49 protein-coding genes (1 of these 49 running past the window's edge) are annotated in these 57,236 nt (G+C 68.3%); 11 read left to right on the top strand and 38 right to left on the bottom strand.

Annotated elements, in window-relative coordinates; all coding sequences use genetic code 11:
- The 4 genes from AC1RNC_RS24660 to AC1RNC_RS24645 all read right to left on the bottom strand — a co-directional run.
- On the bottom strand, window positions 1–75 hold the beginning of the coding sequence (locus AC1RNC_RS24660) for a TolC family protein (RefSeq protein WP_492888646.1). Its footprint begins 1,305 nt before the window's first position; only the first 75 of its 1,380 coding nucleotides appear in the window; its start codon is at window positions 73–75; its stop codon lies off the left edge, out of view.
- Window positions 76–165: 90 nt separating this feature from the next.
- Complete coding sequence (locus tag AC1RNC_RS24655; RefSeq protein ID WP_099503449.1) at window positions 166–1,485, bottom strand: sensor histidine kinase; 1,320 nt, start codon at window positions 1,483–1,485, stop codon at window positions 166–168.
- A complete protein-coding gene (locus AC1RNC_RS24650; protein WP_099503447.1) occupies window positions 1,486–2,163 on the bottom strand; it encodes a winged helix-turn-helix domain-containing protein in 678 nt (225 codons plus the stop codon).
- 27 nt (window positions 2,164–2,190) lie between these two features.
- The gene (locus tag AC1RNC_RS24645) at window positions 2,191–2,499 is read right to left on the bottom strand and encodes a PepSY domain-containing protein (protein ID WP_099503445.1); all 309 of its coding nucleotides are present in this window, start codon (window positions 2,497–2,499) and stop codon (window positions 2,191–2,193) included.
- 202 nt (window positions 2,500–2,701) lie between these two features.
- On the opposite strand from AC1RNC_RS24645, the gene AC1RNC_RS24640 reads away from it, so the two are divergent.
- Window positions 2,702–4,846 (top strand): TonB-dependent receptor domain-containing protein, encoded by a 2,145-nt coding sequence (locus AC1RNC_RS24640; RefSeq protein ID WP_492888645.1) that lies wholly within the window; start codon window positions 2,702–2,704, stop codon window positions 4,844–4,846.
- A gap of 99 nt (window positions 4,847–4,945) precedes the next feature.
- On the opposite strand, the gene AC1RNC_RS24635 is transcribed toward AC1RNC_RS24640, so the two are convergent.
- The 6 genes from AC1RNC_RS24635 to AC1RNC_RS24610 are packed head-to-tail and all read right to left on the bottom strand — an operon-like array spanning window position 4,946 to window position 11,510.
- The gene (locus tag AC1RNC_RS24635) at window positions 4,946–6,088 is read right to left on the bottom strand and encodes a glycosyltransferase (RefSeq protein ID WP_492888675.1); all 1,143 of its coding nucleotides are present in this window, start codon (window positions 6,086–6,088) and stop codon (window positions 4,946–4,948) included.
- Window positions 6,089–6,093: 5 nt separating this feature from the next.
- Entirely contained in the window at window positions 6,094–7,260 is a 1,167-nt protein-coding gene (locus AC1RNC_RS24630; RefSeq protein ID WP_246842019.1) for a glycosyltransferase family 4 protein, read from the bottom strand.
- A complete protein-coding gene (locus AC1RNC_RS24625) occupies window positions 7,253–8,458 on the bottom strand; it encodes a CDP-glycerol glycerophosphotransferase family protein (protein ID WP_099503436.1) in 1,206 nt (401 codons plus the stop codon). The genes AC1RNC_RS24630 and AC1RNC_RS24625 overlap by 8 nt, the downstream gene beginning before the upstream one ends.
- Window positions 8,459–8,498: 40 nt before the next feature.
- Window positions 8,499–9,395 (bottom strand): glucosamine inositolphosphorylceramide transferase family protein, encoded by an 897-nt coding sequence (locus AC1RNC_RS24620; protein ID WP_492888644.1) that lies wholly within the window; start codon window positions 9,393–9,395, stop codon window positions 8,499–8,501.
- Window positions 9,388–10,347 (bottom strand): hypothetical protein, encoded by a 960-nt coding sequence (locus tag AC1RNC_RS24615; protein WP_492888643.1) that lies wholly within the window; start codon window positions 10,345–10,347, stop codon window positions 9,388–9,390. Before AC1RNC_RS24615 ends, AC1RNC_RS24620 begins: the two co-directional genes overlap by 8 nt.
- Entirely contained in the window at window positions 10,344–11,510 is a 1,167-nt protein-coding gene (locus AC1RNC_RS24610) for a glycosyltransferase (protein ID WP_492888642.1), read from the bottom strand. Before AC1RNC_RS24610 ends, AC1RNC_RS24615 begins: the two co-directional genes overlap by 4 nt.
- Window positions 11,511–11,700: 190 nt before the next feature.
- Between AC1RNC_RS24610 and AC1RNC_RS24605 the strand changes: the two genes are divergently transcribed.
- The 5 genes from AC1RNC_RS24605 (at window position 11,701) to AC1RNC_RS24585 (ending at window position 18,402) form a co-directional block, all read left to right on the top strand.
- Window positions 11,701–12,951 (top strand): glycosyltransferase family 4 protein, encoded by a 1,251-nt coding sequence (locus AC1RNC_RS24605; protein ID WP_492888641.1) that lies wholly within the window; start codon window positions 11,701–11,703, stop codon window positions 12,949–12,951.
- A 16-nt stretch (window positions 12,952–12,967) separates the two neighbouring features.
- Entirely contained in the window at window positions 12,968–14,167 is a 1,200-nt protein-coding gene (locus tag AC1RNC_RS24600) for an LptF/LptG family permease (RefSeq protein ID WP_492888640.1), read from the top strand.
- A 170-nt stretch (window positions 14,168–14,337) separates the two neighbouring features.
- Window positions 14,338–14,865, top strand: coding sequence for an RNA polymerase sigma factor (locus AC1RNC_RS24595; protein ID WP_246842020.1), 528 nt, complete (start codon window positions 14,338–14,340; stop codon window positions 14,863–14,865).
- Between the two features lie 115 nt (window positions 14,866–14,980).
- Window positions 14,981–15,970 (top strand): FecR family protein, encoded by a 990-nt coding sequence (locus AC1RNC_RS24590; protein WP_099503428.1) that lies wholly within the window; start codon window positions 14,981–14,983, stop codon window positions 15,968–15,970.
- Window positions 15,971–15,972: 2 nt separating this feature from the next.
- On the top strand, window positions 15,973–18,402 hold the full coding sequence (locus AC1RNC_RS24585; RefSeq protein ID WP_492888639.1) for a TonB-dependent receptor: 2,430 nt from the start codon (window positions 15,973–15,975) through the stop codon (window positions 18,400–18,402).
- Between the two features lie 8 nt (window positions 18,403–18,410).
- On the opposite strand, the gene AC1RNC_RS24580 is transcribed toward AC1RNC_RS24585, so the two are convergent.
- Window positions 18,411–19,364 carry a purple acid phosphatase family protein gene (locus tag AC1RNC_RS24580; protein ID WP_492888638.1) on the bottom strand — a complete coding sequence of 318 codons (954 nt, stop codon included), beginning with the start codon at window positions 19,362–19,364 and terminating at the stop codon, window positions 18,411–18,413.
- A gap of 365 nt (window positions 19,365–19,729) precedes the next feature.
- On the opposite strand from AC1RNC_RS24580, the gene AC1RNC_RS24575 reads away from it, so the two are divergent.
- Complete coding sequence (locus AC1RNC_RS24575; RefSeq protein WP_492888637.1) at window positions 19,730–20,353, top strand: MlaA family lipoprotein; 624 nt, start codon at window positions 19,730–19,732, stop codon at window positions 20,351–20,353.
- 132 nt (window positions 20,354–20,485) lie between these two features.
- Here the strand turns inward: AC1RNC_RS24575 and AC1RNC_RS24570 are convergent, their stop codons facing one another.
- The 3 genes from AC1RNC_RS24570 to AC1RNC_RS24560 all read right to left on the bottom strand — a co-directional run bounded on the left by AC1RNC_RS24570 (window position 20,486) and on the right by AC1RNC_RS24560 (window position 24,654).
- On the bottom strand, window positions 20,486–22,675 hold the full coding sequence (locus tag AC1RNC_RS24570; protein ID WP_492888636.1) for a TonB-dependent receptor: 2,190 nt from the start codon (window positions 22,673–22,675) through the stop codon (window positions 20,486–20,488).
- Between the two features lie 163 nt (window positions 22,676–22,838).
- A complete protein-coding gene (locus AC1RNC_RS24565) occupies window positions 22,839–23,258 on the bottom strand; it encodes a hypothetical protein (RefSeq protein ID WP_127846972.1) in 420 nt (139 codons plus the stop codon).
- A 289-nt stretch (window positions 23,259–23,547) separates the two neighbouring features.
- A complete protein-coding gene (locus AC1RNC_RS24560) occupies window positions 23,548–24,654 on the bottom strand; it encodes a DUF2726 domain-containing protein (RefSeq protein ID WP_099503417.1) in 1,107 nt (368 codons plus the stop codon).
- 281 nt (window positions 24,655–24,935) lie between these two features.
- Here AC1RNC_RS24560 and AC1RNC_RS24555 point away from each other — a divergent pair, with 281 nt between their 5' ends.
- Window positions 24,936–25,139 carry a hypothetical protein gene (locus tag AC1RNC_RS24555; protein ID WP_127846973.1) on the top strand — a complete coding sequence of 68 codons (204 nt, stop codon included), beginning with the start codon at window positions 24,936–24,938 and terminating at the stop codon, window positions 25,137–25,139.
- 7 nt (window positions 25,140–25,146) lie between these two features.
- On the opposite strand, the gene AC1RNC_RS24550 is transcribed toward AC1RNC_RS24555, so the two are convergent.
- Window positions 25,147–25,353 (bottom strand): hypothetical protein, encoded by a 207-nt coding sequence (locus AC1RNC_RS24550; RefSeq protein ID WP_099503415.1) that lies wholly within the window; start codon window positions 25,351–25,353, stop codon window positions 25,147–25,149.
- Window positions 25,354–25,493: 140 nt separating this feature from the next.
- Between AC1RNC_RS24550 and AC1RNC_RS24545 the strand changes: the two genes are divergently transcribed.
- On the top strand, window positions 25,494–25,892 hold the full coding sequence (locus AC1RNC_RS24545; RefSeq protein ID WP_099503413.1) for a helix-turn-helix domain-containing protein: 399 nt from the start codon (window positions 25,494–25,496) through the stop codon (window positions 25,890–25,892).
- Here AC1RNC_RS24545 and AC1RNC_RS24540 read toward each other — a convergent pair.
- From AC1RNC_RS24540 to AC1RNC_RS24475, 14 genes are all read right to left on the bottom strand, one after another.
- A complete protein-coding gene (locus AC1RNC_RS24540) occupies window positions 25,889–26,113 on the bottom strand; it encodes a DUF2274 domain-containing protein (protein ID WP_099503411.1) in 225 nt (74 codons plus the stop codon). The genes AC1RNC_RS24545 and AC1RNC_RS24540 overlap by 4 nt on opposite strands.
- Window positions 26,110–27,273, bottom strand: coding sequence for a TraB/TrbI/VirB10 family type IV secretion system protein (locus AC1RNC_RS24535; protein ID WP_492888635.1), 1,164 nt, complete (start codon window positions 27,271–27,273; stop codon window positions 26,110–26,112). Before AC1RNC_RS24535 ends, AC1RNC_RS24540 begins: the two co-directional genes overlap by 4 nt.
- Complete coding sequence (gene trbG / locus AC1RNC_RS24530) at window positions 27,270–28,049, bottom strand: P-type conjugative transfer protein TrbG (RefSeq protein WP_492888634.1); 780 nt, start codon at window positions 28,047–28,049, stop codon at window positions 27,270–27,272. Before trbG ends, AC1RNC_RS24535 begins: the two co-directional genes overlap by 4 nt.
- Complete coding sequence (gene trbF, locus AC1RNC_RS24525; protein ID WP_492888633.1) at window positions 28,046–28,732, bottom strand: conjugal transfer protein TrbF; 687 nt, start codon at window positions 28,730–28,732, stop codon at window positions 28,046–28,048. The genes trbG and trbF overlap by 4 nt, the downstream gene beginning before the upstream one ends.
- Window positions 28,732–29,985, bottom strand: a complete 1,254-nt coding sequence (gene trbL / locus AC1RNC_RS24520) for a P-type conjugative transfer protein TrbL (RefSeq protein ID WP_492888632.1) — start codon at window positions 29,983–29,985, stop codon at window positions 28,732–28,734. The genes trbF and trbL overlap by 1 nt, the downstream gene beginning before the upstream one ends.
- On the bottom strand, window positions 29,982–30,209 hold the full coding sequence (gene trbK-alt, locus AC1RNC_RS24515; protein ID WP_492888631.1) for a putative entry exclusion protein TrbK-alt: 228 nt from the start codon (window positions 30,207–30,209) through the stop codon (window positions 29,982–29,984). The genes trbL and trbK-alt overlap by 4 nt, the downstream gene beginning before the upstream one ends.
- On the bottom strand, window positions 30,206–30,934 hold the full coding sequence (trbJ, locus tag AC1RNC_RS24510; RefSeq protein WP_492888630.1) for a P-type conjugative transfer protein TrbJ: 729 nt from the start codon (window positions 30,932–30,934) through the stop codon (window positions 30,206–30,208). Before trbJ ends, trbK-alt begins: the two co-directional genes overlap by 4 nt.
- Window positions 30,931–33,372 carry a conjugal transfer protein TrbE gene (gene trbE / locus AC1RNC_RS24505; RefSeq protein WP_492888629.1) on the bottom strand — a complete coding sequence of 814 codons (2,442 nt, stop codon included), beginning with the start codon at window positions 33,370–33,372 and terminating at the stop codon, window positions 30,931–30,933. The genes trbJ and trbE overlap by 4 nt, the downstream gene beginning before the upstream one ends.
- Before the next feature lie 3 nt (window positions 33,373–33,375).
- On the bottom strand, window positions 33,376–33,642 hold the full coding sequence (locus AC1RNC_RS24500) for a VirB3 family type IV secretion system protein (RefSeq protein ID WP_492888628.1): 267 nt from the start codon (window positions 33,640–33,642) through the stop codon (window positions 33,376–33,378).
- Window positions 33,642–33,932: a TrbC/VirB2 family type IV secretion system protein gene (locus AC1RNC_RS24495; RefSeq protein ID WP_099503982.1), complete on the bottom strand. Its 291-nt coding sequence runs from the start codon at window positions 33,930–33,932 to the stop codon at window positions 33,642–33,644. The genes AC1RNC_RS24500 and AC1RNC_RS24495 overlap by 1 nt, the downstream gene beginning before the upstream one ends.
- A 141-nt stretch (window positions 33,933–34,073) precedes the next feature.
- Window positions 34,074–34,982 carry a P-type conjugative transfer ATPase TrbB gene (gene trbB / locus AC1RNC_RS24490; protein WP_492888674.1) on the bottom strand — a complete coding sequence of 303 codons (909 nt, stop codon included), beginning with the start codon at window positions 34,980–34,982 and terminating at the stop codon, window positions 34,074–34,076.
- 179 nt (window positions 34,983–35,161) lie between these two features.
- Window positions 35,162–35,533, bottom strand: a complete 372-nt coding sequence (locus AC1RNC_RS24485; protein WP_492888627.1) for an MmcQ/YjbR family DNA-binding protein — start codon at window positions 35,531–35,533, stop codon at window positions 35,162–35,164.
- Window positions 35,534–35,959: 426 nt separating this feature from the next.
- On the bottom strand, window positions 35,960–37,465 hold the full coding sequence (locus AC1RNC_RS24480) for a tryptophan halogenase family protein (RefSeq protein ID WP_492888626.1): 1,506 nt from the start codon (window positions 37,463–37,465) through the stop codon (window positions 35,960–35,962).
- Window positions 37,466–37,530: 65 nt separating this feature from the next.
- Window positions 37,531–40,566 (bottom strand): TonB-dependent receptor, encoded by a 3,036-nt coding sequence (locus AC1RNC_RS24475; RefSeq protein ID WP_492888625.1) that lies wholly within the window; start codon window positions 40,564–40,566, stop codon window positions 37,531–37,533.
- A gap of 316 nt (window positions 40,567–40,882) precedes the next feature.
- Here AC1RNC_RS24475 and AC1RNC_RS24470 point away from each other — a divergent pair, with 316 nt between their 5' ends.
- Together AC1RNC_RS24470 and AC1RNC_RS24465 are read left to right on the top strand one after the other, a co-directional pair.
- On the top strand, window positions 40,883–42,217 hold the full coding sequence (locus AC1RNC_RS24470; protein WP_492888624.1) for a sugar porter family MFS transporter: 1,335 nt from the start codon (window positions 40,883–40,885) through the stop codon (window positions 42,215–42,217).
- A gap of 68 nt (window positions 42,218–42,285) precedes the next feature.
- On the top strand, window positions 42,286–43,494 hold the full coding sequence (locus AC1RNC_RS24465) for an ROK family transcriptional regulator (RefSeq protein WP_492888623.1): 1,209 nt from the start codon (window positions 42,286–42,288) through the stop codon (window positions 43,492–43,494).
- Here AC1RNC_RS24465 and AC1RNC_RS24460 read toward each other — a convergent pair.
- The 9 genes from AC1RNC_RS24460 to AC1RNC_RS24420 form a co-directional block, all read right to left on the bottom strand.
- Entirely contained in the window at window positions 43,491–44,273 is a 783-nt protein-coding gene (locus AC1RNC_RS24460) for an SGNH/GDSL hydrolase family protein (RefSeq protein WP_492888622.1), read from the bottom strand. The genes AC1RNC_RS24465 and AC1RNC_RS24460 overlap by 4 nt on opposite strands.
- A complete protein-coding gene (locus AC1RNC_RS24455; protein WP_492888621.1) occupies window positions 44,270–47,704 on the bottom strand; it encodes a glycosyl hydrolase 2 galactose-binding domain-containing protein in 3,435 nt (1,144 codons plus the stop codon). The genes AC1RNC_RS24460 and AC1RNC_RS24455 overlap by 4 nt, the downstream gene beginning before the upstream one ends.
- A gap of 52 nt (window positions 47,705–47,756) precedes the next feature.
- Window positions 47,757–49,247, bottom strand: a complete 1,491-nt coding sequence (locus AC1RNC_RS24450) for a carboxylesterase/lipase family protein (protein WP_492888673.1) — start codon at window positions 49,245–49,247, stop codon at window positions 47,757–47,759.
- Window positions 49,244–50,413, bottom strand: a complete 1,170-nt coding sequence (locus AC1RNC_RS24445; RefSeq protein ID WP_492888620.1) for an AGE family epimerase/isomerase — start codon at window positions 50,411–50,413, stop codon at window positions 49,244–49,246. The genes AC1RNC_RS24450 and AC1RNC_RS24445 overlap by 4 nt, the downstream gene beginning before the upstream one ends.
- Window positions 50,397–51,320 carry an ROK family protein gene (locus AC1RNC_RS24440; protein WP_492888619.1) on the bottom strand — a complete coding sequence of 308 codons (924 nt, stop codon included), beginning with the start codon at window positions 51,318–51,320 and terminating at the stop codon, window positions 50,397–50,399. Before AC1RNC_RS24440 ends, AC1RNC_RS24445 begins: the two co-directional genes overlap by 17 nt.
- A gap of 127 nt (window positions 51,321–51,447) precedes the next feature.
- Window positions 51,448–52,629, bottom strand: coding sequence for a glycoside hydrolase family 27 protein (locus AC1RNC_RS24435; protein WP_492888618.1), 1,182 nt, complete (start codon window positions 52,627–52,629; stop codon window positions 51,448–51,450).
- 274 nt (window positions 52,630–52,903) lie between these two features.
- A complete protein-coding gene (locus AC1RNC_RS24430; RefSeq protein WP_492888617.1) occupies window positions 52,904–53,314 on the bottom strand; it encodes a CopG family transcriptional regulator in 411 nt (136 codons plus the stop codon).
- Window positions 53,311–55,266: a conjugal transfer protein TraG gene (locus tag AC1RNC_RS24425; RefSeq protein ID WP_492888616.1), complete on the bottom strand. Its 1,956-nt coding sequence runs from the start codon at window positions 55,264–55,266 to the stop codon at window positions 53,311–53,313. The genes AC1RNC_RS24430 and AC1RNC_RS24425 overlap by 4 nt, the downstream gene beginning before the upstream one ends.
- A 15-nt stretch (window positions 55,267–55,281) precedes the next feature.
- Window positions 55,282–56,991: a relaxase/mobilization nuclease domain-containing protein gene (locus tag AC1RNC_RS24420; protein ID WP_492888615.1), complete on the bottom strand. Its 1,710-nt coding sequence runs from the start codon at window positions 56,989–56,991 to the stop codon at window positions 55,282–55,284.
- Between the last annotated feature and the right edge of the window lie 245 nt (window positions 56,992–57,236).

Raw genomic sequence — 57,236 nt, 5'->3', positions numbered from 1 at the left:
GGTTAGGGCCGCGCCGGCCAGGGCCAAGACCGGCGTCCACTGCCCGGCGGATCTGCAATGCGGAGGGGTGCTCATCCGGATCTCCTCGATCCCTCCGGCTTAGACTGCGGCCCTTGTCGGTCGCATGGCCGGTAGATTGCGAATTCCCAATCTTGCCGCGACAGGTCACCGCAGGAACACGACCTCGGCCCGCAGCCCCGGCTCGGCGTCGCTCAGCCGGACGCTTGCCTCGTGCAGCTTGGCGACGGCGGCGACCAAGGCCAGGCCCAGGCCGCTGCCCGGCGCGGAGCGGCTGCGCTCCAGCCGGTAGAAGCGGTCGAACAGCCGCGCGTGCTCGCCGGTCGGGACGCCGGGGCCGTTGTCGGCGACCCACAGGACCGGCGCCCGGTCGACCAGGTCGATGCCGACTCGCACCTGAGCGCCCTCGCCTGTATGGCGCAGTGCGTTCTCGACCAGATTGACCAACATCTGGGTCAGCAGCTCAGTGTCGCCCTCAATGACGAGGTCTTCGCCGGCCTCCAGCCGCAGGGATCGCCCCCCCTCCTCGGCCGAGGGCGCGAAGGCGTCGACGACGGTGGCGGCCAGATCGCGCAGCCGCACCTGCCGAAACGCCGCGCGCCGCGCGCCGCCCTCGATCTGCGCGATGCGCAGCAGGGCCGCGAAGGTCTCCAGGATGGAGTCGAGATCGCTCAGGGCCCCGTCTATGGCCTCGGCTTGCTCGGCCGGCGCGCTCTGGGCCGCCTCCAGCCGCTGGCGCAGGCGTGTCAGGGGGGTCCGCAGGTCGTGGGCCACGTCGTTGGAAACCTGGCGCAAGCTCTCCATCAGGGCGCCAATGCGGTCGAGCATGCGGTTAAAGGTATGGGCCAGGCGATCGATGTCGTCGCTGGATCCTCGCGCCGGCACCCGCCGGGTGAGATCCCCGTCAATGATCGCCTCGGCCGTGCCCGAGATCGCCGAGAGCCGCCGATGGACGTCGCGGCTGAAGGCCAGCCCGCCCACGACGCCCAGGATCACCACCCCGATCAGGGCGCCGGCAAACCCCTGCAGCACGACGGTGTCCAGCGCCTCGATGCGCTCTTCGTCGTCGCCGACGATCAGGTGATAGCCGCCGGGCAGCGGCGTGGTGAGCACACGGACCGGCTCGACCTCGCCATCGCGCTGAGGGGCAGCCAGGGTCGCCCAGCCCGGCTTGGCCGCCGAGCTTGGAAAGCGCCCGGCCAGCGGTCGGCCGTCAGGTCCGATCAGGCCATAGTCCAGCGCGCCAGGCGTACGGTCGCGCTCGCGCACCGCCTGGACGACGCCGTCCAGGCCCTCGGTGGCGAACTCCTGGGTCAGGGCGGCGGCTTCCGCGCGGATGCGGGCGTCGAACTGCTCCGACAGGGCCGCACGGGTGCTGTAGAGGGTCAGCGCGCCCAGCAGCACCACCGAGAGCGCGAACCCCAGGGTGTAGAGAACGGCCAGGCGCAGGCTGGTTGAGCGCAGCACCTAGTCGGGCTCGCGCAGACAATAGCCGGCGCCGCGCACCGTGTGGATCAGTTCCTGCGGCTGGCCCCGATCGACCTTGCCGCGCAGCCGGCTCATGTGGGTCTCGACGATGTTGGTCTTGGGGTCGAAGTGGAACTCCCAGATGCTCTCCAGCAGCATGGTGCGGGTGACGACCCGGCCTGCATTGCGCATCAGATATTCCAGGAGCTGGAACTCGCGCGGCTGCAGGTCGATGCGCTGCCCGCCCCGGGTGACCGATCGCTTCAGCAGGTCCAGACGCAGGTCGGCCACCTGCAGGGCCGAGACCATCTCCTGAGGCGGCGGCCGACGCGCCAAGGCGTTCACCCGGGCCAGGAACTCGGCGAAAGCGAACGGCTTGACCAGATAGTCGTCGCCGCCCGCTTCCAGCCCCTCGACGCGGTCGTCGATGCCGCCCAGCGCGGTCAGCAGCAGGACGGGCGTCTTGACGCCCGCCGAGCGGATGGTGCGCAGGATGGCCAGGCCGTCGAGCTGGGGCAGCATGCGATCGAGCACGATGACGTCATAGGGTTCGCCGGCGGCCAGCATCAGGCCCTCGCGACCCGTGGCCGCGTGGTCCATGGTGTGCCCGGCTTCCGACAAGGCGCGCCGCAGATAGGCCGCCGCTTCCTTGTCGTCCTCGACCAGCAATATCTTCATGCCGTCATCGTGCTCCCGGAGGACCGCTTAGTCCTTGTCGTTGTCGAGGCCGTTCTCGAGGATCTTGCCGTCGGCGGCGTCGATACCGACTTCGTACTTCTTGCCGTCGGTTCCGACGAGGTCGAACGTGTAGCGCAGGCCGCTGCCGCCCTTTTCCTTTTCCAGCTCGCGATCCTTGATCGTGCCCGGACGCGCCTTCAGGGCGATGGCCTCGGCCTGCTGCATCGAAACCTTGGCCGACTTGGCCAGCTCGTGACCGGTGAAGGTCTTGGCCGTTTCAGCCAGGACCGGCGTGGCGGCGGCGATCAGGGCCGCGACGATGATCAGCTTCTTCATGGGCGACTTCCTTTTCAAGAGGACCCTTCAAGGATCCGACTGACCCCCACGATGCGCCGGCCCGCATTCGTCCACGATGGCCACGACATTACCGATTCCCAATCGCGCGGTGTCGAGGTTGGGAATTATCAATCTCGTCGTCATGGGCCGGGAAGACGCCGCCGACGATACCCGCTGCAGTTTGGCTGGGCGGGACATTTCAATGCGCAAGACTCTGATGGCGGCCCTGGCGGCCAGCGGCGCCCCCGGCGCGATCGCCCTGGCCCAGCAGACAGTTCCTGCGCCCACGGCGGTCGAGGGCGTGGTGATCACCGCCCAGAAGCCGGCGCAAGCAACCTCCATCGACCGGCGGACCTATTCGGTCGCCCATGACCTGCAGGCCAGCGCCGGCTCGGTCGGCGACGTGTTGCGCAACCTGCCCTCCGTCGAGGTCGACGTGCTGGGCAACCTCTCCCTGCGCGGCGACAGCAACGTTCAGGTGCTGATCGACGGCAAGCCCTCGACCATGATGTCGGCGGCCAATCGCGGGGCCATCCTGCAGCAGATGCCAGCCGACAGCATCGAGTCGATCGAGGTGATCACCAACCCCTCGGCCCAGTTCAAGCCGGACGGCGCGTCGGGCATCATCAACATCGTCACCAAGAAAAATCGCCGTCCTGGGCGCTCTGGTACGGCGCAGGCGAGCCTGGGCACGGAAGGTCGCTACAATCTCGGCGCCACCGCCGCCTACAAGTCTGGGGCCCTCAACCTCTTCGGCTCGGCCTCACTGCGCCACGAGACCCGCAAGCGCACCACCACTGACCACCGCGTGCGCCGCGACGCCGTCGCCGGCGGCGCGGCCGCCAGCGACCAGACGGTGGTCAGCGACCAGCAGCGCGATTCCAAGATCGTCTCGGCCGGCTTCGACTACGATCTCGACGCCAAGAGCCGGATCAGCGGCTCGGCAAGCTACAACCGGCGCGCTGAAACCCTGACGATCGGCGAACGCAATCGGGCGGCGGATCCCGGCGGGACGGTGCTGAAGGACTACGACCGGCAGGGCCAGGGACGCGGCCACGAGACCAGCACCCAGCTCTCCGCCGGCTATCGCCGCACCCTGGCGAACGACGGCGAGTTCACGCTCGACCTGCAGCGCGGCGAGACCAAGGAAGACCGCCGCCGCACCTATCTCAGCCGCTTCCGCGCGCCCCCCGCGGCAGATCTTCGCGAAGAGTTGATCCCGCGCGCCGACGAGATCACCACCGAACTGTCGGCCGAGTATTCGGGCGCCCTCCCCGGTAGGGCCAAGCTGAAGCTCGGCTATGATTTGCAGCGCGACAACGACGACTACGACAACTACGGCGGAACGATCGTCGGCGCCCTGCACGTCGTCGATCCGTCCCAAACCAACCGCTTCCTCTACAAGCGCACCGTCCACGCTCTCTACGGGACCTATGAGCGACCTCTGGGCGACTGGACGCTGCTGGCAGGCCTTCGGCTAGAAGAGACGCTGATCGACACCAACCAGCTGACGAGCGCCTTGCAGAACAGCACCGACTACTTCCGCGCCTATCCTACCCTGCACCTGGAGAAGGACCTGGGCGAGGATCGCAAGCTTCGCCTCAGCTATAGCAAGCGCGTGGCCCGTCCCGAGCCCGAGGATCTCAATCCCTACTTCGTGGTCATCGACGCCTTCAGCGCCCGGGCCGGCAATCCCAACCTGATGCCCCAGGAGACCCATGCGTTCGAAATCGGCTACGAGACCCGGACGCACGGCGCGACCTTGGCGGCGACGGCCTATGCTCGCCGTAGCCTGAACGGCATGACCGACGTCAGCCGCTACATCAGCCCGACCGTTTTGCTGACCACCAAGGAGAACCTGGGCAAGGCCACATCGGGCGGCGTGGAGCTGTCGGCCAGCGGCAAGATCGCCAGCGCCGTGAGCTACAACCTCAGCACCAACGTCTTCTACAATCAGATCGACGCGGCCAACCTGGGGTTTGCCGCAAAGCGCTCGGCCATCGGCTATACCGGCAAGGCCAGCCTCGACTACGCCGCCACGGCCAAGGACTTCTTCCAGGTCAGCGCCAGCTACAGCGGCAAGCGCCTGACCGCTCAGGGCCGCCGCCTGCCCAGCAGCAGCGTCAATCTCGGCTATCGGCGCAAGCTGACGAGCGATCTGTCGGCCGTGGTCACGGTCTCAGACCTCCTTAACCGGCAGCGCGACCGCACGGTGATCGACACCCCTACCCTTTCCGACCAGTTCGAGCGCCGCCAGCTAGGTCGCACGGCCTTCGTCAGCCTGTCGTGGAAGTTCGGGGCCGGCGGCAAGGCCAAGGATCCTGGCTTCGACTACGGCGCGCCTTAGTTCCGACCCGAACACTTCCCTGGTCTTCTCTGGAGGGAGCGCCGCATTCATCGGCCCTCCCGATACAGAACCGAGCGGCTGCGCGCCGCGACATCGAGCTTACGACGCCACCTCCAACGCGTTCGGCACGTGCCGCCGTGAAACGCGCCGGAGCTTTGACATGACCTGTAGATAGTCTCGGGAAGCGCCCTCGATCGTGAAGCGGTGGGCTTGCGCGAGGGTCTGCGCCAGATCTTGGCAGAACGGCCGCGCTCTGGCGATTGCTCCTGCCAGCGCCCGCTCGTCGCCCACCGGGACGAGTGCGCCCATCCCGCCGTGACCCAGCAAGGTCGCCATGCTGCGGCTGCAGTCGGTGGCGACGATGGCCAGGCCGGCGGCGAGCCCTTCGAGGATGACGGCGGGCACGCCCTCGTAGTCCGAGGATAGGAGCAGGACATCGAACGACGGCAAAAGGTATGCCGGCTCAGGCAGATATCCCCGGAACTTCACCTGCGCGCCAAGGCCACGGTCTTCCACGAGACCTTCGAGCATCGCCCGCTGCGGCCCATCGCCGATCACCGTCAGCGTGTCGCCTCCCCGCGCGCCGCGCGCGAAGGCCCGGAGCATCAGGCCAATGTTCTTCTGCGGCGTCAGCCGGCCTATACTGACGAAACGCCGACCAGCGCCCAGGCCCGGCCGCGCGCCTGTCATACCCCCCGTCCGCAAGGCTTCGATCAGCGGCCTGGACAAGGCGGGATCGGGGATGATGGTGATCCGACCTTCCGAGACGCCGAGGCCGACGCGGATCTCTTCAGCCATCGGCGCTTCCATACCGATGAAGTGATCCAGGCAATGCCCCTGGATCTTGAGCCACAGGCGATAGAAGACGCAAAACCAGGCCGGCATGTCCTGGCGGTCGAGGTCGTTGCTCACCTTCAGCAGGATGGGTGGGCAGCGCCGCCCCAGCAAGACCTTCAGGGCCACCGCCACGATGGCGTAGGTGTTGCCCGCGCAGAACAGGATGTCAGGGCGTAGCCGTCGAACGACCCCAGGAAGCGTCCAGATCATCCAGAGCGTTTCCATCCTCGCCGTCCAAGGACGGGTCCGATGGGGCGAGACGAAGTCTAGGCCTGCCCCGACGTCGCCGCGCATGTCCCCATCGGTTCTCCCCATGAAGAGCGGCGCATCGACACCCATGGCGCGCCACTGCCGCACCAGGCGCAGGGCAATCCGCTCGACGCCGCCAGGCTCGAAGCTGTGCAGGAAGGTCAGGACGCGCAGGGACGGCCTCCGGGATTCGGCAGCGGTCGCGAGGCGCGGTCTGGCGCCCGCCCCGTCTCGGCGATGAAGCCCGGCAGCCGCTGGTAGATCGCCGCGCCGGTGCGGTCGAAGGCGTCTTGCCCGAAGCGTTCCAGCACGCGCGTGCGGGCCGCCGCGCCCATCTGGGCCAGGCGCTCGGGGCGCGACAAGAGGCGGCCCAACGCTTCGGCCAGCGCCCAAGGATCTCCCGGCGGCACGGTTAGGCCGGTCACGCCGTTCTCGATACTGTAGGGCAGCTCGCCAACGCTGGAGGCGATGACTGGAAGCCCCGCCTGCATGGCTTCGTGGGCGGCGATGCAAAGCCCTTCGGACCGTGATGGCTGCAAGTAGAGGTGCAGGTCGGCCAGGAACTCGAGGGGTCGTTCGTTAAAGCCGGTGAACTCGATGAAAGTCAGGCCATGGCGCTCGGCGCGCTCTTCCAGAGCCGCGCGCGCCCTGCCCTCGCCCGCGATACGGACCCGGATCGCGGCCGGGAAACAGCAGCCCTGGGTCTGGAGCCGTAGCAACGCCTCGATCAGGATGTCGTAGCCCTTCACCGGATGCAGCCGCCCCAGGGATCCCAGCTCCAGGGTCTGTCCAGGGCGCCAGGGATAGGCCCGGTACATGTCGGGATTGGCGGCAAAGAGCGGCCAGGCGACCAGGCGCGACGGCGGGACCTCTAGGCGCTCGGCGGTCAGGTCCGTGACGCTGTGGGAGTCGCCGACCCAGAGCCGCGAACGCGCCTGTCTCAGGCGCAGCAGCAGAAGGTTGGCCAGCTTCAGCTTCGCGGCATGCTGCCAGCTGACCACCGGCACGCCAAGACGTTCGCCGACGATCTGTCCCAGCAGCGTGGCCCGGGTCAGGGAGGTCCAGATCACGTCGGGCCGCCAGTCGCGAAGGCGCGCGTCAAGCCAGGCCAGGGTCTTGCGGTGGTCCTTCTCCCCGCCCTGCCGCACGTGGACAGTAAGGCCTGCCGCTTCCATGGCCGCCACCGCCCGCCCATCGCGACGGGTCAGGGCAAAGACCTCCAGGCGAGCGCCCTGGGCGATCAGGGCGCGCGCCACGGCGGGGACCGGCAGGGCGGCGCCGCCGCCCTCGACCGAGTTGATCACATAGGCGATGCGCAGCTCAGCCATGGGCCCGCTCCGCCTCGACAAGCGCCGCCGCCGACCAGTCCAGGGCCGCCAGGCGCGCCACGGCGCGCGCGGCGCGGACGGCCGAAGGCTCCTCGGTGAGATCGAAGCTCTCGGCGAACATCGCCTGCTGAACAGGCCGCCACCGCGCCTCGTGCTCGGCGCGGGCCGAGGCCAGAGCCTCGCCCAGTTGATCGGGCGTCTCGATGACCGGACCGGCCCGCCAGTGGCCGTAGTTGGGATCGTCCCGCCAGGCCTGGCGATGGGTGTTGAGGAAGACGCAAGGGCGTGGGCGCAGCAGAAACTCGTAGACCTGACTGGAAACGTCCCCGAGATAGATGTCGGCGCGCTGGGTATAGACCATGGTCGTTGAGGCTCGGCTGCCCAGGTCGATATGGATGTTGGGCGCGCGCAGATAGCGCTCCTCGATCCGGCCGGCGCGGTCGAGCCGCAGCTTATCGATGGTGACCACGAACGGCCGCTCGAACAGCATCACGTGCGGCGCGAAGATCAGATGGTAGTCATCGCGCGCGGCGAACCAGTCCAGCACCTGCCGGCCCGCCTCGTACCAGGACGACAGGTGCGGCGAGACATGCGGATTATAGAGCACCACCGGCCGCCCGTCGTCGAGCAGCGGATGGGTCGGCCGACCTCGCGCCAACAGATCGAACTTCGGATATCCAACGACGGAAATCCTGTCGGGCTCGACCCCGGCCTCGGCGACCAGGCGGTCGCGGATTTTTCGGCCGGACACCAGCACGTGGTCGAAGCCGGCGCTGGCCTTGTCGAAACCGATGGCGCGGTCGCCGGCCCCGTGCCGGGTATGGATGATCTTCAGGTGGTCGAGGCCGTAGCGGGTCTTGAGGATCAGCGAGGTCTTCTCGGCGACCACCAGCATGTCCAGCGCGCGGAAGAAGTCGAGATTGTCGCTGTAGACCAGGAGCTTGGTCGCCGGCAGCACCGCTTCGGCGGCGGCGGCCAGGACCTGCGACGACCTCCGCTTTAGACCCAGCTCCACCAGGTTGATGCCGTGGCCGATAAGCCCGCCGCCCAGGCGGACCACTTCGGCGGTCATACGCCGGTTGGTGGTCGCCACCACGATCTCCAATCCAAGATCCGCCCGCGCCAGCGCCAGGGCGATGGGCAGGCTGTGGGCCACTTGATGGATCTGGTCGTGATTGAAGAGAAAGCCGATGCGCATGGCCAAACGACGCCATGCCCCCAAGACCCTCTCACCGATTTTACGCCGCCGCCTCGCGGGCGCGTGGCGTCCACAGCGAGCGATCGATACGCTTGACGTCGAACAGGGTGACCGGACCACAGGCCGACAGGGTGTGCAGCCCTTGCGAATAGGCGCCCGCCCCGGGCGGCAGGCTCAGGGGCGCGGCCGCCTCGGCCTCGAAGCGCGTGGTGTCGAGCCTGAGGACGGTCAGCAACCGGATGCCGCCGCCGTAGGTTCGCGTGCAGTCCTGCATCGGCAACCGCGGTAGACCGTGCTCGACCCACGCCGTGCCGCCAGGCCGACCGGAGGACAGATCCTTGCGGACCGGATTGCCAGGGTGCGTGCGCCAGGGGCCGGTCAAGCGCTCGGCGAAGGCGAGGTGCAGGCGTCCCTGCTTCCAGCGCTGCGGCCCGGTTGGCGAATAGGCCAGCCACCACAGGCCATCGTGGCGGAACGGTGTGGCGTCGATGGCTGGGGTGTCGAGCTCCAGCCGGACCACCGGCTCCCAGACGTGCGGGAACGCCGCGGCGCGATAGAGCGTCAGCACGCCGGACTTGTAGGCTTCCGGCAGCATCCAGGTCTCGCCCTCGGCCTCAAAGACCTGCGGATAGGACAGGTGCCAGGGCTCGCGGAGAACCACCGAGCGCTGGACAGGCGCAAAGCCCGCGTCCAGTTCGATCATTTCGATGACGCCGTGCCGGGTCTGGTAGTCATAGGCTTCGACGAAGAGGTGCAGGCGCGCCTCGCGCCAGACGCCGAAGGGATCGGCCAGGAACTTCCGCCCGCCCTCCTCCGGAAGCCAGTGAACCGGCGCGTTCGCCGGAAAACCGCGCCGGGCGACGTCCGCGATCGGCGCCTCCACCAAGCCGACACGCCAAATGTCCCGCCCCGGAATCTTCAGGCCCCACCTAGTCATGGACGCTGCTTTCGACAACGACGCGGCCCATCTCGCTCGGCGTTATCGCCGCGCGCCGCAGGCCACGCGCCAGATCGGCCAGGCCGAGCCCGACGATGACCGCCAGGTGCAGACCCAGGGTCATCACGGCCAGCGCCGCCAGCAGCACCGCGAGGGCCGAATGCGCGCCAAGCAGCAGCAGCATCAGGCCGCCGAACACGAGATCCTTGTTGGAGATCAGCGGAATCCGAGACACCAGCAGCCGGATCGCCAGCAGGACCACCCACTGCGCCGGCGCGACCAGCGGAAGCGCCAGGCTCCAGACTAGCACCGTCAGCCCCGCCCAGGCCCCCAGGCGCAACCCGCAGACCCCGGCGACATAAAAGAGCTGCCCGAGGCGCAGCGAGAACACGCGGCGCCCGAAGGCAAGGACCCCCAGCGAGATCGCCACTGGAATGAGCCCAGACCACAGGGCCGGCCCTAGCCGACGGGCGAAATCGAGGTCCTGCAGCTGCGTGGCGCTGACCAGCGCTAGGACCAGGGTTAGGACGTTGCCCATCAGCGCCGAAACGATGTTGGCGTCCTTGATCGCGGCGAAGGGCGAGGCCACGGCGCGGGACGCCCGTCGCGCCCAGACATAGAGGAAGGCCTCGCCGCTGTAGCCGAGCACCACCTCGTTGATGACATTCTTGCGCAGCAGCGCTTCGAAACCGGCCAGTGGCATGCGCCAGAGTCGCCGGAAGATCGCGTAGTCGAAGAGCGTTTGCGTCAAATAGAGCAACAGGAAGGCCGGCCAGACGCCGAGCGGCAGCTGGCGGATCGCCTTCAGCACCTCGCCACTGGCCCCGCCCAGTTGCACCGCGATGGCGCCGATCAGCCCGGCGGAAAGGAGACCGCCCAGCCACCCCCACAGGCGCGAGGTCTTGCCCGCAACGTTCGGCGCCGTCTCGTCGATCAAGGTCTTGCGCCTCACGCCCGCGCCCCGGCCGCAACGGCCCCGTAGTGGTCGAAGAGGTCGGCGAAGTGGTCGATGTCGCGGCGGACCCTGGCGGCGGCCGTAATGGCCGAGGCCCTCAAGAGGCCAGGATCGCGCGCCAGCAGGCGACGGATGGCGGCGGCGGCCGAGCCGGTGTCGCCAGCCCGATAGATCTCCGAGGTCGCCGGCTGCGCCAGATGCGCGAAACCGCCACGATCGGGCCCGACGACCGGAAGACCGCTGGCCATGGCCTCGGCGGGGATCAGGCCGAAAGTCTCGGACTCGCAGCCGTGGACCAGAAGGTCGGCGCTGGCCAGGTGGGCGGCCAGCAGGTCGCGGTCGCGGATCGGCGGCAGAATGCGGACATGAGGATTGCCGGCCGCGGCGCGGCCCACGCGGGCGCGATCGACGCCGTCGCCGATCAGGACGAGACCGATCGGCGCATCGGCGCGGGCGCGCATGGTCGCCTCGATGACCATCGGCCAACGCTTTTCCGGATGGAACCGTCCGACGCCCAGGACGAGCCTGGCGTCATCGGGACAGGCGCAGGCCGCCAACAGGCGCGATCGCAGCGCCGCGTCCCGTTTGCCGGGAGAAAAGGCGCCACGGTCGATGCCGAGCGGTACGCTGGCCACCGCGCCGACACCCTGCACCGTCAGCCGGTCGGCAAGCCAGGGTCCGCCCGCGACGACGGAGCCAAAGCCGCCCGCGAGCCTGCGCAGATAGCTCCAGAACCAGCCGAAGAGCTGGTCGATCCGCTGAGGCGTGGCGATCGGCGCCAGCCATCGCTGGGGGTAGGACGCCACCGGGTCGGCGTGCATGAACATGGCCCGTGGGACCGGCCCCTCCCAGCCGGCGACGATACCCGCGCCCCGCCAGGGCGACGAGGCCTCGACCAGGTCCGGCGTCAGGAAGTCGAGCTGGCGGTGCACGGGGCCGGCGTCCCAGAACATGTGGTAGTTGGCGTCGAACGGGAGGCGGGGCGCGCGGACCTGGATCACGCCGCCCGCCGCACGCGGCTCGAAACCGTCGCACGGCCCCGGGGCGATCACGAACAGCTCATGGCCCAGCTGCGCGGCGGCCTCGAACTTGCGGTCGATATAGGTCCGCACGCCCCCGCCGGTGGGCGAATAGAACTCGGCGACATCCACAATCCGCATCGTAGTCTTTCAAAAAGCCCCGCACCACCGCGCGTCCGACATCGTCGGCCGTGACGCCGGTGGCCGCCTGCACGCAAGGACGGCGTCGTCGGACGCGGGTCTCACCGATTTTTCGAAATTCCGTGTGGGGGTGGGACCAGCGCGCCGTCTTGGTCGGCTGGGACCGGGGCGTACACGTGGAAGGACCAGCATGGACATCAAGGCGCAGATGCACACCCATGGTGCGCGCCCGTTGCGGATCGCGTTGTTCTCGGGGAACTACAACTACACCCTGGACGGGGCCAACAAGTCGCTGAACCGCCTGGTCGGCCACCTGCAGGACACGATCGGCGCGCAGGTACGGGTCTATTCCCCCACCGCCCCCAAGCCCGCCTTCGAGCCGGTCGGCGAACTCATCTCCGTGCCGTCGGTGAAGATCCCGCTCCGGAGCGATTACCGCCTGGCCTTGGGCCTGCCTGGCTTCCTGCGACGAGACATCGAGGCCTTCAAGCCAGACCTCATCCACCTTTCAGCCCCCGACCTCTTGGGCTCGGCGGCCCTAAAATTCGCCCGCAGACTGGAGGTCCCGGTGGTCGCCAGTCTGCACACCCTGTTTGACACCTATCTCGACTACTATGGCCTGGGTCGCCTGCGCCCGCTGGTGCGCGGGCGACTGTGGAAGTTCTACGGCGCCTGCGACTACGTCATGGCCCCGACCGAGGCGATCGGCGACGAGCTTCGCGCCCAAGCCCCCTCCACGCGGGTCCGGACCTGGGCGCGGGGCGTCGATCCTGACCTCTTCCATCCCGGTCGCCGAAGCGAGGCCTGGCGGCTGGACCAGGGCTTTGATCCCGACCGCCCGGTGATCGTGTTCCTGGGCCGGATCGTCATGGAAAAGGGCCTGGCGGCCTTCGCCGAAGCCATCCGTTTGATCGAGGCGGCCGGCCACAGGCCGCAGGTGCTCATCATCGGCGATGGACCTGCTCGCGCCTGGTTCGAAGACCGGCTGCCAGGCGCGGCGTTCACCGGCTTCCTGTCGGGCGAGGCCCTGGCCACGGCGCTGGCCAGCGGCGACATCTTCTTCAATCCCAGCACCACCGAGACCTTCGGCAACGTCAATCTGGAAGCCATGGCCTGCGGCCTGGCCATGGTCTGCGCCGACGCGCCCAACACCCGCGCCCTGTTGCGGCACGGCCGCAACGCTCGGCTCTGCGCAGACCAGCCCGCCGCCTATGGCGAGGCGCTGAGCGAACTGATCCGCATTCCCGAAACCCGCCGTCGCCTGGGCGCGGCGGCGCTGGAACGCAGCGCCGCCTATCGCTGGTCTGAGATCCTCGACGAGGTCGTCGAGGTCTATGCCGAAGCCCTGGGCGCGCGGACGACCACGTCGACGCCGCGGATCGCCACCCGTCGTCGCGGCGCGATGGTCGACCCACACGCCGCTGGCCTCGCGTCGCTCTGAAGGCCCGCGCGTTCTCATGATCCTCAAGACGCTCGACCGCTATCTCCTGAGGCGGGCCCTGACGCCGATGGCCGCCGTGCTGATCAGCACGATGGTGGCGTTCCTGATGGAGCGCATCATGCGCTCGTTCCAGCTGCTCTCTCAGACGACCGACGGCTTCAAATACCTGAGCGAACTGCTGGTCAATCTGGTCCCGCACTATGTGGGCCTGACCCTGCCCGGCGGGTTTTTCATCGGCCTCTTCGTGGTGGTCAACGGCCTCAACAAGAGCTCGGAGATCGACGCGATCCTGGCCAGCGGCATGTCGCTGGGGCGCTTTGCCGCCCCGTTCGTGGGCCTGGGCGCCGCGCTGATGATGTTCAGCGTGCTGCTGTTCGGCTTCATCCAGCCCTACAGCCGCTATGCCTATCACGCCGTGCTGTACGCGGCCGAGAAGGCGGGTTGGAACGGCGATGTCCGGCCCAAGGCCCTGCTCTCCACAGGGCCGCTCTTCCTGACCGCCGATCGCACGGACGCCAGCGGCCGCAATCTCCAGCGCGTCTTCATCCGCAAGATCGAGCCCGACGGCCGCGAGGACGTCCTCACGGCGGTGTCGGCGGTGGTGCGCAAGGACGCCGGCGACCAAAGCGTCACGTTGGACCTGCGCGACGGTCGCCAGGTGAGCACGACGCCCGACGCCCAGGTGTATGTCACCGATTTCGCAAGCTTCTCGTTCGACGTGCCATTGTCGCTGTCGGGCAAGCTGTTCCGCGTCCGGGGCGACGACGTCAGCGAGCTCACCCTCATCGAGCTGGCGCAGCGAGGTTTCGGCAAGGCCCAGCCGACCCTGCCCCGGCAGACCTTGCTGGCCGACTTCTACGCCCGCACCTCCCGCGCCCTGATACTGCCCCTGCTGCCGCTCCTGGCGGTGCCATTCGGCCTCAGCGCCAAACGGGCCGGTTCGGGCTCGGCGATGGCGACGGGCGGCATCCTGCTTTTCCTGTTCGAGACCTCCATGATCCTCGGCGAGGCCATGGCCACGAGCGCCGGGCTGCCGGCGGCTCTCACCGTCGGTTTGCCGGCGGTCCTTTTCGCCACGATCTGTATCGCCACCTGGGTCGCCAGCCGCAAGCGCCCCGGCCAGAACCCCGTCAGCTGGGTGACCGAGCGCATCGCCGCGCTCTTCGCCGCCATTGCCGAAGCACTCGGCGCCCGCCGAGCGGCGGCTCTGCCGTGACCATCGCCGGCCTTCGTCACCATCCGGGCAGCTTGCCTTCGTCGCGCCGCCAAGCCATGTCTCTTGGCGTACCAGCGACTCTTTCAGCGGCCCGAACGCCTGGCGATGCAGACCAACGCCGACAGCCAGATTCCGATCTCGCTCCCATACCGTTGCGGCGCTCGCGCGCGATGAAAGACGCCCCTGCCGATCTTTCGCCGCTGGCGGCCGTCTATCTGGAACGGCGCGAGGACATGCGCCGGTTCTTCCTGGCGCGGCTGGGCGGGCGTGGCGAGGTCGAAGACCTCGTCCAGGAACTCTATCTCAAGGTCCAGGCGGTCACCGAAGAACCGATCGAGAACCCCCAGGCCTATCTCTACCGTCTGGCCTCGAACCTGATGCTGGACCGGCTGCGGCAGGCCAAGCGCGCCGGCGCGCGTGACACCGAATGGCGCCGGACCAACCATGCCACGATCGGGGCGCTCGACATCGCCGACACCCCTGACGCCGAAAGCGCGGTGATCGCCCGCCAGCGGTTGGAGAAGCTTTCCAAGGCCTTGGAGACCCTCGCGCCGCTGACCCAGCGCGTCTTCCGGCTGCACAAGTTCGAGGGCCTGACCCATGCCGAGACCGCCGCGCGGATGAGCATCTCGCGCAGCGCCGTCGAAAAGCATGTCAGCCTGGCCCTGAGCCATCTGGTCAAGCGGGTGGGCCGATGACGACTGTTACCTATTGGCATCACCTTACCGGGATGTGGAGAGGCGGTTGGGGTGGCGTGACGTCAATTAGACGGCGCCCGTTTCAGACTTGGCGCGAAGGAAGCGCGAACCGCCTATGACGAAGTCCGTCGACCAAGACCCGATCCAGCAGGCGGCCGCCGACTGGTTCGCCAGGCTGCAGGGCGATCCTGCCCTGGAGGACTGGACGGCGTTCCAGGCCTGGCTGGAAGCTGACCCCGAGCACGCAGCCGCCTATGAAGCGGTCGAGGCGGTGTGGCTCGATCTCGACGACCTGCCGGCCAATGACACCGCGCCCGATCCGGCCGTCGCCGCACCGATGGCGGCCAATGTCACGCCCCTGCGCCGGCCCGCCGGGGCGCCTCGGCGGGGGCTCCTGATCGGACTTGGCGTCGCGGCCGCGGCGGCCATCGTGGGTCTGGTCGCTGTTCCACGTTTCACCCAGCCAGCCTTCACCAACTATTCGACCAGTCGCGGCGAGACGCGCGAGGTCGCCCTCGCCGACGGTTCACGGCTGACCCTGGGGGCGGCCACGACCCTGCGCGTCAGCCTCGGGGCGCGACAGCGCGACGTGACCCTGGTCGATGGCGAGGCCAGCTTCGATGTCGCCCACCTGGAGAAGCGGCCCTTCGTGGTGGCGGTGGGGGAGCGGCAGGTGCGGGTGCTGGGTACGGAGTTCAACATTCTCAACCACGCTGGAAGCCTCGCCGTCTCGGTGCGTCGTGGCCTGGTCTTGGTCTCGGGCGGCCCCGAAGGCGCGGTGCGCCTGGCTCGCGGCCAGCAACTCGCCAAGGGACCAGGCGCGACCGCCAAGGTCGCCACGGTCCAGCCCGACGCCGCCTTCGCCTGGAAGTCCGGCAAGCTCGTCTATAACCACGCGCCGCTGACGAAGGTTGTCGCCGACCTCAACCGCTATGTCGCGACACCGATCCGCGTTGATCCCAACGCCGCCTCGGTGACAGTGTCAGGCGTGCTGCTGGTCGACGAGGAGGCCGCCATGATCCGGCGCCTGGAACTGTTTGCCCCGATCGTCGCTGAGACGACGTCCACGGGGGTCATCCTCAAGGCCAAGCCGGCGCGCCGCTGACCGTGGGGCGCAGGACCTATCGCGGCGGCCGCCTGTGGGCCGCGGCCCTAAGCGCGGGCCTGGCGGGCCTTGCCGGCTCGTCCGAGGCCGCGCCGCGCCTGCTGGCCGGCCGCCTGTCTCCGGTCGTGCGGCTGCAGATCGCCGCCAAGCCGCTGCACGCTGCCCTGATCGATTTCGCCCTGCAGGCCGAGCTTTCTTTGGGCGGCGACCTCGACGCCTGTCGCGGCCAGGCCCCGGCGCTTTCCGGACGCCTGTCAGTCGGGGCGGCGCTCGACCGCCTGCTGGCCGGCAGCGGCTGCAGCTATAGCCAGCCTGATCCGCGCACGATCATCATCCACCGCCTCGCCGCTACGCCGCGGCCGGCCAAACCTGCGCCGGCAGCCACGCCGCTAGGCCTGGGCGAGGTGGTGATCACGGCCCAGCGCTATCCCAACCTGCCCGGCCGCACGCCGTACGCCATCTCGGTGGTGTCAGGCGGCGCGCTGGAACGCGAGGCAGTCACCAGCCTCTACGACCTGACCAGCCAGGTCGCGGGGATGACCGTGACCAACCTGGGACCCGGACGCGACAAGGTGCTGCTGCGCGGCCTATCGGACGGCGCCTTCACCGGCCAGACCCAGTCGATGGTGGCGCTCTATCTGGACGATGTGCCGATCACCTACAGCGCGCCGGACCCGGACCTGCGGCTGGCCGATGTCGAGCGGGTGGAGATCATGCGTGGGCCACAGGGGACGCTCTATGGCGGCGGCTCGCTGGGGGGCGTGATGCGGATCGCCACCCGAAAGCCCGATCTCGACCGCTACCAGGCCAGCGTTCTGGCTGGCCTTGGCTGGACTCAGGGCGGTGGCCGCGGTGACGAGTTGGAGGCGATGGTCAACCTCCCGCTCCTTCACGGCCGCGTGGCGTTAAGAACCGTGGCCTATCGCGAGACGCAGGACGGCTACATCGACAATCGCGCCTTGGGTCTGCGCCGCATTAACGGTTTCGAGCGCGCGGGCGTCCGCGCCAGTCTGCGCGCGGCCCTGACGCCAGGCTGGACATTGACGCTGGGCCTCACCCAGCAATGGATCGACAACGATGACACCCAGTACGGCTTGCAGCGGTTGGGCCCCAAGCAGCGCGACACGTTCGTACGCGAGCCGCACGACAACGATTTCGACCACGTCTCCCTGACCCTGACGGGCGAAGGCGGCTGGGGACGTCTGACCGGCTCGGTGTCGCAATTGGCGCATGACTTCGCCAGCCGCTACGACGCCACCTCGGTCTCGTCGATCTACGGCCTGGGCGATGCGGCCTCGGCGTTCGATGAGAATAAGGGCATCGATCTGACCGTGGCCGAAGTCACCTACGCCACGCCGGGCGAGCACCGTCTGCACGGCCTGGTCGGGGCTTTCGCCTCGACGGGCTCGATCCGGCTGAACACCAGCCTGCACGCCCTGCCCGCCGGCTCGCCCGCCGCCTATGCCGAGCGGCGGCGCGACACTATCCGCGAGATCGCGCTCTACGGCGAGATGACGTTCGACGCCACGCCGCGCCTCTCTGCGACAGCCGGCCTGCGCTGGTTCGATTTCCGATTCGGTACCGACGCGACGATCACCCAGCCTGCGGGCCTGCGCCAGACGCGCCCGTCGGCGGAAGCCGCAGGCTTCTCGCCCAAGGTCCTGGTCAGCTACGACGCCAAGCCCGGCCTGCTGCTCTATGCCCAGGCCGCCGAGGGTTATCGGCCCGGCGGCTTCAACACCGCCGGCCGCATCGGCCAAGTCTTCGACGCGCCCGAAACCCCGCCGCGCCGCTACCAGGCCGATGAACTCTGGAACTACGAGCTGGGCGTCAAGCTGCGGGCGTTCGACGATCGTCTGCAGGGCCGCGCGGCGGTGTTCTTCGCCGATTGGGAGTCGGTGCAGAGCGACCAGTACCTGGCCGACGGCGCGGCCTATACCGCCAACATCGGCAACGGCGCCAACCGCGGGATCGAGGCCGAGGCGGCGTTTCGGGTCAACGAGCGACTGGACCTGCGCGCAGCGGCTCTGCTCAACGATCCGGAGGTCACCAAGCTCAACCCCGCCTTCAGCACGCGCAAGGACGCCAGCCTTCCTGGCGTGTCGCGGGCCTCGGCCAGTCTCGGCTTCGACTATCATCGCGAGCTGGCGATCGGCCCGACGCTGCGGCTCCAGGGCCAGGCGTCCTATGTCGGCGGGTCCTACCTGACCTTCGAAGCCGATCCCGCCCACGAGATGGGCGAGTATCTGGGCCTGCGGGGCGTGGCCAGCCTGACCACACCGGGCTGGACGCTGGCGGCGACGCTGGACAATCCCTTGAACAGTCATGCCAACAGCTTCTCGTTCGGCAACCCGTTCCTGATCACTCGCGACCAGATCGTCACCCCGCCGAGGCCCCGGACCCTGAACGTGCGCCTGACGGCCCGCTTCTAAGCGCTGGCTCACGCCTTACCCCGCCGATCACGCAGGAGCCGGACCTTGTAGACCACCTGGCCGTCGAGATCTCGAAACGCCAAGTCCAGCGCCTCGCCCTCCAGCCGGAAGGCCGCGAAGCCAGGTCGAGACAGGCAAAAGCGGGTTCCAGCCACCGCCTCGACCTTATCGCCGGCGTCCGCGCCTGAGCCCGTACAGATGTAGTCGACACGGCCACGGCGGATGTGTTGCAGGCTGTGGTCGTGGCCGTTGATGTAGGCCTGCACGCCGTGGGCCTCGAGCAACGGCGCGACAGTCTCCACCAGCTCGGGGCTGTCGCCATGGCCGCCCGAATAGACGGGGTGATGGCCCATGACGATCTTCCAGGGTGCGGTGGAGGCGGCGAGTGCGCGCTCGAGCCAGGCGATCTGTTCAGCGCCGTCGTGACGCTCGCGATGACCGCGGGCCATCTGCTGCAGCATCTCGTCGTAGTTGCCGCCATCGACCAGCGGGGCGGTGTCGATCACGAAGAGATCGACCAGGTCCGAGCCGAGCGTCTCGCCGCCGATCTTGAAATAGCGGCTGGGCATGCGCCAGCGCGCGCTCTGGGCCGAATAGTCGATCTGGGCCTGGGCCGCGCCCCGGTAGTCGTGATTGCCAAGCGCGGCGTACCATGGGGTCTGCAAGGCCGGGGCGTCATAGACCGCCTCGAAGGACTCTTGCCAATGACGGTCGTCCACCGAAGCGACGCCTGCAGGATAGAAGTTGTCGCCGGCCGCCAGCACGAAGCGACTGGCCAGATCCTGCGCCGCCGCGCCCATGGCCCGAGCGACCTGACGCTGGGAGCGCTTGCCACGACGACCCCAGTCTCCCAGCGCCACGAAGCTGATCGCCTGATCCTCGGCGGCGGCCGGCGCGGTCCACGCCGCGCTGGCGGCAAGGCCAGCCAGAAGCGCGCGACGGTCCAGGGACGATTGGGACACTAGAGGCCTCCGGGACGACCGGGCCCCGACGGCCCGTGCGTTCAAGGACGCCGCCATCGCCGCCGCCTCTCATCGATTTTGGCGGCGCGCTCAGGCTTCGGCGATCTGGTGGGGGGTGCGCCGGGCCGTGGCGTCATTGGCGACATCGACGCCTCGGCGTCCTCTTAGCAACGGGATCGCCCATGAGATCGTCTTGCTCGCCTATCCGCACCGAACGCCCCCTCCCACGACAGGTCATTCGCGGCTGCCGCTGGGCTGGCCTGCTTCTAAGCTGTGCGATCGCGACAAGCGCCGCGGCTCAGACCATCGAACCCGACCCGCCCGCCGTCGAGACGGCCACGGTCGAGACGCCGCCCAAAGACCCGTTGCAGCGCCTGAACCGCGCAAGCTTCGGTCTTGGCATGGCGCTGGACCACACCGTTGTCGGCCCTATCGCCCACGCCTATGTCGCCGTCACTCCGGCGTACGCACGCGCCAGGGTCGACGCCGTCATCACCAATCTCGGCGAACCGCGCACGGTCCTCAACGATCTGGCCCAGGGCCATGCCCGGCGGGCCGAGGCGGCCACGTCGCGCTTCCTGATCAATTCCTCGGCCGGCCTTCTTGGGCTGTTCGATGTCGCGGGCAAGATGGGCATCGCCCATCACCGTAGCGACTTTGGCCAGACGCTGGGCCGATATGGCGCCCGCCCTGGCCCCTACCTCTATGTCCCCTTGCTGGGGCCCCTGACCGTTCGCGACGCCGTCGGCCGGCTGGTCGACGCCGCAGCGGACCCAATCACCCAGATCGGCGGCGGCAGCGGGACGACGTTCGGCGCGGTTCGCAGCAACACCAGCCGGCTGAACACCCGGGTCAAACTCGACGCAGGCCTGCGCGCGCTGGATGATGCGACCGATCCCTATGCCAGCCTGCGGTCGGCCTACCTCCAGCGCCGGGACGCGATCGTCCGTGAAGCGACGGGGGAAGCCGAAGCCCTGCCCGATTTCTGATCTCACCCCTGGGGCCCGGTTCCGCAATGCTACCGAGGACGCAAGCGGCCCGTCGCCGGGTTTCCCCGACACCGGGCCGCAGGGCCTTCGCAACGATGGCGCAGCGCGAACCGACCTCGCGCCGCGTCGCCGTCAGAAGCGGGCGTTCAGGCTCACCTTCGCCGCCCGACCCGAAGCGGGCGAGATGTTGTTATTGCTATCGGCGTACTGGAAGTAGCGCTTGTCGAAGAGGTTCTCGACATTGAGCTGCAGGTCGTAGGTCTTGTTGATCCGGTAGTAGAGCGCGCCGTCGACGCGGGTGAAGCCGGCCAGCGAGACGGTGTTGTCGGTCGCCGCGAACCGCTTGCCCATGCTGGTCACGCCGATGGCGCCGCCGAAGGTCTTGTTCGGGTCATAGCGCAGCCACACTGCGCCCGACGACTTGGGCACGTGGTTGACGCGGTTGCCGGCCCGCACCGTCGCCGACTGGGAGTCCAGGAACTTGGCGTCGGTATAGGTGTAGGAGGCCACGATGCTAAGCTGGCGGGTGATCTCGCCCTGGGCGCTCAGCTCCACGCCCTTGGACCGCTGGCGGCCGATCGGGATGGTCGGCGAAGCGGCGTTGTTCGGGTCGCTCAGCGCCAGCACGTTGTCGCGGTCCAGCTGGAAGATCGCGGCGGCCAGGTTGAAGGTCGGCAGGACGTCCCACTTCGCGCCCAGCTCGTAGTTCTCGTACCTTTCCGGATCAAGGCTCTGGTTGGAGAGGTTGAGGGCCGAGAGCTGGTCGCCGCCGCGCGGCAGGTAGCTCTTCGAGTACGAAGCGTAGATCGAGGTGTTGACCGCCGGCTTGAAGATAGCCCCCACCCGCGGCGACCACAGATTGTCGGTGGCGCTGAAGTTGCGCTGCGTGCCGGCGGCCAGGAACGGGTTCCGGTTGGTGACGTCGGTCTGGTAGTGCTCGTAGCGCAGGCCAGCGACCACCTGGACGTTCGGCGACAGCTCGATCTGGTCCTGCACATAGCCGGCCGCCAGCTTGGCGATGCCGAAGTTGTGGCCGCTGGTGGCGGCTTCGCGCCACTGGATGTCCGGACGACTGATCCGCGAGGCGTTGACCGGAACGAAGATGGTCTGCACGCCGCTGGCGCTTGTCGCGGTCGGGAAGAAACCTTCGGTGCGCAGGTTGCTGGTGGTCTGGCGACCAAACTCAGCGCCGATCAGCAGGGTGTGCTCCACCCCGCCCGTAGAAACCTTGGCGTTGAAGTCGGTCTGGTTGATCAGGTTGCGGCGCTTGGCGCCGTTGTTGTAGGCGCTGATCGCCACGATCGAGCCCGGCGCATAGACACCGGCCGCCAGGCCCGCCGGATTGGTCTGGGCCGTGGTGTTCACCGCGCCGGGGAAGACGTTCTGGTAGAAGCGGTCATAGTAGGCGTAGCGCGTGCGGTTGCGGATCGACATGGTGTCGCTGAACCGGTGCTCGACGAAGACCGTGCCGGCGCTGGAGTCGATCCAGTTGGGGCTCTGGTCCCGATCGCCGAAGAACTGGCCGCGCGGCGTCTCCAGCGGCTTGCCCTGATAGGACGACACGCCGCGATCGCCGATGCGCTTATCGTGGAAGCGCTCGTAGCCGATCGACAGGGTGGTGTCGGGATCCAGCTTGAACGTCGCCGTCGGATTGAAGCCCCAGCGCTTGTTCCAGACGCCGTCCCGGAAGCTGCCGCTGTCCTGCCAGACGCCGGTCGCGCGCAGCGAGATCGTCTCGCTGACCGGCGCGCCCAGATCGACCTGGCCGCGGTAGTGGTCGTAGCGGCCGACCTCCAGGCGCGCGCCCAGGTGCTGCTGGCCATCGGCGACCTTGGTCACCCGGTTGATCAGGCCGCCGGTGACGCCGCGACCGAAGATCATGGCGTTGGGGCCCTTGAAGACCTCCAGGCGCTCGATGTTGTAGAGGTCGCGATAGCTTTGGGTGTCGTCGCGCACGCCATCGACGAAGAAGCTGGCGGTCGTCAGGTTGCCGCGGAAGCTCAGGGTGTCGCGGTTGTTCTCGCCCTGCGAGGAGAAGACGCCCGGCACGTAGCGGACGGCGTCGCCGATGCCGTTGGCGGCCTGGTCTTCGATCTGCTTGACCGAGACGACATTCACCGCCTGCGGCACGTCGATCAGCGCCGTCGGCGTCTTGGTGGCCGAGGTGATCGCATTGGTCTTGTAGGAGGCCTGGCCTGTGATCGTGACGCCGCTCACCTCGTTGATGGTCTGCGCCAGGACCGGCGTGGCCAGGAGCGCCGCGGCCGAGGCCAGCAGCAGGGCGCGCGAAGGCGCGCCGCGGAACGTGCGGTTGATCGACATCTAATTGAAATCCCGGACCTGAAGCTCGCCTAAGTGCGAACGATTTTCATTCGCGCCGTATAGCGCCGCCGTCCGGTCGGCTCAGCCCAAAATTACAAAGCTTGGGAATTTGTATAGCGATTGAAATGTACCCGTAATGTCCGCAACACATGGCCAGATCGCCCTATTTGAGCGGCCTTGGCCCCACCATGGCCTTAAGATGCAGCAGCGGGATCTTGGGCGCCTTGGCTCGCAGGAGGCCGGGTAGCTCGCCGGGTGGAATGAGTGGCGCCGAGACAAGCTCCCACATCACCCCGCGCGGTAGCAGGAATTCCTTTTCGCCGCCGCCCGCGCCTTCCAGGGTCTCCATGTTGTAGACCGGAAATCCTGCAGGCAGGTCCAACTGCATCAACGCACCCGTCTCGCGGATAAAGGTACCTGCCCTCGCGCGTACAGGGGAGGTCGACCAGAATTCCAATGATCGAAATTGATACCCTGGCTTGACCTCCTCCAGGAACGGGCGATGTCCGACGCCTCGCCAGACTGTAAGCTCTGCGCTCAGCTTGGGGCAGCGATCGAACACCGCGTCCAGCGCTTCAGCCACCGGCCTCAGGTCGGCGTCCAGCTCGTCGGTCCAAAACCCTTGGCGAAAGCGCCCTGTTCAGGTGAAAGCAGGGCGACTGGCCAGCGCCTGTCTCCGCTGCGGACTTGTAGCTTTTCAGAGCGCACAGCTCGGCCTCCGTGAGGTCCTGCAGCGCCAACGCGGTCAGATCGTTTTCGATAGCCGTTCTCCTTCAAATCTCACCCAGATCACGCGTGTCGCGGGCATTGCCTAGGACGCCGCCGCCGGCTAGGCGGCGAGCGTTCGGCGTCGCCGGGCATCCTCGCCCGGGCTAAGCGCCGCGACCATACTGTGCAGGAAGCGCTCGCCGCCCCGTTGCGCTCTCTGCCGTCAGCCGGGCGTACTCGGCGTCGAGCTTGGCGCGGACGATGTCCTTCCGATCGCCATCCTCGGTGATCACCAGGCCGATATCGGCCAGAACCAGGGCCTGAGCCTTGATTGCATCGCGCTTCTCCCAGTTCTCACCGAGCTGATGCCCGCTGCCGTGATGTTCGACCGCCAGGATCGGCATCCACTGCTCGTCACAGATCACAAAATCGGCGCGCCGATCATTATAGGTCCAGCGAAGTTCTTCCTCGCCTGGCGATGGCTCCAGATACTCGCCCATGCTGACTTGGGGCAGCAGCTTCAGCTTGCGCTCTTTGGTCCAGGTCAGAATGGCCCGAAACTTAGACTGCTCTGCGTAGTTGAGCACGGAGCTTGGTATCAGGGCGCCGGGTTCGGCCGCCTGCAGAAGCGCCAGGTGCTGATCCAAAGTCGATCGGGCGTGTTCGGGCTCCGCCTGGCCTCGGGTCCTGGCCATCTCGTCGAGTTCCACGCGGACCTTGGTGAAGAGCTGTTCGATCTCGACCGCTCGCGTCCGATCGGCCCGCAATTGAGCGTTGTCCTGTTCGAGTTCGACGATCCGACGCCGGGCAGCCTGCGCCTCGCGCCTGACGCTTTCGGCATCGGTCTCCAACATCTTCACCCTCGCTTCCGCCGTTTCGGCCCGCTGCCGTCCCGTGGCGATCGCCCGCTTGAGCGCGTCGACACGTTCGCCAATACGCACGCGCCCATGCTCCAGCGCCAGGAAGCGATCTTTTAGTCGCTGCGCCACGAGCATCATGCCGGCCACGACGATGACGCCCCAGGCCCCGATGCGCAGGACCCGGGTCCATCCGCCTTTGCCGGCCTTGGGTCCAACCGCGTCGATGGTCGTCATCACCGTCGCGCTGACCTTAGCATCGGCCTTGCCGGCGGAGAGGTGTTTACCGTCGCCGCCTGTTTTTCCAGCCACATGCGACGTGCGCCGATGGCCCGAAGGCTTCGCGTTCACGTCGGCGTGGACGGGAATCATGATGAGCAGGATGGCCAAGGCCGCGACGCTGAAGCGGAACATGAACGGAGACTAGAACCGAGCCCTTCAGCACAACCTAAAGGACATGGCTAAGATCACGCTTACCAGCTGCGGGCCGCACCAGAGGAGGCCTTCGCCGGCCGCCTAGGCGTTGGGCTGGAGAGTCTCCAGATCCATATAGACCTGGCCCGCGTCGCCACGCCGGGCCGGCGAGCCGAACCTCGCAGCTTCCGCCCGTCGCCACCGTCCCGCTGGTCCTGGCCCTGCATGAGCTGGGCACCAACGCCACCAAGTATGGAGCACTATCGACAAGCGCCGGGCGCGTGACCCTCTCCTGGCGGCTGGAGCAGGATCGTTGCTGCTTGGTCTGGCGCGAGGCGCTGGGCCCGAAGGTCCGGGCCCCTAGCCGCCAGGGCCTTGGAACCCGGCTCCTGCGCCGCCAGCCAGGACTAGAGACGATCACCACCAGCTTCGAGCCGGACGGTGTGGTGTGCCGCATTGAGGTTCGCGGATGTTCGGCGGATTAGGCCAGCGCTAATTCATCCTGTGCCGGCGCACATAGGCCGCCGCCCGACGCATGGACTCCGCCTCCCGCGTCATGCCCATTTGGTCCAGCGTCACGGCCGCCGCCTCGGCCCGCGCCACGACCTGGCCCAGCGAGGCGCCCGGAAACATCCCCACCAGATGCTCGGCGGCCTCCGCCCAATCGACCTCGTCCAGCGGCTTGGGGGTCTCGACCATGCCGGCAGCTAACGCCGGTGATCGGGCATCCACAAGACCGTGAGGCGGGCTCCAGGCCCGGCCAACGGAAATATACTTGGCGGCGCGCTACCAATACCCGCCTGCCCGCGCGTCTACAGCTCCACCGTCCGGAGCCTGCCTTGCCCAGTCCCGCCAAGCATTATGTCGATCAACATGTCGGCGCCCGTATCCGCCTGCGCCGCCAGATCCTAAAGGTCAGCCAGGGCGGCCTGGCCGCCGATCTGGGCCTGACGTTCCAGCAGATCCAGAAATACGAGACCGGGGCCAACCGCATCGCCGCCTCGACCCTGCACGCCGCGGCCAAGGTGCTGCGAACCACCCCCGAATGGTTCTTCGAGGGCCTGCCACCGACAGCGCCAGGCGGCGAGCCAGGACCGTCTCCAGCCGCGCGCGCCCTGATCCGCCTTGGCGCTTGCCCCGAGGGCCCGGCCATCGCGCAGGCGATGGCCGCCCTGCCCGGCCCGCTTAAACGGCGCATCCTGGCCCTGCTGGCCGTCCTGGCCGAGGACGCCGACTAGGTGCTTCGAGGGTTTCGTCCGCGCACGAAGGCCCGGTCGCTGGCCATGAACTGGTCGAGCATCGGCACGACCAGCCGCACGGGTTCGGCCGGCTTGCCGCCGGTCTGGGCCGCGTGGGCCTGGGCGTAGGCTAGGAGATTGCGGTGGGTGGCGGCCGGCACGTCGAGGGTCATCTTGACCGGCGTCTCGTCCTCCAGCGGACGCAGCTTCAGCTTACTCATCGAGGGGTCCTTTCGACATAGGGTTCGAGCACGAGGTCCTTGGTCAGCAGCACGCGCAGGGGCGCGCCGGGCCGGATCGTCAGGGTCGGGATGCGATCGAGGCTTCGGCCCACGACCTGGCGCCCGACATCGGTGACCGCGTCGGCGCCGCCGCGCCGGATCGCGCGAACCAGGTCCGACTCGTCGGACGAGGCTCCGCTTTCGGCCCCGATCGCCAGGAGCGTCGAAAGCCCGGCGGCGGCCAGGATGCGGCCGCCATGGCGGTCGACGCCGTCCTGCAGCCCCGCCATCCCCTGGGCGTTGGCGGCCGGCAACTTCTCCAGTACAATCGAGCGGCCCGAAGGCAGGATCAGGCGCGTCCACGCCACCCGCAGGCGGCTGTCGCCGGCCTTCACCTCGGCGGCGTATTCGCCGATCAGGCGCGCCCCGGCCGGGATCAGCAGAACGCCGCCGCCCAGGCTGTCGTGGACGTCCTGGGTGACCTGGGCGATGGCGACGCCCGGCGCGTCCGACCGCAATCCCGTCACGAGCGCGGCGGGGATCACCGCGCCGGCCTGCAGCACGTAGGGCGAGGCCGGAGCCTGTAGCCGCTCGCCGCTGGTCGTCCTGGCGTCGATCGCCGGCGCCGCGGCCCCGGAATCCGCGGCGGCTGGCGCCGCCGGTGGGCCGCGCCCATCGGGTCGCGCCGCCGCGAACAGACCGCTCTGGCGCGCCGCCTGCCTGGCCGCCACGCGCGTCTGGCGCTCGACATCCGCCACCGGACGCTGCGGCGCTGTGATGGGCGGCGGGTCGGCCGGCGCGGGCTCGCCTGAGGGCCAGTCGACGTCCTTACCTTCGCGCTGGGCGGCCAGCATCGGGCGCCCCAGGTCACCGGGCAGCGGCGGTCCCAGGGCTGGAACCCCGGCTGGGCCGACATATCCCCGAGGCAGAGCCGTGACCCGCTCGGACGGCGCGCTGGCGGGAGGCGGATCGGCCGCTGGCGGCGGCGGCCGCCGCCGTTCGGACAGCGACCAGCCCAGCGCCGCGAAAAGCCCCAGGGAAAGCGCCGCGCCGCTGACGACCAGCGCCCGCCGCGACAGCCGGGCCACCGGCGGCGCCGCGCCGCGCAGGCGCAGCGACTTGGCGATCTCTTCCTCGGCGGGGGTGCGATCCTGGCTCATCGGTCCGCCTCCGCCTTCGGCGCGAGCCTGACCAGACGGACGCGCTGAGCCCGACGCTTGTCGCCCAGGCGCAGCTCGGCGCGATCGAACAGCCGGTCCAGAACGAGCCGACGGCCCTCGACGTGATAGTTGAGCAGCTCGGCCGATCGGCCATCGAGGCCCGTGCGGTAGAGCGGCGGCAGATCGTCCAGAGCCACGCCGGGACCAAACTCCACATAGGCCCGGCGCCCGTCATCGAACACCGCCACCGGGCGCCAGGCCGGGTGGTCGCCCTCGATGCGATAGGCGCGGTTGACCCGAGTAAGGTCCAGGGCCGGCGCCGCGGGCGCCCGCGGGGCGGCGACCACGGCGATCGCCTCGCGCTGGTAGCGCCACGACACCTGGGCGTTCCAGGTCCTGGCCGTCGCCCGCAGTTCCAAGTGGTAGGTGCGTCGGTCGGTGTTGATGACCAGGTTGGTGGCCAGGCCTGGCTCGGTCGGCTTGACGAGCACATGGACCCGGCGAGCCGCGCCGGCGCCGCTGCTGGTGTCGCCGATCACCCAGCGTGCGGTGTCGCCGGCCGCGACCGCCCCCTGGGTGACGAGCGTCTCGCCCGGCTCGAGCACGATGTCGGTGATGCGCCCTGGGGTGGCCAGGAGCGGATAGACGCCGGTCTCCTCGTAGTCGAAGGCGATCATGCCGGCCGGGGCGGCCAGGCGCGGATCGCGGTCCTCGGCGCCGGCGGAAGAGACGCACAACAAGCCGGCGACGCCGGCACAGGCAGCCAACCGGATCATGCGCCGAAATCCTTGGACCAGGCGATGGCGCTGACGAAGACGCCCAGCGGGTTGGACCGCAGGCCTTCGGCGGTCGTGGGCGGCTTGATCCGCACCGTCAGGATGGCGGTCCAGCGCTCGGTCGCGACCAGCTGGCCGCCCTCGAAGCGCTGCTCGGTCCAGGCGACGCGGAAGCTCGACGGAGACGCGCGCACGACGCTGGTCACCGACACGACCGCCTGGGCCTTGCCGACCTGGCTGAACGGGTCGGCGCGGCGGGCGTGATCGGAGAGCGCCGCCGCGCCGTCCGCGTCGGTGAAGTCGTAGGCGCGCAGCCAGGCCTGACGCATCAGGACCGGGTCGGTGGAGATTGTGCGCACATCGGCGACGAAGCGGGCCAGGGTCCAGGCGACCGTGGCGTCGGTCGGTCGCGCGCCCTGGGCGGCGGGCGCGACGACACGCGGCTCGCCCAGGCGGTCGACCTCCACGACCCAGGGCGTCACGCCGCCGCGCAACGACAGGGCCACGAGCCCGCCGGTCAGGCCGCCGCTGAGGGCGAGCAGCCCCAGGGCCATCAGGCGCCAGTTGCGAGCCTGGACGCGGGCCGAGCCAATGCGCTCGTCCCAGGCCTGCCCGGCCCGTTGATAGGGGGTTTCGGGCGCCGGGGTCGCGCCGAAGCGCGCCGACCCCTTGAGCGGGCTCATCATCTATCCTCCGAAAGGCTGGGCGCCGCGCCGGCGCTGTGATCGTCGCCGCTGCCGACGGCGTGGACGGCCATGGCCGCGCCATGGGCCAGGGTCTGGCGGTGCTGCAGGTCGCGAGCCCAGGCGGGCGCGGCGGACGGCGCGCCCTCGCCGCTCTCGCCGCCGCCTTCGCCGGAGCCTCCGCCCGAGTTTCCGGCGGGACCGCTGCCGCCGCGCGCCGCCGCGCCGGCCGACGACGAGCTGGTCCCGCCACCGGAAGGGCCCGAGGGGGGCGGAGCGTCAGGGGTCGGGGCCGCGCCGCCGGCCGGCGGGGTACGCCCACCCGCACCGGCCGCCGCCGCGCCAGCGCCGGACGCGCCCACGCCGCTCGCCGCCATCTGCGCCGCGGCCGCGCCGGCCATGGCCATGCCCCCGACCACCAGGCCCGTGCCGACGGCCGCGCCGGCGCCCAGCTGGGGCGCGCCCGACACCAGGCCCGAAGCCACGCCCGGCCCGAAAATCGACAGGCCCAGCAAGGTGAGCGCCGCCAGGGCGATGGCCAGCACCTCTTCCAGGGTCGGCTGGCCGGCGCCGGCGGCGTTGAACTCGGCAAAGAGCGAGGACCCGATGCCGACGATCACCGCCAGCACCATGACCTTCACGCCGCTGGCGATGACGTTGCCCAGAACCTTCTCGGCCAGGAACGCGGTGCGTCCGAAGAGCCCGAAGGGGACGAGGACGAAGCCGGCCAGGGTCACCAGCTTGAACTCGATCAGCACCACGAAGATCTGGATGGCGATGATGAAGAAGGCGACGATGACCAGCAGGGCCGCCGCCAGCAGGATGACGATCTGGACGATGTTCTCGAAGAAGCCGGGAAATCCGCCGAGTTCGGCGGCCGCCTGCAGCAGCGGCTTGCAGGACGACACGCCCAGGGCCGCCAGGCGGCCGGGCCGCAAGAAATCCTCGGCCGATACCCCTGCCCCCGAAGCCTTCAGGCCAAGGCCCGAGAAGCTCTTGAGGACGATCAGCGACAGAGCGTGGAAGTTGCCGATCAGGAACGCAAAGAACCCGACATAGAGGGTCTTCTTGACCAGGCGGGCCAGGACATCCTCGCCAGACGCCCAGGCCCAGAAGAGCGCCGCCAGGGTGACGTCAATGGCCACCAGGGTCGTCGACAGGAAGGCGACCTCCCCGCCCAGCAGGCCAAAGCCGCTGTCGAGATAGCGGTTGAAGGTGTCGAAGAAGCGATCGATGACGCCGACGTCGTTCATGACGCCGCCCCGCCGAAGAATCGCGCCCGAGCTCCAGCCCAGGCCGCCTTGCAGCCGGAGTCGCGTCCGGCCGCCTCGCCCAGGCCCTGGCAGCGCGTCAGCTGCGGATCGACCGGCGCGCGCTTGGTCGGTCCGGTCCGTGTTGGCTGGGAGGCCCCGCCCGCCAAGACAGCGGCCCCCAGCAGGATGATCAGTGCGGTCCCCCAGATGAGGGACCGGGTCACGGCGTTCCAGCGCTCCCGATGAAGCGTGAGAACCGGGCCTTGGCGTCGGCGCGCGCGGCGGCCCGGTCGGCGGCCTCCAGGGCCTGGGCCCGTCCTTGGGCGGCGCTCAGCGCCAGAAGGTCAGCCAGTTGCTGGGCCTGGAGCGCCAGGAGCTGGTTGCCGGCCTGGGCGGCCTGCAGGCCGCCGACCGCACCTTGGCTCTGGCCGATCAGGTTGGTCAGCTGGTCGCGGCTCGCCCCTAGGCCGCCGACCACGCCGGCCTGAACCTTCAGGGCGTCCTCGAAGCCGGCGACCGCCGCGCCCCAGCGCGTCTCGGCCCGCTGGGTCAGGGCCGCGTCCGAGGCCGACAGCTCAACCGCCCCGTACTGGGTGCGGAAGGCCTCGCGGATCTGGGCTACGTCGTAGGCTAGCCCCTGGGCCTGGCCCAGCAGCTCGCGGGTGCGATCGACCTGAGCCTGCAGGGCCGCTAGCGAGGAATAGGGCAAGCTCGCCAGGCTGCGGGCCTGACCGATCAGCATCTGGGCCTCGTTCTGCAGCGAGGTGATCTGGTTGTTGATCGTCTGCAGAGCCCGGGCCGCCTGGAGGACGTTCTGGGCGTAGTTGGTCGGGTCGAAGACCGTGAACTGGGCGCGGGCCGGGGCTGGGGCGACCAGGGCGGCCAGGCCCATCGCGGCGAGCAGCCATGTGGAGGCGGCCGACGCCAGGCGGCGACGGGTAAGGGTCATGTCGATGTCTCCGGAGGGTTGGCCGGCGCGGCGGCGCCGCGCGGCAGGAGGTCGGCGGCCCAAGGCAGGCCACGCGCGCGCAGCCAGGCGGCGGCGAAGCCGTCCCGGCCATGGACGGCCAGGATCTGGCTGATCGCCCGCTGATCGCTCTTGGAGGAGGCCGCGCAGAAGGCCAGCGCCACCGGCCCCAAGCCAAGGTCGAACAGCCGGTCGCCGACCCTTGATTGCAGGTAGTAGTCGCGGGCCGGCGTGGCGCGGGCGAGGATCTCGATCTGCCGCGCATTGAGACCAAACCGCGCGTAGGCCGCCGTGCCCTGCGGCTCCAGGGCGCGCGGGTTGGGCAGGAAGATGCGGGTCGGGCAGCTTTCGATGATCGAGGCGGCGATCGCGCTCTGGGTCACGTCGGCCAGGGACTGGGTGGCGAAGACGACCGACGCATTCTTCTTGCGCAGGGTCTTGAGCCAGGCGCGCAGCTGGGCTCCGAACGCGGCGTCATCGAGCGCCAGCCAGCCCTCGTCGATGAGAATGAGGGTCGGCCGACCGTCCAGGCGGCGCTCGATCCGATGGAAGAGATAGGCCAGCACCGCCGGCGCGGCCGCGCCGCGCGCTAGGCCCTCGGTCTCGAAGACCTGGATGTCGGCCTCGCCGAGCGCTTCGCCAGCCCCATCCAGCAGGCGCCCGTGCGCCCCGCCCAGCACGAACGGCGCCAGCGCCGCCTTCAGCGGCGGACTGGCCAGCAGTGCGACCAAGCCCGTCAGGGTGCGCTCGGCCAAGGGCGCGCCGGCCAGACTGCCCAGCGCCGCCCACAGGTGCTCGCGCACGGCCGGGGTGATGGCGAGGCCCTCGCGGGCGAGGATGGCCGCCAGCCAATCGGCCGCCCAGGCGCGCTCCTCGGGCGCGTCGATCAGGGCCAGCGGCTGGAGGATCGGCGCGGCTCGGCTCTCGCCCGACAGATCCTGGAAGTCGCCACCCATGGCGAGCGCGGCCGCGCGGCTGGAGGCGCCGAAGTCGAAGGCGAACACCTGCGCGTCACGATAGCGCCGGAACGACAGGGCCAGCATGGCCAGCAGGACGCTCTTGCCCGCGCCGGTCGGCCCAACGACCAGGGTGTGGCCGACATCGTCGACATGCAGCGATAGCCGGAACGGCGTCGAGCCGGCGGTGCGCGCGATCAGCAGCGGCGGGCCGCCCAGGTGGCGGTTGCGCTCGGGTCCGGCCCACACGGCCGACATGGGCGCCAGGTGGGCCAGGTTCAGGGTCGACAGCGGCGGCTGGCGGACATTGGCGTAGGCATGGCCTGGGACCGTGCCCAGCCAGGCCTCGACGGCGTTAACGTCCTCGCGAATGACGGTGAGGTCGCGCCCCTGGATCACCTTCTCGGCCAGGGCCAGCTTGGCGTCGGCGCGGGCCGGATCCTCGTCCCAGACTACGAGACTGGCCGTGACATAAGCGTAGGCCACCGCGTCGCCGCCAAGGTCCTGCAGCGCCAGGTCGGCCTCGCCGGCCTTGTTGGCCGCATCGCTGTCGACCAGAGCCGAGGGCTCCTGGGTCAGGGCCTCGCGCAGCAGCACCAGCACCGACTTGCGCTTGGCGAACCACTGGCGGCGGATCTTGCCCAGGAGCGCCTGGGCGGCGGCCTTGTCCAGGCAGAGCGCACGGGTGGACCAGCGATAGGCGAAGGCCAGGCGGTTGAGATCGTCGAGCAGGCCCGGCGTGGTCGACGGCGGAAAGCCGACCAGGGTGAGGACACGCAGGTGCGCGCGGCCCAGGCAAGGCTCGAGCCCGCCGGTCAGGGGCTCGGTCGCGAGAAGGCTGTCGAGATGGATGGGGGTTTCAGGGACGGCCACGCCCTGGCGTCCGGTCGACACCGCCCCATGCAGGAAACTCAAGGTCGCTGGATCATCGAGCCAGGCGAGTTGCGGCATAAGGCCGTCGAGCAGCGCCAGCAGCCGGCCGGACCGATCGACGAAGGCGGCCAGCTCGGCGCGCCAGTCGACCTCACGCCCGGCCCTTCCCTCGACGAACAGACGCTCGATGCGGCCTCGCTGTTCGGCGGGCGGCAGGTAGCTCAGGGTCAGGAAATAGCGGCTCTCGAAGTGCTCGCCGCTGTCCTGGAAGTCGGCCCGACGCTCGGCGTCGACCAGGGCCGACACCGGGTCGGGAAAGCGGCTGTCGGGATAGGCCGCCGACGGGTCGCGCCGCGCTTCCACGAAGATCGCCCAGCCCGAACCCAGACGGCGCAGGGCGCCGTTGAGCCTCGCGGCGACGGCCGCCACCTCCGCGTCGGTGGCGCTGTCGAGGTCGGGGCCGCGGAACTCGGCGGTGCGCTGGAAGCCGCCGTCCTTGTTGAGCACGACACCGGAGGCGACCAGGGCCGCCCACGGCAGGAAGTCGGCCAGGAAGGCGGGACGGCGCCGGTATTCGCGAAGGTCAAGCACAGCTCAGGCCTCCAGGCGCACGGGCAGGCGCACGTGGCGGCGGCCCACGTCGAAGATCTGCGGGTCTCGCCGCGCGATCCAGACGGCCAGGCCATGGCCGATCAGCCAGACCGCCAGGCCGACGATCCAGAGCCGCAGGCCCACGCCCAGGGCCGCGGCCAGGGTGCCATTGACCAGGGCGATCGCGCGCGGGGCGCCGGCCAGCTGCATCGGTTCGGTCAGGGCCCGATGGACGGGCGCGGCGAACCCCAACGCGCGATCGCCGGCCATCAGACCAGCGCTCCGCCGCCGAACGAGAAGAACGACAGGAAGAAAGAGCTGGCGGCGAAGGCGATCGACAGGCCAAAGACGATCTGGATCAGCTTGCGCGATCCGCCCGAGGTCTCGCCGAACGCCAGGGTCAGGCCCGTGACGATGATGATAATCACCGCGATGATCTTGGCGACCGGCCCTTCGACCGACTCCAGGATCTGCTGCAGGGGTTCTTCCCAGGGCATGCCCGAGCCGGCCGCCTGGGCCTGGGCGCTGATCAGCGCCAGGCCCAGGGTCAGGCCGCCCAGGAGCCAGGGCTTGAGCTTGGGAAGCCGGTCGCGAAGGCGCGCACGGAGGGGCTGGCCGGGCGCATACGCGCGCGGCAGGGCAAGGCTCGTGGACACGAGGCCATCTCCTTCAACAATGTCGGGGTTTGGGGGCTTAGGGTCTCAGACGGGGCTGAGCTGGTAGGCGCCGTCGGGCGCCTGGCCCTCCAGGCGGACAAGTTCGGTCAGGCGTCGCTGTCGCCCACGTCCGGCGAGCACGGCGATGACATCGATGGTCTCAGCGATCAGGCCGCGCGGCACGGTGACCACCGCCTCCTGGATCAGCTGTTCCAGGCGCAGCAGCGCCCCCAGGGCCGAGCCAGCATGCAAGGTGCCCACGCCGCCGGGATGGCCCGTGCCCCAGGCCTTGATCAGGTCGAGCGCCTCAGGCCCGCGCACCTCGCCGATGATGATGCGGTCGGGCCGAAGTCGAAGGGCCGAGCGGACCAGGTCGGTGAGGCTGACCACCCCCTCGCGCGTGCGCAGGGCGACCTGGTTGATCGCCGAGCATCGCAGCTCGCGCAGGTCTTCCAGCAGGATAACCCGGTCGCCGCCCATGGCGATCTCGGCCAGCAGGGCGTTGACCAGGGTGGTCTTGCCGCTGGAGGTCGGCCCGGCCACCAAGATGTTGGCGCGCTCGCGCACGGCCTGGGCCAGGATCTCGCCCTGGCGGTCGGACATCACCCCCGACAGGACGTAGTCGTCGAGCCGAAAGACCAGGCTCGCGGGCTTGCGGATGGAGAAGGTCGGGGCGACCGCCAGCGGCGGCATAAGGCCCTCGAAGCGCTCACCGGTACCGGGGAGCTCGGCAGACAGCCGCGGCTGTCCGGCATGGATCTCGGCGGCGACGTGATGGGCCACCAGTCGCAGGATCCGCTCGGCGTCCTCGGCCGAAACCGACAGGCCAGCATCAACCAGTCCCGCATCGAACCGGTCGATCCACACCCGGCCATCGGGGTTGAGCATGACCTCGGCGACGCCCGGGTCTTCCAGGCGCGCCAACAGCAGCGGGCCCAGCGCCGTGCGCAGCATCTGGCGGCTGCGCTCGCGTCCAAGTTCGGCTTCGGAAAGGTCCACGGCTGATCCCCGGTTTCCACGGGGATGAGTAAGAAGACCTGAAATCGGCCGATCTCAACAGCCAAATCGGCGCGTCGTACCCTGGCGTACAAAGACAGGGAAACGGCGGCGTCTCTGGAAAAGCGGGTCGTCCCCTAGATCGAAATCACGGACGCCTGCGCGCCGACTGTCCCTGCCCTGCCCCGCGCCGCGCCAGTGCGCGTGGCCACCGACCAGGCCGCCGCCAGCAGTTCGGCCGCCACGTCGGCCTCCAGCGCCGCCAGCCGCAGCAGGATGATCCCGGCGTTGCGCCGCCGACCAGGTTCGGGCGCGGCCGCGTCAGTGAGGGAAAGCGCCCAGGCCTGGCGCGACGGCGAGACCTTCACCACCGCCCAACCGGCCGCTGGCCAGCCCAAGGTCGCGAAAGCCTTGCCGCCGACCCGAAACTGGGTGGTCTCGAAGATCGCCTTGGCTTGAACGCCCGGCCCCAGGCCCATCGCCAACGTTGTGAAGTCTTCAGCGTCCATCGAAACCTCATGCGAGACGCGCGACCTCATTCCGAGTCGCCGCTCAAGGCAAAGTCGGATGGAGCGACGCCACATTCGGTCGTGCGCCATAAGCGGTCCTTTGCCTACCTCCAGGAACCAGACGTTCAACCTGAACGCAGGGCGGTCTTCGACGACTTAAGGGTGCTGGTGGTCCGCGTCCTAAGGCGGGTGCTCCGACTTAACCGCCGCCTGGAAATGCCCACCCTCTCTTCGCGATGACGACGGAGCTCAGGGGCGTCGAACAAAATCCCCTATGAGCTCCAGTTCCGAAATGAAGACGCTAAGAGCTGATTGTCGCTGCCAAAGACGGTACAGCCTGAGCCAGTGTCGATGACGAGCTGGGCCCCGCCTCCGGCAGCGGTGCGCGCGTTCATGACGGCGCGAGATGGGACACTCAGGAATGATTTATCCCCGTTGCGCAGCTAGAAACGCCTCGTGCGAAACCGCCAGAGCCTGAGCGCGCATGATCGCCTCCCGCATCCGGCCGAGAGCGCTGTCCAGCTCAGGCTTGGTAAAGTAGTCCGCCATCGGATCATGAGCACGCGGGGTGATCCCGAAGCCGGCGTACATCGAAAGCCAGCTGGGATCATGGAACGACTCCCACTCGTAGCGGACCATGGTCCCGCGGCTGGCGAACATCCGCATCTTGTGGGCCAGGGGCTCGGGCAAGCTCAGTTGACGCACATGGTCCCACATCGCCTCCCCCTCTCGGCGATTGGCGAAATAGTGCAACAGCAGGAAGTCCCGGATCCGCTCGTATTCCAGGGTGGTGATGCGGTTGTATTCGTCGGCCAGCGCCGGGTCGAAATCCGTGGTCGGGAACAGCGCTCCCAACCGTTCCACCCCGCTCTGGATGAGCACGATGCTGGTCGACTCCAACGGCTCCATGAAGCCGGCGGCCAGACCCAAGGCGATGCAGTTCTTTTCCCAGAAACGATGGCGATGGCCGGTCTGGAACCGCAGCAGGTTGGGCTCGGCCAAGGCCGGCCCCTCCAGGCGCGAGATCAGGGTGGCCGTGGCCTCGTCGTCGGAGATGTGGCGGCTGGAATAAACGTAGCCGTTGCCGACCCGATGTTGCAGCGGGATGCGCCATTGCCAGCCCGCTTTCAGCGCGGTGCTGCGGGTGTAGGGCGTCAGAGGGCCGTCGCGCTCGCAGGGCATGGCCACCGCGCGGTCGCAGGGCAGCAGATGCGTCCAGTCCTCATACTCCACGCCCAGGGCTTGGCCGAGCAGCAGGCTGCGAAAGCCCGAGCAGTCGATGAACAGGTCCGCTTCGAGCACGCGGCCGTCTTTGAGGGTCGCGCCAGTCAGGAAGCCCGTCTCGGGGTGCTTAGACACCTCGACCACCGTGCCGTCGATATGGGTGACGCCGAGCTCGGATGTCGCCTTGCGCCTCAGGAACTGCGCATAAAGACCCGCGTCGAAATGGACCGCCCAGTTGAACACGCCCAGATCGTTGGGCGGCGAGACCGGCGGCTCCATCATCTGGTTGGCCATGGCCAGCTGGGTGCACAGGCTGTAGGCGGCCAGCGGCGTCGCATCGCCCTCTGCGCGGCGCTTGAGCCAGAACTGGTGGAACGGCACGCCGCGAGAGGGCATGCCGTAGAGACCGAACGGATGGAAGAAACTGTCCCCTTCCCGCCCCCAGTCCCGAAATTCGATGCCCAGCTTCACGGTGCCCTGGGTGGCGGCCATGACTTCGGCTTCGGTGACGCCGATGTCGCGGAAATAGTCGCGGATGGCCGGCACTGTGGCCTCGCCGACCCCGACGGTGCGGATGTCGGGCGACTCCACCACGGTGATCTGGATGTTCTGTCGGGCCAGCCGACCGGCCAGCCAGGTCGCGGCCATCCAGCCGGCCGTGCCGCCGCCGACGATCAGGATCGAACGAATGGGGTTGGTCTGCGCCATCGATCCCACCTCAAAAAAATGCGGCCTGCCCGCAGGATGGGACAGGCCGCAGGGGGAGGGCTAGATCAATATTTGAAGCGAACGCCGGCCACGTACCGGGCTTCGAACACGTTGTTGTAGGCGTGCTCGTCCTTCCAGGTGAGGTAGTACTTTTCGTACTCGCTGGTGAGGTTGGTGCCCTGGACGTAGACGGTCAGGTTCGGCTTGACGTCGTAGCTAACCGAAGCGTCGACATACTGGGTTGGCGCCTGGTACATCTCCAGTCCCGAGATGCCGCCAAAGTCCTGGGAGACCGCACGCTTGGAGCGGTAGTTCCAGGCGATCCGGGCTTGCAGCTTGGAGTCCTGGTAGTAGGCGGCGATGTTGGCCTGGTACTTGGAGTTATCCTGGAACGGGATCGCAGCGCCGGCCAGGTCGGTCTTGCCCGACTTCGACGGCGAGTAGGTGAAGTTGGTGTCGACGCCGAAGTTCGACAGCACCGACGGCATGAATTCCAGATCGCTGAACGCCAGCTTGGCGCCGCCTTCCAGACCCTTGAGCGTTCCGCCTTCGCCCTGCACCTGCGTGCTGATCGAGACGCTGCGGTTACGCACCACCCCGTCGTTGTCGGGCAGGTCGGTGCGAGTGATCGCGCCGTTCTGGATGAAGCTGTCGACCTTGATGTAGAAGGCGCCGAGGCTCAGCAGGCTGCCGCGGCCCAGATAGTATTCCAGCGAGCCTTCGAAGTTCTTGGAACGCCAGGGATCAAGCGCCGGGTTGCCGTTCTGGCTGCCGCCCGTCACCCGGAACACCGGCGAGCCGGGGTTGGAGGTGTCGATGGCGTAGGTCGGATTCAGGCCGCCACCCCACTGGTTCAGATCCAGCAGCGTCATGGTCTTGGAGGCCGCGACGCGGAACTTCAGGTTCTCGGCCAGATCGAAGGCCACGTTGATCGCCGGCAGAACGTCGGTGAAGTCGCGCTTGGTCTCGATGCTGCCGGCCAGCAGATTGGCCACGCCGTAGGGACGCGGGCTGCCGGTCACGTACTGGGTGATGTCGAGCTTGGTCTGGATGACCTTGATCCCGGCGTTGCCGTTGAAGGTCAGGCCGAAGAGCTCGCCCTTCAGGTCGCCCTGGACGTAGCCCGAGGTCTGCTTGACGCCGACATTGAACGAGGCGCCGGGGTTCATGATCTCGACATTGCCCGGATAGTAGCCGTTCTGGAACGCCAGGGCGTTGTCCATGGCGGCGGGATCCAGGACGTACATCGACGGCACGCCGGCCACGCCCGGATTGAACAGCTTGACCTGGCCTTTCAGGGACGGATCGTTGGCCTTGCGCGTCACGCCGGCGGTATATGCGCCCGCCGCGTTGCCCGCGCTGCAGCTGGCGTCGTTGAGCGGCACGTCGAAGGCCTTCCACTTGACCAGGCAACCCGTGCCATTCGAAGCGGCGCTGCCGTAGAGCGGCGCGGCGCGATCGAACTCGAAATCGTCGACCGAACGCTCGCTGTAACGCACGCCGCCCGAGATCTTGAAGCTGTCGCTGAACTCGTACTTGCCGTCGGCGCGGAAGACCTTCAGGTCGCCGTTGCGGCGGTAGTTCCCCTCCGACGACATGGTCTTCAGGGCGTAGGCGTTGATGTCGTTCAGCTCGGTGAGAAGTTGGCCAGGCAGGGTAAAGACAGGCTTGTCGCCCGTGAAGTCGACCTTGGCGGGCAAGGACGCCGCGCCGGCCAGGGTATTGACTGTGTAGCCACCGGTGTTGAACGGGCGATCGCCACCCAGCGAGGCGGGATAGTGACCGATACCGCCGGGCTGCCACTGCGCCCCGTTCGACAGGCTGAACTGCAGATAGCTCTGATCGTAGTACTGGTGCGCCTTGCCGTAGATGCCGCGCACCGACCCGGTGAACTTGCCGCCGTTGTCGTACTTCAGTTCCAGATTGTAGTTCTGGGACTGGGACTGGTAGCGGTCGTTCTGGGCGTAGGAGTCGAAGTTGCCCAGGTCATAGTTGTAAACCTGGGTGGTGTTGACGTGGTAGCCGCCCACGACCGCGCCGGTGTCGCGCGACTTGCCCGGCGTGAACTCGGCGGCCTGCCAGTTGACGTCCTGCATCTGGAAGCCGGCGGTGCGGTCGTGCTCGTCCTGCTTGGTGAAGAAGGCGTCGCCGCTCAGCTCCAGCGCGTCGTTGAGCTTCCATTGCGCGGACGCATTGACGCCCAGGCGCTTGCGCTCGTTGATCTTGTTCCAGCCGGTGAACCCCTGCGGCACGATGAACGCATCATTGGCGTCGCCGTCGCCATTCACATCGCGGCCGCCCGCCACAGCGGTCCCACGCGTGCGGCCGGCAGGCGAAAACCCGCCCGACGAGGTGACGTCGGCCGTGCCTTCGTTGTGCAGGGTGGCGCCATAGCCTTCCTGGATACCGTTGTGGCTGTTGGACAGGCGCACGTCCGAATAGGCGGCCGACAGCAAGGCGCCGAAGCGGTCGTTGCGGAAGGAGATCAGGCCGTTGACGTTGGGGTCGTTCTTCTTGGTCTTGTCGCCATAGGAGCCTTCGGCCGCGGCGGCGAAGGTCAGGCCTTCCTTCAGATCCAGGGGGCGGCGCGTACGCAGATTCACCGTGCCGGTGATGCCGGCGTTCAACTGATCGGCCGTGGTCGACTTGATGACGTCCGCGCCCGAGAACAGTTGCGAGGGGATGTCGTTGAAGTTGGGCTGCACAGTCGTGATCGACTGGGCGCCCAGATAGGTTTCGCCGTTCAGCAGGGTCGAGACCTGCGGCAGGCCGCGAATGTTGATCGTCGAGCCTTCGCCGGCGCTGCGCAGGATCTGCACCCCGGGGATGCGCTGCAGCGAGTCGGAAATGGTGTTGTCGGGCAGCTTGCCGATGTCCTCGGCCGAGATCGCGTCCACGACCGACGCGGCGTCGCGCTTGATGCTTACCGCGCGCTGTTGCGAAGCGCGAATACCGGTGACGACGACCTCTTCGACCGTCGAGTCGCTTTGGGCCTGGGCCGGCGCCGCAGCTTGAGCAAGAGCAAGACTCGGTCCGGCGATCGCCAGTCCAGAAACGGCCGCCATCAGCAGACTGCGCCGTGCGTGTTTGAATTGAGTCACTTCCCCTGTCCTCCCTGACCTCGTGCATTCGAGGCGTATTTGGCGAGAACCGGTTCAGAAGGGCGACGTCCCTTGCAGGACCCACCAAGCCTCCTCCCCGGCAGCGGCTTTTGCCGTCTTCGGAAAGCACCATTATCCGGCCCCTCGCTCGGGTCAACTTAAATGATTTGTTTTTTCTTATTTTGCGTCATCCTCCCATAAAGCTTCGTTATGCAGGGCGTCGCGCCCATTTCGTCGTGCGACCCAAACCCGCGCGAGACGGAAGAACAGAAGAAAGGGCGACGACACGCGTCGCCCGAATCGGGAGGCCAGGATGATGGAAAGTTCGCCCGCCATGCGGCGCATGAGCCCCGCGCTCGTCGGCGCGGTCGCCGCTGCGGCGCTGGCGGGACTGCTGTTCGGCTTCGACACCGCGGTCATCGCCGGGGTGACCGGCGACATCAGCCGCGTCTATGGCCTGACCCCCGCCACCTTGGGGATCACCGTCTCCAGCGCGCTGTGGGGAACGCTGCTGGGCGCCATGGCGTCGGGCAAGCCGGGCGATCGCTATGGAAGTCGCGATGGCCTGCGCGCCATGGCGATCCTCTATTTCATATCCAGCATCGGTTGCGCCCTGGCCTGGTCCTGGCCCGTCCTGCTGACGGCGCGCTTCATCGGCGGCGTGGCCATCGGCGGGTCGTCGGTGCTCGCGCCCGTCTACATGGCCGAGATCGCGCCGGCCCGCCGCCGCGGAGCGCTGGTGGGCCTGTTCCAGGTCAATATCGTGGTCGGCATCCTGGTGGCCTATCTGAGCAACTTCCTGCTGGATCAGCTGGCCCTGGGGCCGGACGCCTGGCGTTGGAAGCTGGCGATCACCGCCTTCCCCGCCGCTCTTCTGTGGCTGATGCTGGCGCGCGCGCCGCAAAGCCCGCGCTGGCTGCTCGCGCAGGGACGAGACGAGGAAGCCCAGGCCGCTCAGACGCGACTGGGCGGGGATCTGGAGCCTTCCGAGCCCCCCAGCCCGCCTGGCGCGCGGCTGAGCTGGCGGCTTCATCGCAAGCCCATTCTGCTGGCCATGACCTTGGCGCTATTCAACCAGCTGACCGGCATCAACGCCCTGCTCTACTATCTCAACGACATCTTCGCCGCGGCCGGCTTCGGACACGCCACCGCCGGGCTCCAGGCCGTGGCGATCGGCGCCACCAATCTGATCTTCACCCTGCTGGCGATGAGCGTCATCGACCGCTTCGGGCGCAAACGCCTGCTGCTGGTCGGTTCGGTCGGCATGGCCGTCTGCCTGGGCCTGGCGGCCTGGATCCTGGACGGTGGCCGCCATTCGGGTTGGCTGCTCTACGTCCTGGTGGGCTTCATCGCCGCCTTCGCGTTCAGCCAGGGCGCGGTGATCTGGGTCTATATCAGCGAGATCTTTCCCACGCCCGTGCGCGCCCGGGGACAGGCGCTGGGCAGCTCGACCCACTGGCTGGCCAACGCCCTGATCGCCGGCGCCTTCCCCACCATCGCCGCCTGGAAGCCCGGCGCGCCGTTCGTCGTCTTCGCGGCGATGATGGCGCTGCAGTTGGTCGTTGTCGCCCTCTTCTACCCCGAGACCATGGGGGCGAGACTGGAGACCATCGCCAAGGCGCTCCACGCCGATAACGACCGATTGGCCTGACCGGTTTTGCTTCGGTCGTCACAGATGCTATCGGGCAGTCTTGAGAATAGGTTGGAGCAGTGCGCCACGTGGCAAGTCAGGATCCCGCCAAGACCGCGCACCGCGGCGCAAGCCTGTCGGGCACCAACCTGGAGCGGGCCGGCGACTACAACCAGCGCGTAGCGCTGCAGTCGATCCGGATCGGCGCGGCCAAGACCAAGCAGGAAGTCGCCGCGCTCACGGGCCTGACCGTGCCGGCGATCACCAACATCACCAACCGTCTGGTGGAAGACGGCCTGATCTTGGAAGCCGGCAAGCTGCATGGCGGCCGCGGCCAGCCGGCGATGACCTTCGCCATCAATCCCGACGGCTGCTTCTCGATCGGCCTCAACATCGACCGCGATCACATCACCATCGTGCTGCTCGACTTCGCCGGCCAGGTTCGGGCCCGGGTGAGCCAGGAGATCGCCTTCGCCAGTCCCGAGGATGTGGTGTTGTTCTTCGAGGCCTCCTGGAAGACGCTTCTGAAGACCAAGGGCGTGCGGGCCGATCGCATTGTCGGGGTCGGTGTGGCGATTCCCGACGACATCGCCAAGGTCGATCTGCCCCACCGCCCCGCCGCCTACGAAGCCTGGAACCGGGCAGACTTGCGCAAGCTGCTGTCGCGACGCCACGACCTGCCCGTGATCCTCGAGAACGACGCCGCGGCCGCCGCTTTCGGCGAGCTGCATTTCGGTCATGGCATGCAGAAGCCCAGCTTCTTCTACATGCTGATCAGTTCGGGCCTGGGCGGCGGGCTGGTGGTCGAAGGCGAGTATTTCCGCGGGGCCCAGGGGCGCAGCGGCGAACTGGGCTTCTTGCCGGTCAAGTCCGAACGCACGCCCGCGGCCACCTTGCAGGACGCGGTCTCGCTATCGGCCCTCAACGAGTTTCTCGGCGAGACCTACGCGGTCGGCGACCCTGGACAGCTGGCGGACCTGCCGCTCGAGGCTCAAGAGCGCATCGACGCCTGGATCGATCTGGCGGCCGATCTGCTGTGCGATCCGCTGATCTCGATCAGCTGCCTGATCAATCCGCAGGCCGTCTACATCGGCGGGCGTCTGCCCGAGGTCCTGATCGACAAGCTGGCCAAGGCCGTGACCCAGAAGCTGAGCGAACGTCGCTCGATCCTGACCATGGCGCCCGTCTACCGCGCCGCCCTGGCGGCCGATGCGCCCGCCATGGGCGCGGCGATCCTGCCGATCATCGACCGCTTCCTGCCGTCGCGCTCGGCGCTGCGCAACACCGATCAGGTCTAGGCGCGCACCCCGCGCAGCGCCTTCAGCGCCACCGGCTCCATCAGCGCATAGCCCTCCATCGTGGGGTGGACCTGATCATAGGCCAGGCCTGGTTTCATGCCGGCGTGACCGTCCTCGAGCGCGGCGGTGTAGTCGGCGAAACCGTGACCCTGGCTGCGCGCGAAGCTTGCCAGCCAGGCGTTGAGACGCGGGATCTCGACATCGGGCCGCAATGCCGGACGCCAGGGATAGGTCGCCGCCGGCGTCACCGCTCCCAGGATCACCTTGACCCCATTGGCCTTGGCCAAGGCCGCCATGGCCCGAACATTGTCGCAGGTCGCCACCGGGTCATAGGGCCCTGTGTTGCCGGCGATGTCGTTGGTTCCAGCCAGCAGGTGCACGGCCGCCGGCTTCAGCGCGATCACGTCGGGCCAGAACCGCGCCAGCATCTGGGCCGTGGTCTGGCCGCCGATCCCGCGCCCGATGAAGCCGTTCTCGGTGAAGAAGGCCGGATGCCTGTCGAACCAGCCCTGGGTGATCGAGTCGCCCAGGAACACCACGCGTCGGCGTTGGGGCGGAAGGGCCGCATCGGCGAGGTTGGCCTGGCGATAGCGCGCCAGCCACGGCCAGTCGGTGTGCAGCCGCAGCTCCGCGGCGGCGGCGTCGGCCGCCGTCGGAGCCGGCGCTGGGATTGGAGAAGAGGCCTGGGCGAACGCCCGTCCGCCCAGCGCCAACCCCGACGCCACTAGTCCCGGCGCCGTCAGCGCCGCCGCCAGCAGCCCTCGACGATCGGCCCTCATCGCACCTTCGCCACGACCGGGGTCACGTTCCAGCCACGCAGGTCGACCTTCGCGCCGGCCCTCGCCTCGCCCGGATAGCGGATCTCCACCGTCCGTCGCTCACCCGGCAGCAGCGAGACATAGTTGTCGGCGTAGTAGGCCGGCAGGATCCGCGCGCCCTTGGCGTCGACCAGGGTCAACTTGCCGTTCAAGGCCGGGGCAGAGCCGGTGTTGGCCAGAGTCACGGTGACCACGGCCTCCGCGCCCGACTTGCCGGCGGCGGCGGCCAGCGACACGGGCTGGGCGGCCATGGCCGACAGCTTGCGTTCGCCCTCGGCGTCCTTGGCGGTCCAGTAGAGGTTGCTGGACAACGGCGCGCCGTCGGCGGCGGTCAGGTCCAGCCGCACCACCACCGCGCCTTGGGCGAGCGGTCCCGACAGGTCCAGGGCTTCACCCAAGGCGGTGCTGTTGGCGCCCGCATCGATCCGAGAGGTCCGGTCGGCCAGCAGCTTGCCGTCCAGGCCCAGGACCCGGGCCCGCAGGTTGGCGCCGACGATCGGCGTCAGGCCGTTGTTGACCAGGGCCAGGCGATGGTCCGGCTGGCTCATCTGGACGTGGACGCGCTCGGAGGCCTTCTGGGTCCCGTAGAACGCCGCATGGGTATCGTAATCATGGCTGAGGATCTGCCACATGGTCGAAGGCCAGGCGGGCTGGGTCATCCACAGCAAGCGGCCCGAGGACTTGGTCCACAGCTCCTGGTTCATGCCCTCGAAGATCGCCCGGTGGGTCTCGTAGTTCAGCAGTTGGGCCTTGCGCTCGAAGTCCTCGAGGCTGGTGGGCGCGCCCAGCTTGGCGGTCATGGCGTCCAGGAACGACTTGGTCGCGCCATTCCCGGTCGGGTGCCAGTCGTGATAGGCCCAGGTGTCGCTGATCGGCCAACGGTCGGGCGCGGGCACGGCGGCCTCGAAGGCCTCCAGCGTGGGAAACGACGGCGTGCCGACCTCGACCGAGAAGCCCTTGGCGTGGTCGGTGAAATAGGTCTGCGGCTCCTTGTAGCTGTAGGGCCCGCTGTTCTGCAGGTTCACCCGGTTAGAGCTGCCGGTGTACCAACGCGTGCCGTCCAGATCGTGGACCAGCTTCTCCAGGCCCTCATTGAGGATCGGCTGCGGCACCCCTTCGTTGCGGCCGAACCACAGGACGATCGAAGGATGGTTGCGGTAGCGGCTGATCACGTCGGCCGCGTTGGCCAGGAACAGCGGCACATCCTGAGCTTCGAGATTGTAGTCCTGGGTCGAGTCCCAGAAGTCGTTCAGCACCAACAGGCCGTACTCATCAGCCAGATCGAAGAACGTCTCCTCGGTGTTCTGGCCCACCCAGTTGCGGATGATGTTGAGGTGGGCGTCTTTGTGCAGCCTGAAATAGGGCTCCAGGCGAGCCCGGTCGACGCGCTTGCGCCAGTCGTCGGTGCCCCAGTTGCCGCCCCGCGCGGCGATCTTCACGCCATTGACCTTGATCACCAGATAGGGCGTCAGGCCCGTGTCGGCCACATCGCGGACCGCTGGCGAGGCGTCGCCCTGGGCCGTCAGCGAGGTCGCCCAGCCGTCGGCGACCTTGCGGATGCCCTCGTGACTGCCGTCGGTGATGTCCTGGCCCAGCTGGCGGGCCTTGGAGAAGTCGACCTCCACGCGGCGCAGATGGCCCGACGGGTTCATCAGCGACAGGTCGTAGGTGATCTGGCGAATGCCGAACCGGATGGTCTTCTGGTCCGAGGCCTGGCCGTCGACGGCCACCGACAGCTTCAGGTCATGCAGGGCCGGATCGCCGTAGCCGTTGGGCCACCACAGCTTGGGATGGGGCACCGACAGCTGCGGGAACTCCGCCGGGCTCAAGACCACCGATCCGGCGCCCGGCGCCAGGGTGACGGTCTTGGAGACGTTGACGCCGTCGAAGGCCGCCGTGACCGTGGCTTGCACTGGATGGCCGGTCAGGTTCTCAACCGGGGCGGTGATCTCGATATCGGCCTGACTGTTGTCGGCCTTCGGAAGCGTGGTGACGACATGGGCGTCGCCCAGGCGCGCCTCGCCGCTGGCCGTCAACGTCACGTCCTGCCACAGGCCCGTGTTGCGATCGCGGACGCTCGGGATCCAGTCCCAGCCTTCGCTGGCGATGAAGGTGGGGCCATCCAGCGCCATCATGCCGCCGTTCTCGCCGACCCCTGCGGTCAGCGACTCCTCGTGGGCCAGGCCCGGATGCGGCGGCGGGGAGACCTTGACGGCCAAAGCGTTCTGGCCGGTCTTCAGCTTGCCGGTCACATCGAACTGGCCGCGGATGAAAGCGCCCTTCAGTTCGCCCAGCTTTTCGCCGTTAAGCCAGATTTCGGCGGCGTAGTTGACGCCCTTGAAGGTCAGCAGCAGGCGCTTGCCCGCCGCGCTCGCCGGCGCCTCGAAGCTGCTGCGATACCAGTAGGCCTGCTTATTCAGGCTCTCGGGAATGGCGGTGTTATTCAGACCGTAGTCCGGGTCCGGATAGACGCCGCGATCCACCAGGGTGGTCAGCACCGTGCCGGGCACGGTGGCGGCGTACCAGGTCTTGGCGTCATAGGCGGGCGTGGAGACCGCCGCGCCGTCCTGCGCGACCTTGGGCGCCTCGACCAGGCTCCAGCGCTTGAGCGTCCAGGCGTCGGGGCCGTCAGCGACAAGGGCTGGCCCGGCATAGGCGGGCTTGGCGACCGGCGCGGAGATCGCGCCCTGGCCCTTGGGACGGGTCCAGGCTTCCTGTGGCGTCACCTGACCGTACATCTGGCGCACCTGCACCGGCCAGTTGGGGCTGCCGGACTCATAGACGGTCAACGGATCGGGCTTGCGCGCCGCCGCCGTCTTGATCTCGGCGGCGGAAAGCACCCGCCCCTCGGCCGCAAAATCGGCGATGCGGCCAGCGAAGGGCGAAAACCCCGCGACCTTGCGCGGCGCCAGGGCGATGACGGCCGGTGTCGCCGCGGCGGCGACGGACGCCTCGCCGGCCGGCGCGCCGTCGATATAGAGCGTGACCTTGGCGCCATCCGACACGGCGGCGACGAAGCGCCAGTCGCCCGGTTTGATCGCGGCCTTGACGCTCAACGGTTGACCGCCGGTCCAGACGCCGAACGCGCCGCCATCGATCGTCAGGAAACGACCGCCGGCCGCCGGATCGCCCAGGCCAGCCACCAAACTGGGTCCTGGCGCGGCCTCGGAGATCTGCACCCAACCATAGATCGACCAAGGACCGCCCGCTGGGAGGACATCCCCATCGGTCTTACCGGCCAGCGGCCGCGACAGGCCGCCGCCGCCCGCGGGGAAGTCGGCGTTGTAAGGTCCCCAGGCGGCTTGCGCCGCCGCGGCGACGGGCGCGGCCAGGGTCAGGGCGGTGGCGGCCAGCAGAGCGGTCTTCAAAAGGCGTTGGCGCAGGGTCGTCATGGTCTCTTTCCTCCGCGCGGCTTTGTCGCCGCTTTGTTGGTTGCCGTGAGCGTCACGGTCTTTGGATGTGCTCGCAAGCGGCGCTGGCCAAGCCTTGCCGGGCGACGGGTCCGTTGGCCGTGAAGGCCAGATAGCGCCCGGGGGCGCCATAGGCCGGCCACGACGGCAGGCCCGGAGCGCTGGGATCGCCGGTGCGCGCGAAGTTCAGCCAGTAGGCCTGCAGAGGCGGCCCGTCGGGATGATCGAAGACATAGGCCAGTTCCGCCCCATGACTGACGGCCGCCGCGCCCGGCGCCGGCGCTTCCAGTTCGTAGCGCCAGACCTGGCCGCCCAAGGCGGTGCGTCGCGCGGCCACGAAATTTCCGGGGCAGCGGAACATGCGATCGGTGGCGACCCGCATGGCGATATCGCCGTCGATCGGATCGGGCGCCGGCGGCCGGGCCTGATCCAGGCCGTAGACCTTCAACAAGGCGTCGGCGTCAGGCTGGGTTCTGATCCAGGCGCGCGCGCGCTCGGCGTCGGCGCCAAACAGCGCGATCTCCCGCGCGCTGTCGCCGACGATCATCGGCGCGGTCCCGCCCTCGGCCAGCAGCACCTCGGGCGCGCGGGGCAACACCCTTCCGTCGACCACGGCCTGGGTCCAGATGAAGCTCTGGTCGTCGATCGGCGCGATCAGGCCTTTGGCCGCCCGCAGCAGCTCCGCGCCGGAGGTCCGGCGCAGGGCCGCAAGGCCCGAGGCGCTGGAAGCCTGTTCGGTCACGCCCGCCTGGCGCGCCAAGTCGACGCCGATGGCCTCGTTCTGCGCCAAGGTGCGCGGCGCGAACCCGAAACCCGGCGTGCCGCTCTCCAAAATCCCGCGCGCGAATAGGCCTTGGGCCTGCGGCGCCAGCATCAGCAGGCCCACGTCCTGGGCTCCGGCGGAGTGGCCAACCAGGGTGACATTGGCCGGATCGCCCCCGAACGCGGCGATGTTGGTCGCAATCCAGCGCAGGGCCGCGACCAGGTCCATCAGCGCGTAGTTGCCCGATGCGCCGCCGCCTTCGGCGGTCAGCGCCGGGTGCGACAGAAAGCCAAAGACGCCCAGGCGGTACTGCACGCTGACGACAACCACGCCCTGGCGCGCCAGGCTCGAGCGGACGACGCCGTCGCCCGACCCGGCCCAGTTGGCGCCGCCATGGATCCAGACCATGACCGGGCGCCGCGCCCTAGTATCGACGACCGGCGTGGAGACATCGAGATAGAGACAGTCCTCGCTGGAGCGCGCCGCGTCCTTGTCGTTCCAGCCCAAGGGGATCTGCAGGCAGGCCGGTCCGGGGGCGTCGGCGGCGCGTTCGCCCATCCAGCGCAGGGGCTGGGGTGGGCGCCAGCGTAAATCGCCGATCGGCGGCCGGGCGAACGGCACGCCCAGGAACAGGCTGGTTCCGCCCTCGCCCGCCACTCCGACCAGCGCCCCTTCGGCGGTGACGACCCGCGGCTGGGCCTGGGCGCGCGCCGCCAGCGGCGCGGCCAACAAGGCCGCGACGGCCAGAATCGTCGCGGTCACGCGGCGCAACGGACGTCTCCCAAGGCCGCGCCCAGCACCTCGATCGCACAGACGATGTGATAGAAGGAACTGGCCGGCGCCGGGCCGTTGGCCAGCGCGCCCTCGGCGCTCATGGTGTCGAACCACAGGCCCCGCACCGGCGTCCGCAGATAGGGCTCCAAGCCCTCGACGGCGTCGGCGACGATGTCCCACCATGGCCCGCCGGCCTGGGCGCTCGCCAGGGCCCAGGCCTTGATCCGCTCGGTCTGCGGCCAGAGCCTGGCCTGCGCGTCATGGATCGAAAAATCATCCAGCAGGCTGTTCATCGCGACGTTGCGAACCGGGTCGACCCCGAAATCCTCGGCGTTGGCGACCAATCGCATGGCCGCGACCCGGGCGGCGAGCATCAGCGGATCGGTCTTGGCCAGACGGCTCCAGCTCAGCAGCAGCCAGGCCCACTCGAACTGGTGCCCCGGTTCGACGATGCGCCCCGCTTCGCCCGGCGCTGGCCGCCAGGCTTCGTCGAAGAATTCCCGCAAGGCGCTGTTGAGCGGCGCGATGAAGTGCTCCAGCGCCAGGCCGACGATCTGACGCGCCGTGCTGGACCACGCCGGATCCTCGCTCACGGCCATCCAGGCCAAGCAAGCTTCGAGCAGATGCATGTGGGGGTTGGAGGCCAGCGGCAGCGACGGCGGCAGCGTCGTCTCGAACCCGCCCGGGCGCCCGAACTGGACGGTGATCGCGCGCAACAGAACCCTCGCGGCCTGCTCGGCGTCTTCGCCCAGCAGCGGCTTCAGGCTCGCCAGCGCCAGAAGCGCGAAAGCCTGATCGTAGAGAACCGCCGCCTCGTCCAGCACTTGGCCGTCCGCCGCGACTAGCGTCCGGATCAGTCCGTCGGAGCGGACGTAGCGGGTCGTGAACGCCTGAAGACCTCGGCGCAGCACCGACTCGTCGACATCGGCGCCGAGCCGGCGCGCGGCCTGTAGCGCGAAGAGCTGGCGAGGCTGGACCCTGGCGCGGCGCGGCGCATCCACCGCCACGCCGTTCACGTCGAGGATCTCGTGAAAGGCGCCGCAGGCGTCGATCCCGGCCGTGCTCCAGAGCGGGACGGCGGCCTCGACCAGCCAGTCGAGCAGGCGGACATAGCCGGCCCGCGCGCGGGCCTGGGGATCAGGCTGCGACTTCATCGGCCCACGCGCCCAAATCCCACAGACGGGCCGCGCCGCGTACGCCCGAGGAGTCCCCCCATTGGGCTTTGGCGATCCGCGCCGACCATTGATCCGAAAAGACCCGCGGCTCGATCAGCCCCGGGAGGCGCTCGTAGAGCATGTCGATATTGGACAGACCGCCGCCGAGCACGAAGACGTCGGGATCGAGAATATTGCAGATCACCGCCATGGCCCGGCCAAGGCGCTCGATCAGTCGGTCGAAGGCTGCTGAGGCCTCGGCGTCGCCCTGCCCCGCCGCGGCCAAGATCGCCTCGCCCGTCAGATCGCGGCCGGTGCGGGCCTTGAAATCGCGACGCAGACCCGAACCGGACACCCAGGTTTCCAGGCAGCCATGCTGGCCGCACCAACAGGCCGGACCAGGAACTTCATCGACCGTCGGCCAGGGCAAGGGAATATGGCCCCATTCGCCGCCGACGCCGTTGGCGCCTTCGACCAGTCTGCCGTCCACCACCAGGCCGCCGCCGCAACCGGTGCCCAGGATGATCGCGAAGGTCGTCCGCGCGCCTTGCGCCGCGCCGTCCACGGCTTCGGACAAGGCCAGGCAGTTGGCGTCGTTGGCCAGGCGTATCGGCCGGCCCAGAGCCTCGGACAGGTCTTCCCTGAACCGGCGGCCGTTGAGATAGACGGCGTTGGCGTTGCGCATCACGCCCGTGCGCGGCGACACCGATCCGGGCGCGCCAACGCCGATCGACCCGCGCCCACCGACCTGTTGCTCGGTCCGGCCAATCAGGTCGCGCAGGGTCTCGATGGCCGCGTCATAGGTGTTGGGCGTGGGCGCTCGCAGGCTGGCCAGCAGCCGCCCGTCTTCCGACAGGGCCGCGGCCTCGATCTTCGTGCCGCCAAAATCGATGCCGATCCGAACCATGGCGCGCGTCGCCTCCCTAAGCTGGACGCGCGGCCGATGGCCAACGGTCTCTTGTCCCTGGATTACCCGCGCGAAACCGGGCCGCCAAGGGATTTAGAAAAATATTTTTGCTTATTTTACACCGAGGTCACGGCTGGACTTTCAGCATGACGACGCCATGCGACGCCGCGGTCGCCTCATACCGGCCCGCATGGACCCCGACGTCCTTGCCCGCCCAGAGATCACGAACCTTGGCCTTAAGGGTCGCTGGGTAGTCCATCTGGGTCCAGTCGAAGCCGACCTGGGCCGGCGCGGCGCCGCGATTGAGCAGGACGACAGCCCTGCCTCCGCCCTGCAGAGGCCTGACCCAGACTTCCAGCTCGCCCTCTTTTGATACCCGTCGCGCCTGTTGACCCAGCGGATCCTGATCTACCGCGATAACCTCGCGGTTGGTGAGGATCGCCTTGGTCGGGGCGTCCATGCCGGCGATGTCGTTGCCCGCGATCAGCGGCGCGGCCAGCATCGCCCAGAGGCTGAAGTGCGAGCGATACTCCTCGGTGGTCATGCCCCCGTTGCCCACCTCGAGCATGTCCGGATCGTTCCAGTGACCAGGACGGGCGTAGGGATAGAGTTCGGCCTGCTTGTCGACGATGTTCATCACGCCCGAGCTGTAGTCGCGCACGCCTTCCCACTTGTCGTAGATGTCGCCGGTGGTGCGCCATAGATTGCCAACCTTGTCGGCCCATAGCCACGGCTTGGAGGTCCCCCACTCGCAGATCGACAGCACGATATCGCGGCCGCTCGCCTGTAGCGCCGAGGACATGATGTAGTAGGCCGAGCGGGCGTCCTGCGTCCCGGCCATGCACCAGTCGTACTTCAGATAGTCCACGCCCCAGGCGGCGTATTGCTTGGCGTCCTGATACTCGTGCCCCCAGCTGCCGGGGCGGCCACCGCAGGTCTTCAGGCCCGCGTCCGAATAGATGCCGAACTTCAGTCCCTTGGCGTGGATATAATCGCCCAAGGCCTTCATGCCGCTGGGAAAGCGCTTGGCGTCGGGCTGGATGTCGCCGTGCGCGTCGCGCGCGCCATGCCAGCAATCGTCGATCACGACGTATTGGTAGCCCGCCTCGCGCATGCCGGAACTGACCATCGCGTCGGCGGTCTTACGGATCAGCGCCTCGTCGACATTGCAGGCGAACTTGTTCCAGCTGTTCCAGCCCATGGGCGGCGTGCGGGCCAGTCCGTCATCGTTGAGCGGCGGCGGCGGATCGTCGGCCCGGGCCACCTGCGCAGCCGTCAGGAGCGAGAAGGCCGCCAGGCAGGAGACCATCCAACTGGCGCGTCGCGGCGCCGATTCAGACCGGTGATCCAAAGTGACGTCCTCCCATGTGTTTCTTGACGCTGGTCGACGCGAGCGCCACGTCAACCGCCGGGCGACGTTGGCATCGACGCGCGCCTCTCGACAATAACACAAATTATTTATTTTATTCGCAACTCTTGGCCTGAGCGATGTCACGCAAAGACCTGAGGCTCGATCGGCGCCTGACCCCTTCGGCGAACTCCTGACTGACCTGCAAGCGGACCTTTCCAAGGTCGGAGATGAGTCAGGTGTCAGCCCCGTGATCCTGCAGCACCTCTCCCCGCAATAGCCGGCCCGACGAGAGCCGACGCGAAAGTGCCTCCAGAAACCCCACATATCGCTCCTGTCCCTTAGCGTTCTGGGCCTTCTGATCGCCCGCGGCCAAGGTCGGCGTCGCTGTCAGCCAGGCCTTCACGAACAGCGCGATCGCTTCGTTGGAGATCGTAACGTCGCGGCCAAGTCGCTCAATCTCCCTGCTCATCCGATCCAGGCGTCGCGTCACCGCAGCTTCGGCCGCCTCGTCTCCATCTGGCGATAGATAGGCCGCCAAGGCGGCCTGGACGATCTCCGACTTTGACCGCCTCATCCGCTTTGACGCCGCGTCCAACGCCAGCGAAAGATCTCGCGCCAAAAAGACCTTCGTCTGGACCTTCACAGCGGGATCCCATCATCGGGATCAAGCGCGGCGATTCGGGCCGCAGCCCTGAACCGGCGCGACTGCTCGGCTTGGACGGACTCATCCCCTTCCAGGTCAGGTTGAATTTCAGGCTCGACAGGATCCGGCTCCACGGCGTCGCCCACCGGGGCATCGAGTTCCGGCTCGAGCCGAAGTCCGCCCTCGCTCGCGTCTTCAGCCGATCCATCCGTTCCATGGATGCGTGCCGCCGCGATCGCGGCCCAGGCCGAAACCTCGGCCGGCACCAGGATCGAGGGCTTGCGCGGCGGACTCGAAACCCGAAGCTTTAGATCCTGGTCCAGGTAATAGCGGACCTTGCTGGCCCGGATCGGAGCCACGCCGGAGACCTGAACGAGCGCCTCGTCGGCAGGCAGTTGCATCACCTCGCCCGGCGTCAGCAGCGGCCTGGCCGTCTCTTGGCGACTGACCATCAGGTGGCCGAGCCATGGCGACAGCCGGTGCCCGGCGTAGTTCTTCATGGCCCGCATCTCGGTGGCGGTGCCGAGACTGTCGCTGATCCTGCGCGCCGTGCGCTCGTCGTTTGTCGAGAACGCGACCCGCACGTGGCAGTTATCGAGGATCGAATTGTTCTCCCCGTACGCCTTTGCAATCTGGTTCAGGCTCTGCGCGATCAGGAAGGCCTTGATGCGGTATCCCGCCATGAACGCCATGGCCTGTTCGAAGAAGTCGAGCCGACCCAGCGCCGGAAACTCGTCCAGCATAAGCAGCAGACGAGGCCGATGGCGCGCCGACTCCAGACCTTCCGTCAGTCGGCGGCCGATCTGATTGAGGATCAATCGGATCAACGGCCGCGTGCGGCTGATGTCCGACGGCGGCACCACGAGATAGAGCGTCACGGGCCGCCCCGGCGTGACGAGGTCGTCGATCCGCCAGTCGCAGCGGGAGGTGACGGTCGAGACGATGGGATCGCGGTAGAGCCCCAGAAAGCTCATCGCCGTGGACAGGACGCCTGACCGCTCGTTCTCGCTTTTATTCAGCAGCTCGCGGGCGGCGCTGGCGACGACGGGATGGACGCGGTCACCCAGATGCGGGGTGGCCATCATGGCCCGTAGGGTGGCTTCGATCGTCCTGCGCGGATCGGCCAGGAAGTTGGCCACGCCAGCCAACGTCTTGTCCTCTTCGGCGTAGAGCACGTGGAGGATCGCGCCGACCAGAAGACTGTGACTGGTTTTATCCCAATGCGACCGTCGCTCTAGAGCGCCGTCCGGATCCACCAGGATGTCGGCGATGTTCTGAACATCGCGCACCTCGGTGGAGCCGCGACGCACCTCCAGCAGCGGGTTGTAGGCGCTTGAGATGGGATTGGTGGGGTCGAATAGGAGCACCGGGCCAACCTTGGATCGGCAGGCGGCTGTCAGCTGCCAGTTCTCACCCTTGATATCGTGGACCACCGCCGATCCAGGCCAGGTCAGCAGGGTGGGAACCACCAGCCCCACGCCCTTGCCCGATCGGGTGGGCGCGAAACAAAGGATGTGCTCGGGTCCGTCGTGGCGCAGGTAGTGCTGGCCCAGACGCCCGAGGACCACACCGTCGGGGCCAAGCAGGCCGGCCGCCCTCGCCTCGTTCTCGGTCGCCCAACGCGCCGAGCCGTAGGTCGTCACCTTCTTGGCTTCGCGGGCGCGCCAGATCGAAAGGCCGATCGCCACGAACACGGCGGTCACCGCGCCGCCGGCCGCCATGAACGCGCCACGCGCGAACACGGTGGGCGCATAGGCGTCGTAGACGAACCACCAGTAGAAGAACGCCGGCGGCGGGTAGACAGGCCACGGCCCGAGGTGAAACCAGGGCGGTCCCAGCTGCGGCTGAAACCCCAGCCGCCATGCAGTCCATTCAGTCGCCAACCATACGCCGGCCAGCGCCAGAAGGCTGACGACCAGGATTTGGCCCCAGAGGATCTTCGTTCCAGACATGGAGGAGGCTCATGCTCAAAGCCCTCTCCCCCGCTTGCGACCGAGCGCCCAATCGACCCCTCCGCCCGGGGTCATCGTTCCCTTCACCTCCTGCCCGAGGCGGTCTTCCAGACCTCGCGTCCAGGGCACCAGCTGGAACCCGAGGCCGTCATCGATCATCGCAAAGCGCCCCGACGCCAGGTCGAAGCGTCGCCGGTAGACGCCCTGGACAAGTTCACCGGGCCCCATTTCGGCGGGACTGCTCCCGGTTTCGGCCCGGATGTTCGCCGCGATGCGATCCAGTTCCCGTGCTCGCAGGGCGGCAATCAGACCTGCCCTGGGACGGCCTAGTCGGTCGGCCAAATCCTGGCGCTGGAGATGGGCCCGCCGCGCCTCCAGCGCGTCGCGCACTTCGCGGCCAAAGCCATGGTTCGCCAGCGGGGCCGGATCCTTGACGACGAGCTGACGATCCAGCCAGGTGGCCCCGGAGGATGTGACCTGACGCTCAATGGGCAGGTCCGCCCGATGCACCAGGTCCAGGACACGCTTGCCATCGTCGAGCTGACGGCTGCGGATCTCAACAAGCCCGCCGACGGGCGTATCACCCGTGGCGCCGAGATCCCTGAACTTGAAATGGTGCAGCCGGCCATCGACGCCATCGACCACGACATAGGCCTGGCCGGTGAGCTCGTCATGAAGCCCACGATCAGCCAAGCGGCCGGTCAGCGGCGCGTCGGGTTCGCCAGCGTGGATCTGCAGGTCGGCGGGATCGCGTTCGCCGCGCCAGGTTCGGTGGAGGGTCTTGATGATGTCGCCGCGTTCGCCCAGGGCGCGCAGGCGCGGCTCCAGGTCGTCGTCCAGGCGCCACTTGCCGCCTTGTTCGGCAGCCAGGCCGAGCCTCTGCAGGAACTTTGCGCGGCCGATGAGCCGTGGAGGAGCCGGCCCTGCCTCCCGGTCGGGACGTAGGTCGACTAGTCCATCATCCCCGAGCCGATCGCCCAGCTTGCGGTCCAGGCTGGTCCAGCGTTCCGCCTCGACTTCTCGGTCGAGACTGGCTTCAACCTCGGCGGCCGACCGTGGCCCCAGCTCCAATCCGACAAGCGCTTCGGCGCGCCGCCGCATGCCTTCGCTGATGTAATCGCGATCGATGACCAGGTCCTGGCCATCCTCGCCGACACCGCGGACCAGCACATGGACGTGGGGGTGCTCGGTGTTCCAGTGGTCCACGGCCACCCAGTCCAGACGCGTGCCCAGATCCTTCTCCGCCTGGGCCATCAGCTCACGAGTGGTGGCCTGGAGGTCTGCCAGCGCCGCGCCGTCCTCAGGGGAGACGATGAAGCGAAAATGATGGCGGTCCTCCTCGCATCGCTTGGCGAAGGCGTCGTGATCGGCCGCGCCGTCGCGATCGAACATCTGTCCCGGTGAGCCATCCTTGGTCACGCCCTCTCGACGAAGGTAGCGCAGGTGCATAGCCAGCGGCGCGGCCCGGTAGCGGGCGCCTTCGTGACGAACGATCCGCGTCTTGATGATCACCCGCCGGTTTGAGACGGACGTGCGCTGTCCAGCGTCACGGCCTCGACCCGACCGCCGGATACGCCCCCTGCCCTTCAGATCGATCGAGCCCAATCCGCTCTTGCGCGAGGCGGCCATCACCTCGCCGACGAAACTACGGCCCGTCAGCACATTGCCGCCGCCGCGATCGCCGATCCGCCCGAGACGAACGAAGAAGGCCTCGTCGTCAGACATTTCGGCCATCGCAGGCCGGGGTCCCGGACAAACCTTTGAGGACGTTCAGGAACCTGCAGAATCCGGGACCAGGCGCGCTCGTAGGGTCCCGGAAATTCCCCAACACCAGCAAGGCCTTGGACCAGAATGGTCCCGGCCCTTTTATCTCGCCGTCTCTGCCGAGCTTGAGTTTGCGTTCGGTTGTTGCACTCTTGTTCTCCTTCCATGAGGCGAACCATGTCGGGCTCCTGATTATCGAGGGAGGT

The sequence above is a fragment of the Caulobacter sp. GW822-FHT01G02 genome, assembly GCF_058802865.1.
The sequence above is the reverse complement of the archived record's forward strand: the minus strand, read 5'-3'. Positions and strand labels throughout refer to the sequence as shown.

What these genes read in the sequence shown, in the direction of transcription:
- AC1RNC_RS24500 (WP_492888628.1), bottom strand. Translation starts at nt 33,642, where the DNA reads ATGGCCGGCGATCGCGCGTTGGGGTTCGCCGCGCCCGTCCATCGGGCC.
- AC1RNC_RS24480 (WP_492888626.1), bottom strand. Translation starts at nt 37,465, where the DNA reads ATGGCGCAGACCAACCCCATTCGTTCGATCCTGATCGTCGGCGGCGGC.
- AC1RNC_RS24645 (WP_099503445.1), bottom strand. Translation starts at nt 2,499, where the DNA reads ATGAAGAAGCTGATCATCGTCGCGGCCCTGATCGCCGCCGCCACGCCG.
- AC1RNC_RS24625 (WP_099503436.1), bottom strand. Translation starts at nt 8,458, where the DNA reads ATGCGCATCGGCTTTCTCTTCAATCACGACCAGATCCATCAAGTGGCC.
- AC1RNC_RS24425 (WP_492888616.1), bottom strand. Translation starts at nt 55,266, where the DNA reads ATGTCTGGAACGAAGATCCTCTGGGGCCAAATCCTGGTCGTCAGCCTT.
- AC1RNC_RS24540 (WP_099503411.1), bottom strand. Translation starts at nt 26,113, where the DNA reads ATGAGTAAGCTGAAGCTGCGTCCGCTGGAGGACGAGACGCCGGTCAAG.
- AC1RNC_RS24455 (WP_492888621.1), bottom strand. Translation starts at nt 47,704, where the DNA reads ATGACGACCCTGCGCCAACGCCTTTTGAAGACCGCTCTGCTGGCCGCC.
- AC1RNC_RS24650 (WP_099503447.1), bottom strand. Translation starts at nt 2,163, where the DNA reads ATGAAGATATTGCTGGTCGAGGACGACAAGGAAGCGGCGGCCTATCTG.
- trbF (WP_492888633.1), bottom strand. Translation starts at nt 28,732, where the DNA reads ATGAGCCCGCTCAAGGGGTCGGCGCGCTTCGGCGCGACCCCGGCGCCC.
- AC1RNC_RS24445 (WP_492888620.1), bottom strand. Translation starts at nt 50,413, where the DNA reads ATGAAGTCGCAGCCTGATCCCCAGGCCCGCGCGCGGGCCGGCTATGTC.
- AC1RNC_RS24590 (WP_099503428.1), top strand. Translation starts at nt 14,981, where the DNA reads ATGACGAAGTCCGTCGACCAAGACCCGATCCAGCAGGCGGCCGCCGAC.
- AC1RNC_RS24630 (WP_246842019.1), bottom strand. Translation starts at nt 7,260, where the DNA reads ATGGCTGAGCTGCGCATCGCCTATGTGATCAACTCGGTCGAGGGCGGC.
- AC1RNC_RS24595 (WP_246842020.1), top strand. Translation starts at nt 14,338, where the DNA reads ATGAAAGACGCCCCTGCCGATCTTTCGCCGCTGGCGGCCGTCTATCTG.
- AC1RNC_RS24550 (WP_099503415.1), bottom strand. Translation starts at nt 25,353, where the DNA reads ATGGTCGAGACCCCCAAGCCGCTGGACGAGGTCGATTGGGCGGAGGCC.
- trbG (WP_492888634.1), bottom strand. Translation starts at nt 28,049, where the DNA reads ATGATCCGGTTGGCTGCCTGTGCCGGCGTCGCCGGCTTGTTGTGCGTC.
- AC1RNC_RS24600 (WP_492888640.1), top strand. Translation starts at nt 12,968, where the DNA reads ATGATCCTCAAGACGCTCGACCGCTATCTCCTGAGGCGGGCCCTGACG.
- AC1RNC_RS24440 (WP_492888619.1), bottom strand. Translation starts at nt 51,320, where the DNA reads ATGGTTCGGATCGGCATCGATTTTGGCGGCACGAAGATCGAGGCCGCG.
- AC1RNC_RS24610 (WP_492888642.1), bottom strand. Translation starts at nt 11,510, where the DNA reads ATGCGGATTGTGGATGTCGCCGAGTTCTATTCGCCCACCGGCGGGGGC.
- AC1RNC_RS24420 (WP_492888615.1), bottom strand. Translation starts at nt 56,991, where the DNA reads ATGTCTGACGACGAGGCCTTCTTCGTTCGTCTCGGGCGGATCGGCGAT.
- AC1RNC_RS24605 (WP_492888641.1), top strand. Translation starts at nt 11,701, where the DNA reads ATGGACATCAAGGCGCAGATGCACACCCATGGTGCGCGCCCGTTGCGG.
- AC1RNC_RS24535 (WP_492888635.1), bottom strand. Translation starts at nt 27,273, where the DNA reads ATGAGCCAGGATCGCACCCCCGCCGAGGAAGAGATCGCCAAGTCGCTG.
- AC1RNC_RS24560 (WP_099503417.1), bottom strand. Translation starts at nt 24,654, where the DNA reads ATGTTCCGCTTCAGCGTCGCGGCCTTGGCCATCCTGCTCATCATGATT.
- AC1RNC_RS24570 (WP_492888636.1), bottom strand. Translation starts at nt 22,675, where the DNA reads ATGTCGATCAACCGCACGTTCCGCGGCGCGCCTTCGCGCGCCCTGCTG.
- AC1RNC_RS24435 (WP_492888618.1), bottom strand. Translation starts at nt 52,629, where the DNA reads ATGGTCTCCTGCCTGGCGGCCTTCTCGCTCCTGACGGCTGCGCAGGTG.
- trbJ (WP_492888630.1), bottom strand. Translation starts at nt 30,934, where the DNA reads ATGACCCTTACCCGTCGCCGCCTGGCGTCGGCCGCCTCCACATGGCTG.
- AC1RNC_RS24470 (WP_492888624.1), top strand. Translation starts at nt 40,883, where the DNA reads ATGGAAAGTTCGCCCGCCATGCGGCGCATGAGCCCCGCGCTCGTCGGC.
- trbL (WP_492888632.1), bottom strand. Translation starts at nt 29,985, where the DNA reads ATGAACGACGTCGGCGTCATCGATCGCTTCTTCGACACCTTCAACCGC.
- trbB (WP_492888674.1), bottom strand. Translation starts at nt 34,982, where the DNA reads ATGCTGCGCACGGCGCTGGGCCCGCTGCTGTTGGCGCGCCTGGAAGAC.
- AC1RNC_RS24640 (WP_492888645.1), top strand. Translation starts at nt 2,702, where the DNA reads ATGCGCAAGACTCTGATGGCGGCCCTGGCGGCCAGCGGCGCCCCCGGC.
- AC1RNC_RS24485 (WP_492888627.1), bottom strand. Translation starts at nt 35,533, where the DNA reads ATGGACGCTGAAGACTTCACAACGTTGGCGATGGGCCTGGGGCCGGGC.
- AC1RNC_RS24620 (WP_492888644.1), bottom strand. Translation starts at nt 9,395, where the DNA reads ATGACTAGGTGGGGCCTGAAGATTCCGGGGCGGGACATTTGGCGTGTC.
- AC1RNC_RS24460 (WP_492888622.1), bottom strand. Translation starts at nt 44,273, where the DNA reads ATGAGGGCCGATCGTCGAGGGCTGCTGGCGGCGGCGCTGACGGCGCCG.